This is a genomic window from Spirillospora sp. NPDC029432 (assembly GCF_040703975.1).
Lineage (GTDB): Bacteria > Actinomycetota > Actinomycetes > Streptosporangiales > Streptosporangiaceae > Spirillospora.
In genome coordinates, this window is the sequence record NZ_JBEZWH010000058.1 from 1 (window position 1) to 50,015 (window position 50,015).

Genomic DNA, 50,015 nt, shown 5'->3' on the forward strand with positions numbered 1-50,015 from the left:
CGGCGTACGCGGCGGGCGCCAGCTCCGGGTCGTCCTTCGCGCCGGGCTTGGGCAGCGTCTTGCGGGGCTTGCCGCTCCCGTCGACCACGTACGGCTGGCCGGTGGACTCGACCGCGAGGATGCGGTCGAACCGGAAGGCGCGGATGCCGCGCCGCATCCGGCACCAGCCGACGAGGTACCAGTGGTCGCGGTGGACGAGGCAGGTGACCGGCTCCACCTCGCGGATCGTGACGTTGGCGCCCGCGTCGCCGTAGCAGAGCCGGACGACGCGGTGCTCGGTGACGGCCGCGGCGATGACGCGGGCCCGGTCGGCGGTGGAGGCGTCGAGGGTGCTGGTGAGGGTGCCGAGGGTGGCGGTGACGACGTCGTCGTGGGCGTCGATGTCGAGCAGGGTGCGCAGGGCCCGCCGCGCGGTCGCGGCCTGCGGCCCGGTGCCCAGGTGGGCGAGGGAGAGCGCCAGGGCGGCGATCTCCGCCGCGGTGAGATCGGTGCGGTGCGTCGCAACGTTCGCCATGATTCGATAATACGTTCGAACACTGACATTTTGCAGGCCCGTGGCGGCCCTCTTGAGAAGGCTCTGCGCATGGTGAACACTGATCACCACCAAATGCTCGTACCGGGGGATACAGGGGCAGAGTTGGGTCAGCGCTGGGGCGGCCGCCGATGAACCGCGACGAGGTCGACCGCGCCCTCGCGGAGCTCCGCGACGAGAAGGAGCGGATCGGCGCGGCCCTGCTGGAACTCGAGGCCCACCACGGCTACCGGCTGCTGGAGGGCGCGGCGGTGACCGGCGAGACGGCGGCCCGCCAGGCCGCGCTGCTGGCCGGGATGTCCGGGCTGTGGACGCTGTTCGACCTGTACGGGCGCACGCTCGGCGCCGCCGAGGAGCTCCGCGCCCGGCACGCGCGCCCCGGCGCGGCCCAGCTCGCCGAGCTGACCCGGCTGCTGAGCGGCCCGTCGGTCGAGCTGCCCGCCGAGGAGGTCCCGCTGGAGCGCCGCACGCTGCTGGCGGCGACCGGCGGCGAGCGGGTCACGCTGCGGGACGTGGTCGCCCGGATGACGCCGATGTACGAGGAGGCGGCCCGCACGGTCGCCGCCGTCGACACCGTCTGGTCGGCGCTGCTGGCGCGGCTGGACGAGGTCGAGGCGGACCTGCGCGCGGCCGGCGAGCTGGCCGGCGGCCTCGGCGCGCCCGAGCCCGACTACGAGCGCCTCCGCGAGAACGTCCGGTCGCTGGCGGCGGCCGTCCGCTCCGATCCGCTCGCGGTCGGGACGGGCGGGCTCGACGCGGCCGCGCGCGAGCTGGCCGGGCTGCGCGAGCGGCTCGCCGAGGCCGCCCGGTTCCGCGCCGGGTTCGAGGAGCGGATGCGGAAGGTGCGGGACGCGATCGGCCTCGTCCGCGACACCGAGGACGAGATCCGCCGCGCCCGCGAGCGCGTCCTGGAGAAGATCGCCTCGCCCGCCCTGCCCGCCCCCACCGCGCTGGCCGCGACGCTCGACGACCGGCTGGCCGCGCTGTACGGGCTGCGCGACCGGCGGCGCTGGGGCGAGCTGGCGGAGCGCGCGGCCGAGCTCGACCGGGCCGCGCGGGACGCCCTCCAGCGGGCGCGCGGCGACCTCGCCCTCGTCACCGGCCTGCTGGACCGCCGCGAGGAGCTGCGCGGGCGGCTGCGGGCCTACAAGGCGAAGGCCGGACGGCTGGGACTGGCGGAGGACGCCGGGCTCGGCCGCATGTACGAGGAGGCCCGCGAGGTGCTGTGGACCTCCCCCTGTGACCTCAGGAAGGCGACCGTCATGCTGTCGGGTTACCAGCAGGCCATCGCGAAGCGGGCGGAGGGCCGATGAACCAGTGCACGGTGCCGGGCTGCGGCGGAACCGTCGAAGACGGCTACTGCGTCGTATGCGGTATGGCGGCCACGGCGAATCCCGATCCGGCGGCGAGCGCGGGCCCGGCACCCGCCCCGGGCGCCTGCTCCCAGCCGGGATGCTCGGGAACGATCGCGGACGGCTACTGCGACGTCTGCGGTTCCGCGGCCGCCGCCCCGGCCGCGTCCCCCGCCGCCGCGTCCGCGCCGGCGTCCCCCTCCCAGTGCACCCAGTCCGGTTGTGCGGGCACCATCGTCGACGGCTATTGCGACGTGTGCGGGATGCCGCCCTCGGTCAAGTCGGCGGGCACCCCGGCCTCGGCCGCCGGCTCGTCCGGCAGCGCGCACTCCGGCTCAGCGTTCACCGGCTCCGGGTACACGGGCTCTGGGCGAACCGGTTCCACCCGCACGGGGTCGTCGCGCTCGTCGGGACGGCGCGGGATGCTCGGCGCCGGGCTGGTCGAGGTGCCGCGCGTCCCGTACCGCGACCCGTCCACGGCCGTCCTCAGCGACCCGCAGGTCGCCGAGAACCGGCGCTACTGCAGCAACTGCGGCGAGCCCGTAGGCCGCAGCCGCGACGGGCGGCCGGGCCGTACGGAGGGGTTCTGCGCCAAGTGCCGGACGGCGTTCTCGTTCACGCCCAAGCTCGCCGCCGGCGACCTGGTCGGCGGGCAGTACGAGGTGCTGGGCTGCATCGCGCACGGCGGGCTCGGCTGGATCTACCTGGCGCTCGACCGCAACGTCAACGACCGCTGGGTGGTGCTCAAGGGCCTGCTCGACACCGGCGACGCCGACGCGCTCGCGGCGGCGACGGCCGAGCGCGCCTACCTGGCCGAGGTCGAGCACCCCAACATCGTCAAGATCTACAACTTCGTGCAGCACGGCGGCGCCGGCTACATCGTCATGGAGTACGTCGGCGGCGCGTCGCTGAAGGACATCCTGCAGCAGCGCCGCAGCGCGACCGGGGAGCAGTCGCTGCCGGTCGCGCAGGCCATCGCGTACGCCCTGGAGGTGCTCCAGGCGTTCGGCTACCTGCACGCGCAAGGCCTCGTCTACTGCGACTTCAAGCCCGACAACGTGATCCAGTCCGAGGAGCAGCTGCGGCTGATCGACCTCGGCGGGGTGCGCCGGCTGGACGACCAGGACGGCGCGATCTACGGGACGGTCGGCTACCAGGCCCCCGAGATCGCCGACGACGGCCCCTCGATCGGCTCCGACCTGTACACGGTGGGCCGGGCGCTGGCCGTGCTGAGCTTCCCGTTCAAGGGCTACACGTCCACGTGGGCCGACAGCCTGCCGCCGGCCGCGGACGTGCCGGTGCTGGCGCGGTTCCCGTCGTACGACCGGCTGCTGCGGCGCGCCACGCACAAGGACCCGGCCCGCCGGTTCCAGGACGCCGCCGAGATGGCCGAGCAGCTCACCGGCGTGCTGCGCGAGGTGCTGGCCGCCGAGGACGGCGAGCAGCGGCCCGCGCCGTCCGGGCTGTTCGGGCAGGAGCGGGCGGTGCCCGGCATCACCACGGAGAGGCTGATCGACCGCGCGGACGTGCTGCCGCGCGTCCTGCGGGCCGAGGCGGCGGTGTCGCTGCCGGTGCCGCTGGTGAGCGGGGGCGACCCGGCCGCCGGGTTCCTGGCCGGGCTCACCGCGCTCGAACCGGCCCGGATGGCCGACGCGCTGGCGACCGCGCCGCAGCAGACGCCCGAGGTGCGGCTGGCGCTGGCCCGCGTCCGGATCGAGCTGGGCGCGTACGACGAGGCGCGGCTGCTGCTGGACGCGTTCGAGGCCGACTCCCCCGGCGACTGGCGGACCGCGTGGTACCGCGCGCTCGCGACGCTGGCCGAGGGCAGGCCGGACGAGGCCGCCCCCCTCTTCGACGACCTGTACGCGCTGCTGCCCGGTGAGGCGGCGCCCAAGCTGGCGCTGGCCTACTGCCTGGAGCTGAGCGCGCCGCGGGAGGCCGCGGCCCTGTACGAGACCGTGTGGCGCACCGACCGGCAGTACATCGGCGCGGCGTTCGGCCTGGCCCGGGTGCATCTGGACGCCGGCGACCGCGCGGCGGCCACGGCGGCGCTGGACTCGGTGCCCTCGACCTCCATCCACTACCACGCGGCGCAGGTTGCCGCGATCGCCGCCGCCGTGCGCGGCCGCTCCCCCGGCGACGTCACCGCCGCCGAGCTGGCCCGCGCCGGGGAGCGCCTGGAGACGCTGCGGCTGGAGGGCGACCGGCACGACCGGCTGGCCGCGGAGGTGTTCGAGGCCGCGCTGGACTGGGTGGAGCACACGTCCGGCGCCCAGGGCGGGACGGTGCTGGGCGCGCCGCTGCTGGACACCCCGCTGCGGGTGCGGCTGGAGGCGACGTACCGCTCGCTGGCCCGGCGCGCCACCGACCGCGAGGACCGGCGGTGGTTCGTCGACTGCGCCAACGCCGTACGGCCGAGGACGCTGCTGTGACGGGCGAGGCGGCGAAGGCCGCGGAGCTGAAGTGCCCGTCCTGCGGGGAGCTCGTCTTCCCCGGCGAGGACTACTGCGAGGCGTGCGGGCGGCGGCTGACGCCGGGAGAGAGCGCGCCCGCCGTCCCGGCGGCCCCGGCCGGGCCCGCCTGCGTCGGCTGCGGCGCGGGCGAGATCGACCCCGACGGCTACTGCGAGCGGTGCGGGCTGCGCCAGCCCGCCGAGCGCGACCATGTGGAGATCGAGCTGCCCGGCCCGGTCGCGGCGGGCGCCAGCGACCGCGGCAAGCGGTACGCCCGCAACGAGGACGCGATCGCGCTCGCGGAGATCCCCGGCGGCGTCGCGGTGGTGGTGTCGGACGGCGTGGGGTCGTCCCCGCGCCCCGAGGAGGCGTCCCGCGCGGCGGCCGAGACCGGCGTGGCCGAGCTGGCCGCGCGGCTGCGGAACGGGACCGGGCCCGAGGACGCCATGCGCGCCGCCGTGGCGCGGGCCGCGGCCGCCGTCGCCGCACTGGCCGCCTCCCCCGCCGAGGCGCCGTCCTGCACGTTCGTCTCCGCGGTGACCGGCCCGGGGCGGGTCACCGTCGGCTGGGTCGGCGACAGCCGCGCGTACTGGCTGTCGGCGTCCGGCGACGGCTCGCCCCTCGACACGCTGCCCCCTCAGAAGAGCGCCGCGGATCCCAGGTCCGGCGCTGGGTCGCCGGACCCTGCCGACACCGCAGATCTGGCCGACACTGCGGACATGGCCGGCGACACGAGGCTGGGCGCATCCCGTGCCCTCACCGAGGACGACTCCTGGGCCGCGTACATGGTGGCCCAGGGGACGATGACCGAGGCGGAGGCGGAGGCGCACCCGAACGCGCACGTCATCACCGGCTGGCTGGGCGCCGACGCCGAGGAGGTCCACCCGCACGTCGCCGCGTTCACCACCGATCCGGACTCGCCCGGCACGCTGCTGGTGTGCAGCGACGGGCTCTGGAACTACCTGCCCCGCGCGCAGGACCTGGCCGCGGCGCTGGCCGGCGCCGCCGCCGACCCGGCGGCCGACCCGCTCGGCGCCGCGCGGGCGCTGGTCCGCCGGGCGCTGGACGCCGGCGGGCGCGACAACATCACGGTCGCCGTGATCCCCCTTCCCCCCTCCCCCTCGACGAGCCAGGAGCGCGAGCGTTGAGCGAGCAGCCGCAGTTCACCATCAAGGTCGACCAGAACAAGTTCCTGCCCGAGGGCGGCCGCGAAGTGCACGCCATCGTCTCCGTGGAGGGCACCGGCTCCCCCGCGGCGGCGGCGACGCCGGCCGGGGCCGCCGAGGTCATCATCATCGACACCTCGGGCTCGATGTCCTACCCCGACACCAAGCTCCGCTCGGCGATCGCCGCCGCGCAGACCGCGATCGACACGATCCGGGACGGCGTGTACTTCGCGGTGATCTCCGGGGCCAACAGCGCCAAGATGGTCTTCCCGGGCAACGCCGTCCTCGTCCGCGCCGACGCGAAGACCCGGCACGACGCCAAGTACGCGCTGAGCCGGCTCCAGGCGTCCGGCGGCACCGCCATCGGCTCCTGGCTGCGGCTGGCCGACGAGCTGTTCGACGCCCACCAGGACGGCATCCGGCACGCGATCCTGCTGACCGACGGCAAGAACCAGCACGAGACGGCCGAGGAGCTGGACGCGGTCCTGTTCCGCTGCTCCGGCCGCTTCGTCTGCGACTGCCGCGGCGTCGGCACCGACTGGGAGGTCGCGGAGCTCCGCAAGATCTCCTCCGCGCTGCTCGGCGGCGTGGACATCGTCGCCGACCCGCAGGACCTGGTCGCCGACTTCCAGGCGATGACGGAGGCGGCGATGGGCAAGGCGGTCGCCGACGTCATGCTGCGGGTCTGGACGCCGCAGGCCGCCAAGCTCCGGTACGTCAAGCAGGTGATGCCCTCGGTCGAGGACCTCACCGGCAGGCGGGTGGAGGCGGCGGCGCAGGCGGGCGACTACCCGCTCGGGGCGTGGGGCGCCGAGAGCCGCGACTACCACATCTGCGTCGAGGTCCCTCCCGGGGACGTCGGCAAGGAGCTGCGCGCGGCCTGGGTCAAGCTGATGGTGCCCGGCCCCGCGGGGCAGGAGCCGCAGGTGCTCGCCACCGGCAACGTGCTGGCCCAGTGGACCGACGACGAGGCGCAGTCCACCCGGATCAACGCGCGGGTGGCGCACTACACCGGGCAGGCGGAGCTGGCCGAGGTCATCCAGGAGGGCCTGCAGGCCCGCAAGGACGGCGACCTCGACACCGCCACCGCCCGGCTCGGCCGCGCGGTGAAGCTGGCCGACGAGGCCGGCAACGAGGCGATCACCACGATGCTGCGCAAGGTCGTGGACGTGGTCGACCCGGTCACCGGCACGGTCCGGCTGAAGAAGAACGTCAACAAGGTCGACGAGATGGAGCTGGACACCCGCTCCACCAAGACCGTCCGCACCCGCGGCTCCTCCCCCCTCAACCCGCCCGTCAAGGGCGAGGGCTGAGCATGGCTACTTGTCCAGCGGGCCACGCCTCCGCGTCCGCCGACTACTGCGACGTCTGCGGCGAGCGCATCGGCGGCGCCCCCGCCGCGCCGCCGTCGACCGGCGCCGGCGCGCCCCCGGCCGGGCCCGCCGCGGGCGGCGCGGGGACGCCCTGCCCCGACTGCGGCACGCCGGCCAGCGACCGGTTCTGCGAGGAGTGCGGGTACGACTTCGCCACCGGCGGCGGCGTCCCCACCCCCGCGGGCCCGCCGTCCGCCCCGGCCCCCGAGCCGGTCCCCGAGCCCGCGCCCGTACCCGAGCCCGGTGCGCCGGAACCGCCATCGGGCCCGGCAGGCGCGGGCTGGACCGCCGTCGTCAGCGCCGACCGCGCCTACTACGACGCGGTCGTCGCCTCGCTCGAACCCGACTCCGGCGTGATCGCGTTCCCGCCGTACTGCCCGGAGCGGCGGGTGCCGATCGGCGGCGAGCAGGTCCGCATCGGGCGGCAGAGCGCGTCCCGCGGCATCACCCCCGAGATCGACCTGCGGGTCGCGCCGGAGGACCCGGGCGTCTCGCACATCCACGCGGTGCTGCTCGCGCGTCCCGGCGGCTCGTGGGTGCTGGTCGACCCCGGGTCCATGAACGGGACGTCCCTGAACGGCTCCACCTCGGCCATCCCGCTCAACGTGGAGGTCCCGGTCGGCGACGGCGACCGGATCCACGTCGGAGTCTGGACCACCATCACGCTCAGGAAGGGCGAGGCGCCATGACGGCCGTACAGCCCGCGCCGCCCGGCGCTCCCCCGACCGCACCGCCCGCCCCCGCGCCCGCGCCGGGGACGGGGACCGCCCCGGTGGTGCGGCGCCCGCGCGGCGGCGTGCGCCGGCCCGACGCGCCGCCGCCGTCCCGCCGGTTCGGGTTCGTCCCGCGCACGGTGGCGGGCCGCGTGCGGGCGCTCACCGGGGCCGTGCTGGTCGCGGTCGTCGCGCTGCTGGCGGTCGTCGCGGTCTCGGTCGGCAACGCCCGCGACGGCGTCCGGGTGATCGGGGAGGACGCCGGCCCGCAGGTCGTCGCGACCGGCGACATGTACTTCCACCTGACGAACATGGACGCGCAGCTGGCCAACGCGCTGCTGATCGGCCGCGCGCAGGACCTCGGGACGCGCCGCGACGAGGCGCTGCGGCGGTTCGACGAGAGCCGGCTCGCGGCCGGGAAGGCGCTGCTGAGGGCGGCCAAGCTGGCCGACGAGGACATCGAGGACGAGACCGCGCGCGAGTCGCTCAACGCGCTGGCCCGGTACGAGCGGCTGGCCGGCCAGGCGCTGCTGCTCGACGAGCGCGCGAACCACGCCGCGGGCCCGCCGCCGGCGGAGGTCATCGCCTACTACCGGCAGGCGACCGACCTGATGAAGCTGGACCTGCTGCCGAAGGCGTACAACCTCACGCTCGACAACGGCACGCTCGTGCGCCACACGTACGAGTCCGAGCGCGGCGCGGTGATGACGGGCCAGGTCCTCGTGTACGTGTTCGGCGCCGTCGCGCTCGCCCTCATGGCCGCGCTCCAGCTCTACCTGTTCGTCCGGTTCCGGCGGGTGCTCAACCCGGCGCTGGCGGTGTCGGCGTTCCTGACGCTGGTCCTGGTGGGGGCGAGCGCGGTGATGCTGAACGGGCAGGTGGACCATCTCCGCACGGCCAAGAGCGACGGCTTCGACTCGCTGCTGTCGCTGTCGCGGGCGCGGGCGATCAGCACGAGCGCCAACGCCGACGAGACGCGGTTCCTGCTCGACCCGGGCCGCGCCGACACCTACGAGCAGGTCTACCTGAGCAAGTCGCAGTCGGTGCTGTACCGGCCCGCCGACAACCTCGACCGCTACAACGAGGCGATCCAGCGCGACCTCGGCGCCCCGGACCTGGACCCGCAGCGGGAGCGGTTCCTGGGCTTCCTGGGGCGCGAGGCGGGCTACGGCGCGCTGCCGGGGCAGCCGCGGGCGTACCGCGACGTGCTGCAGAAGTACCGCGCCTTCCAGCAGAGCGACTCGCGGGTGCGGGCGCTGGTCCGGGCCGGGCAGACCGACCGCGCCATCGCGGCCCGGCTCGGCGGCGGCGCCGGCGGCCTGTCCTCCGACCGCGACTTCACGGCGTACGACGCGGCCATGCAGCGGCTCTTCAGGATCCACCACGAGGCGTTCGAGAAGGCCGTGAAGGACGGCGAGAAGGGCACCCGGGGCTGGAACGCCGGGGTGCCGATCGCCGGGCTCGTGATCATCGGCCTGGTGCTGGCGGGCGTCCGGCCCCGGCTGGCGGAGTACCGGTGACGGAAGGAAGGACGGGCTTGGGGACGAGATCGAGGCTGCGCGCCGCGCTGGCGGCCGGGACGGCCGCCCTGGCCCTGGCGGGCTGCGGCGTCGCCGAGGGCGCGGACGGCTCCGTGGCGGACGCCGACTCGCTCGTCATCGGCGTCAAGGACAACGAGCCGGGACTCGGCTCGCGCGGCGCGAACGGCCGGTACGAGGGCTTCGACATCGACGTCGCCAGGAAGGTCGCCGAGGGGCTCGGCGTGGACGCCGGGAACGTCACGTTCAAGAAGGTCTCCTCCGATCAGCGAGAGGACCTGCTGGACGAGGGCGCGGTCGACCTCGTGGTCGCCAGCTACTCCGTCACCCAGCAGCGCAAGACCGAGGTGACGTTCGCGGGCCCCTACTACGTCGCGCACCAGGACATCCTGGTGCGGCAGTCCGACGCCGCCTCCGTCGAGAACGTGCGCGACCTGGCCGGCAAGCGGCTGTGCAGGGTGGACCGCTCGGTCTCGTTCACGCGCGTGCGCGAGGAGCGGGACGTCCCGGTGCTCTCCGTGCCCGGCGCGGACTACGCCGACTGCGTGTCCAAGCTGGCGGCCGGCGCCCTGGACGCGGTCTCCACCGACGACCTGATCCTCACCGGGCTGGCCGCGAAGGCGGCCGCGGCGGGCTCGGGCCCGGCGCTGCGGATGGTGAACGCGCCGATCTCCGACGAGCCGTACGGGATCGGCCTCCGGAAGGGCGACGTGGAGGGGTGCGAGGCCGTCAACAAGGCGATCACCGGGATGTACCAGGACGGCACCGCGGCCGCGCTGCTGAAGAAGTGGTTCGTGCCCGCCGGGCTGGAGGTGACGACCACCGTCCCGCAGTTCGAGGGCTGCGACTGACACTCTTTCGAGCTTCGCCGCCACTGAGATCAGTCGGTTACGCAAGTACCGGAACCGGCTCATGATCGTAAGTTATGGTCGCGATCAAAACCCGTTCGCGGGCACGGCCCGGCTTCGAGGAGTCCCATGACGACGGTGATCCTGGTCGTGATGTGCCTCGCCGTCGGCGCGCTCGAACTGTACGCGGGCCGGCGGAGCAAGGAGCAGCAGCAGGCATTCGTCCGCCGGATCGACGAGCTCAACGAGCAGGTCACCAAGCAGAACAACGTGCTGGTCGCGGTCGGCGAGCAGCTCACCGCCGAGCTGTCGAAGGTCAAGCGGGACACGCTGCCGGCGCTGGACTCGCGGCTGCGCTCGCAGTCCGACCAGGTCGAGGAGCTGGCCGCGCTCGTCCACCAGGCCGGCGAGTACCTGCGGGCGCAGGCCGGCCGGCTGCAGGACCTGGAGAAGCAGCGGATCACGCTGGCCGCACTGCGCCGCAAGCTCGGCGAGGTGGAGACCTCGGTGCGCTCGGTCACCCGGGCCGGGACCGCGGCGGTCGAGGGCAAGGTGGACGCGGCCCTGGACCGGCTCGCCGACCTCGAACGCGGCGGCACCGAGATGCTGGAGCTCCAGCGCACCCTCACCCGCACGCTGGAGGAGGTCGAGGACGTCGTGTCCGAGCTGCTCCAGTTCACCGAGGGCGAGCTGGACGAGTCGGTCACCGCGGCCCTCACCGGCCGCACCACGCTCGCGGACGGCGCGGCGGTGCGCGCCACGGGGCGGCTGTGGACCCGGGACGGGCAGCTGGAGGACATCCTCGTCGAGATGTACGAGCGGTGCGTGCGGGCGGCGCGGCTCGACATCAGGTTCCGGACGTCCGACGGGGCGGACGGGCCGCTGCCCGGCACCGCGGAGCAGCGCCGCTACTTCCTCGCCGGGCAGCACGTGGAGGACCTCATCGGCGGCTTCACCGCCCTGCTGATCTCGACGGGCGCCGACCTGCCGCACAACGGCGCGGGCCTGTCCCGCGCCCCGGCCGGCGCGCTGCCGCCGGGCGTGGAGCCGCCGCGCGCGCCCGAGGACGAGGTGGCGCTCAAGGCGCTGCTGCGCACGCTGTACGAGTCCAGCGGCGCGGTCGCGCAGATCGGCCCGCTGATGGCCGTCCGCACCCGGGACGAGCTGATGTGCGCGGTGCTGACGCCGCCGCAGTCGCTGGAGCTGGAGTACGACGACGTGTTCTGGGACCCGGCGGCCGCCGCCGTGCGGCTGCGCCGGCTCCCGTCGCATCAGCTCTGGGACCTCACCGGCTGGGCCGCCGCCGCGCCGTAGGCCCGCACGGTGCGCTCCCCGGACGCGCCGAGCCGCACGAACACCGGGCACAGCGGCGCCCGCGTCTCGGCGTCGATCTCCGCGCACAGCCCGAACCCGGCGGCGCGGTCCAGGAAGACGACGTTCTCGACCGCCCGCGCGGCCCGCACGGCGTACGGCACCGAGTCGGGGTCGGCGGTGTCGAGCAGCTCCTCGAACGTCAGCCGCCGCGCGTACCGCAGCAGCTCGCCCGCGTCCACGACCCGGGTGCCGATGGCCGCCGCCGGTCCGGCGATCACGATGCCGAAGCTGGGGTCCTCGCGGCCGCGCACGTAGATCTCGCGGGCCGGTTCCAGACCGCGGCGGCGGCGCGGCAGCTGGAGGCCGAAGCCGGAGTCGCCGTCCAGGAACGCCGGCGGCCCGAACCCGTACGCGCCCCGCGCGGCGACCGGCCCGCCCGGCACCCGCAGCGCCCCGGACGGCGGGTGCCAGCCGGGCAGGAACACGCCGAGCGCGCGCAGCAGCAGCCGCCACACCGGCCGTCCCGTCACGTCCTGGACGAACGCGCCGCTGTCGCCCCGCGGCCGCTCGCCCTCAGGCTCTCCCGCGTCCCCTGTATCCGCCGTTCCCGCGTCGCCAGCCCCGGCACCCTGCATGCCGCCCATCCTCGGCCGCGGGAGCCATCGGCACAAGCCCGGCGCCACCACCGCGTAACGCAACGAACACGGGCGTTCAGGGAAGAGCGTCGTCCCGGGCGTGCCGGGAGGCCGCGCGGTACGCTGGGAGCGTCTGACGCATCGTGACGCGGCGGGAGCGGCTGGCCTGATGAACGTGCAGGACCTGATGGTCTACCGCGACACCAGCTCGCGGACCGTCGACAAGTACCTGATGCCGCACGAGGGGCGCGTCATCGCCGTGCGCCGCCACCCCGCGGTGCTGCTGCCCGCGCTGCTGCTGGTGGTCGGCGGCCTGATCCTGTGCGGCTTCGCCGCCACCCTCGTCAGCGTGATGTGGATCTGGTGGGCGTGGCTGCTCACGCTCGGCTACCTGCTGTGGAAGGTCGTCGCCTGGTCGGTGGAGTTCTTCCTGGTGACCGAGCACCGGGTGATGGTCATCAACGGCGTCCTCAACCGGAACGTCGCGATGATGCCGCTCGCCAAGGTCACCGACATCAAGATGAACCGCTCGCTGGTCGGCCAGATGCTCGGGTACGGCGAGTTCGAGATGGAGTCGGCCGGCCAGAAGCAGGCGCTGCGCAACGTGGGCTTCATGCCGTACCCGGAGCAGCTCTACCTGGAGGTCTCCTCGGTCATCTTCGGCGCCGAGGACGGGTCCCCCGACTAGCGCGCCCGATGAGTTCCGCGCTCCCCCGGAGTCTGTCCCCCTGACGGCCGGACGAGCGAACGGAGCGCGCGGATGAACGGCAAGAGCGGATTCAGCGGGGCGGGCCTGGAGCGGCTGCGCCGGGTCATGGCCGGCCATGTCGAGGCCGGCCGGATCCCCGGCGCGGTGACGGCCGTCGAGCGGCACGGCGAGACGCACGTCGACGCGGTCGGCACCGCCGAACTCGGCGGCGGTCCCCCGGTCCGGCGCGACACGATCTTCCGGATCAGCTCGATGACCAAGCCGGTCACGGCGGTGGCGGCGATGATCCTGGTCGAGGAGTGCGTGCTGCGCCCGGACGAGCCGGTGGACCGGCTGCTGCCCGAGCTGGCGGACCGGCGGGTGCTGCGCGCGGTCGACGCGGAGATCGACGACACCGTTCCGGCGCGGCGCCCGATCACGGTCCGGGACCTGCTGGACTTCCGGCTCGGGATCGGCATGATCCTGGACGAGGCCGCGTTCGGGTACCCGTTCTTCCGGGCCGCGCAGGAGCTGGGCATCTCCGGCTTCGGGCCGCCGAACCCGGCGCTGCCGCACACCCCCGACGAGTGGCTGCGCCTCCTCGCGACGCTGCCGCTCGTGGACCAGCCCGGCGAGCGGTGGACGTACAACATCGGCTCGTACCTCCAGGGCATCATCGTCGAGCGCGCGACCGGGCGGCCGTTCCCCGAGTTCCTCCGCGAACGGATCTTCGAGCCGCTGGGCATGAAGGACACCGGCTTCCAGGTGCCGGCCGCGGACGTCGGCCGCTTCACCACCGCGTACGGCGCCGCCCAGGACGGCACGCTGGAGCTCTACGACCCGCGCGAGGGCGGCGCCTGGACGAGCGCCCCCGCGTTCCCTGAGGGGGCGGGCGCGCTCGTCTCGACCGCCGACGACTACCTGGCGTTCGCGCGGATGCTGCGCGGCAGGGGCACGTACCGCGGCGAGCGGATCCTGTCGCGCCGCTCGGTGGAGCTGATGACGTCCGACAGGCTGACGCCGGAGCAGAGCCTGCGGTCGTTCGGCGGGGTGAACGGCTGGGGCCACGGCGTCGCGGTCGGGCTGCGCCGGGAGGACCTGTGGGGCACGCCGGGCCGGTACGGCTGGGACGGCGGCATGGGGACCTCCTGGTACAACGACCCGGAGGAGGACCTGGTGGGCATCCTGCTCACGCAGCGCATGGAGTTCCCGACCGACAACCCGGTCTGGCTCGACTTCTGGACGTCCGTGTACGCGGCTCTAGACGACTGAGGGGCGGGTGCGGCCGGGGACGAGGAGGTCGAGGTCGGCGCGGGTGACGCGGGCCCGCTCGGCCAGGGCGTCGCGGTCCACGCCGGAGCCCGCGGTCAGCTCCAGGGCGCCGGTCAGCATGGTGGGCGCCTCCAGCGGCCTGGCCGGTCCGGGCTCCTGACGGCGCCAGCCGCGGGCCGCCATCGCGCTCATGGCGTTCCGGTACGTGGCCTCCTTCATGATGCCGAGCGTGCGGGCGCGGAACAGCAGCGCCGCCATGCTCACGCCCCAGGTCGCCTTCAGCGCCGCCAGGCGGGACCAGTCGGCGGCGGCGGGCAGTTCGGCGGCGATCTCGTCCGCCGGCATCAGGAACTCGGCGGCGAACCGGTGCGCCTGGTCCTCGATCACCTTGCTGCCCGGCTCGGCGTCGGCGTGCATGACCAGGTGGCCCAGCTCGTGCGCGCCGTCGAACCGGTTGCGCCAGTAGTCCGCCTTCGCCGGGTTGAACATCACCATCGGCCGCGGGTGGGCGCCGATGCTGAACGCGTCGACGCGTTCGGTGGACGGCGGCAGGATCAGCACGATCACGCCGCTCTTCTCCAGCAGCCGGACCATGTGCGGGACGGGGCCGGGCGCGCCGCCCAGCAGCTCCTTGCGCGCCAGCCGGGCGGCGTCCGCCGGGCCGGGCCCGGCGATCTCGTCGGGCTGGACGGGATGCTCGGGCAGCGCGGCGGCCGGGAACTCGACCAGGTCCTCCAGCGCGCCGACGATGTCGGCCGCGATCCGCCCGTACGCGAGGGCCTGGTCGCGCTCGATCTGGGTCGTCGACCGCAGCGAGCGGAAATGCGCGTGCGCGGAGTCGAGCGTGACCGGGCTGCGGCCCGCGTGGAAGAACTCCACCGGGACGCCCAGCGCGATCGCCAGCCGCGACAGCGACCTCTCCGAGGGGCGGTGCACGCCCGCCTCGTACTGCCCGATCGCGGTCGGGGTCGTCCCGACGGCCTGGGCGAGCTGGTTCTTGCGCAGCCCGCGCAGCCGCCTGGCCAGGGTCAGCCGCTCGCAGTCGAACAGCAGGCGTGCCTCGGCGATCCGGTCATGGGTGCGCTCGTTCACTGGGCCTTTTCGATGTTCGTGGCAATCGAGGTGAAGGGGGCGGTGGCGGGACTCTCGGCGGAGCCGGAGCCGGTACGCAGCCGCATGGGGACGTCGGCCTCGGAGCCGGCCTCGGGGCCGGTCCAGAGCGGCAGCGTGGGCTCGGCTGCCCGGCGCCGCGGATCGGGGCCGAGGGCGTCCGCGTCCAGGCGCAGCAGCCAGAACCAGGGGTCGCCGCCGTCGGCGTTGTGCCGGGGCCGGCCGAGGAACAGCTCCAGCTCCAGCGGCTCCTCGCTGGCGCTGTGCGCGAGCACGAGCGTGACCGTCCCGGCCGCGTCCCCCGGATCGCCCGGCAGGTCGCCCAGGTCGAGCGCCAGCTGCGGGTCGTCCGCGTAGTCCTGCCGCGCGACCATCTGCTTGGTGGCGCTGTCGCGATCCCAGCGGATGCCGCGGACGGCGCCGAACTCGTGCCGCTTGAGCAGGATCCGGTACGGCCCGTACCGCCAGCCGGGCGAGCCGTTGAGGTTGTCGCGGACGATCTCCGGGTCGCCCCGGAACGTGCGGTCGATCTGCGACGCCAGCACGTCGAAGGAGCTGTAGCCGTACGAGCGGTCGGTGAACCCCGCGGACCGGCTCAGCCCGCCGAACACCGCCAGCGTCGCCTCGCGGTGCGCCTCGCCGAGCCCGTGCAGGATGCCCTTCGGATGGAGCGCGTTCCAGGCGTCGAGATCTTCGGACATGCACGGGACTATAGACGCCTCCAGGGACTCCCGCGCGAAACTGAAGTGCCGTGTCGCGAGACGGGCCCGGCGGGTGGCGGGATCACGCGAGATTGTCAGTGATATCTGGCAGCATCCGGTCATGGCACCGACCGCGGCTGACTACGCCTGGTTCGACGAACGCTTCCCCGACCTCGCGGAGGCGTACTGCTTCACGCTCGTGCGCGGGCTGACCCCGGCGCAAGTGCTCGCGCGGCTCGGCGCCCGTACCGGCGGGCCCCAGGTGAAGGGTGTCGAGGCACTGTCGAGGCTCTCCTACGACACCTACCCCGAGCGCGCCGGGAACGAGCTGGTCGTCGGCGTGACGCCGGTCGGCGGCTGGGCCCTCGCCGTAGAGCCCAACGGCTATATCGGCGTGTCCGAGGAGGCCGCCGTCCCGCTGTCGGCCGGCTCCCGGCTGGTCTCGCACTCCACCAACGTGAACGCGGTCGGCAACTTCTTCTGGGTGGAGGACGGCGACGTCCGCCTCACGTTCGAGCCGCTGTTCCCGTCGAGCCGGTGGGGCGGCACGCCCGACGCCCTGCTCGGCGAGATGCGGGAGGCGGGGTTCGACCTGCAGGACGGCGACGACGCCAACCTCGACTGCGGCGCCGCCGCCTTCGCGCTGGCCGAGCGCCTGACCGGGGTGCGGATCACCCCGGAGATCCTCACGGACTCGACGTTCCTCTGCGGCCTGGCCCCCGTCCCCTGAGCCCTCGGCGCCCTCCGTGTGCTCTCAGGAGCCGAAGCCGACGCCGAAGCGGTCCAGCGCGCGCAGCCAGCGGCCGCGGCGGCCCGCGTCGCGGTCGGCCCTGGCCATGCCGCGCCGCGTCAGCTCGATCGCCGCGTACCGGAACGGCTCGGGCGGGAACGGGACCGGCCGCTCGCGCACCATGGCCGGCCGGGTACGGGACGGGTCCGCCTCCGGCAGGCCCAGCAGGTCGAGCATGACGTCGGCGCCGAACCGGGTCGCGCCCACGCCGAGGCCGGTGAAGCCCGCGGCATGGGCGAGGCGGCCGTCGTACGCCGTGCCGTAGAAGGCGCAGAACCGGGTGCAGGTGTCCACCACGCCGCCCCAGGCATGGCTGAACCGGAGCCCTTCGAGCTGCGGGAACGTGGTGAAGAAGGCGCGGGCCAGGGCCTCGAACGCGGCGCCGCGCCGTTCCAGCCCGTCCCCGATCCGGCCGCCGAAATGGTAGACGGCGTCGGAGCCGCCCCAGACGATCCTGTCATCCGCGGTCAGCCGGTAGTAATGGAAAAGGTTCGCGCGGTCCCCGACTCCCTGCCGGTGCTTCCAGCCGAGTGATTCCAGCTGGGCGGCGGAGAGCGGTTCGGTCGCCATCGCGTAGTCGTACACGGGCACCACGTAGCGCCGCGCCCGCTTCAGCAGCGGCGGGAACGCGCCGGTCCCGAGCGCCACGCGGCGGGCCGAGAGCCGGCCGCTCCGCGTGGAGAGGCGCAGCGGGACGTCCCCTTCGATACCCGTGACGGGGGTCCGCTCGTAAATGCGGACGCCCAGGGAACGGCACGCGTCCGCCAATCCCCACGCGAGTTTCGCGGGATTCACCAGGGCCACCCCGTCGGGATCCCACAGCCCGCCGAGATAGGTGGGCGAATCGAGTTCCGCGCGGACGGCGTCCGCGCTCATCAGCATGGGCTCCCAGCCGTACTCGAAGGCGAGTTCGGCGTCCTCCGCGAGCCCTTCCAGCTGCCATTCGGCGGTGGCGACGTGGAGTTGGCCGGCGGCCTCCCAGCCGGCGTCGATGCCGTACCGGACGAGCGTCTCCGCGATGGCGCGGAAGTTCTCCCAGCCGAGCCGTTCCAGCTCGTGGAGCTCGTCCGGCCAGCGGTCCGCCCCGTTCCGGATCCCGTGCGTCAGGCTGGCCGCGCAGAAGCCGCCGTTGCGCCCGGACGCGGCGCCCCCGATCCGGCCCGCCTCCAGGACCGCCACGTCCAGGGACGGTTCGCGCTCCTTCGCGCGCAGCGCCGCCCACAGGCCGCTGTAGCCGCCGCCGACGACCGCGAGGTCGCAGGCGTCGGTCCCGTGCAGCGCGGGCTCCGGTTCGGGGCGCGCGGGGTCGCCGAGCCAGTACGGCTCGTGCAGCGCCCCGGCGACCGCCCTCGCGGCGTTCACGCGCGCCTCCCCCGGCGCGCGGACAGGATCGCGACCAGGATCCCGGCGGCGAAGATCAGCGTCCCCATCACGTTCACCTGCGGGGGCGTGCCGGTGCGCGTCGAGCCGTACACCCACAGCGGGAACGTCAGCGTGCCCCCGCTGGTGAAATCGGTGATCACGAAGTCGTCGACCGACAATACGAACGCCAGCAGCGCCCCCGACACCACCCCCGGCCTGATCATCGGCAGCGTGACCAGCCGGAACCGCGCCCACGGCCCGGCGCCCAGATCGCGCGCGGCCTCCTCGACGGCCGGGTCCAGCATGCTCACCCTCGCCCGCACGGTCACCGCGACGAACGCGATCGAGAACATCACGTGCGCGGCGAGGACCGTCCCGTACCCGCGCGGCAGGCCGAACGTCACGAACATCGACAGCAGCGAGGCGCCCATCACCAGTTCCGGGCAGGAGATCGCCATGAACATCAGCAGCGTGGTCGCGCCCCGGCCGCGGAACCGGTACCGGCCCAGCGCCAGCCCGGCCAGCGTGCCGGCCACGGTGCTGGCCACCGTGCTGAGCAGCGCGATCGTCAGCGAGTTGACCAGCGCCGTCGTCAGGTCCGGCCGGTCGAACAGCTCCGCGTACCAGCGCAGCGTGAAGCCCTCCCAGCGGAAGTTCTGCTTGCCGCTCGTGTCGTTGAACCCGAAGAGGATCATGACGGCGACCGGCAGGGCCAGCCAGCCGATCAGCAGCCACGTGTAGATCCGCAGGATCCGGCCGCCGCCGGCCGCGCGCGCAGGTCTCATGGGCGCGCCGCCTCCAGGACGTCCCGGGTGCCCAGGGCGCGCGCGTACGCGAAGATCCCGAGCAGCAGGATCGCCATCAGCGTGAACGACAGCGCCGAGGCCGTCGGGTACGCGCTGGTGTCGAAGTACTCGGACTGGATCACGTTCCCGATCATGGTGTCGCCGGGGCCGCCCAGCACCTCGGCGTTGACGTAGTCGGCGGACGCGGGCACGAACGTCATGATCACACCCGCCAGCACGCCCGGCAGCGAGATCGGCAGGATCACCCGCAGGAACGCCTGGGCGCGCGAGGCGTACAGGTCGTACGCCGCCTCCACGACCCGCGGGTCCATCCGCTCCAGCGCCACGTAGATCGGCAGCGCCATGAACGGCAGGAAGGCGTACGCCAGGCCGGTCACCACGGCGGCGCCCGTGTCGAGCACGTGGAAGCCGTCCGGGAGCAGGCCCGCGCCGCGCAGCGGGCCCAGGACCGGCCCGTTGTCGGTCAGCACGAGCTTCCAGGACACCGTCCGCAGGATGTAGGAGACGAAATAGGGCAGCAGCAGAAGGAGCAGGTACATCGTCTTGCGCCGCCCGCCGCGGAACGCGATCCAGTACGCCGCCGGATAGGAGAGCGCGGCGCACAGGACGGTGGCCAGCAGCCCGTACCAGAGCGACCGGGCGAACGCGCCGCCGTACGCGTGCAGGCCGTCGGTGTAGTTCTGCCAGCGGAACGTCTGCCGGAAGCCGTCGACGAGATTCCCGGTCTGCAGCGAGAGCGAGGCCATGAGGACGAGCGGGACGGCGAAGAACGCCAGCAGCCACAGCCAGCTCGGCAGGACCATCAGGTACGGGGCGAGCCGGCGGGAGCGCCCCGCCATCACGATCCCTTGGGAATGGGCTCGAACAGCTTCTGGTACTCGGTCTCCTCCACCTGCGTGAGCCGCCGGTAATGGCGCAGCCGCTTCAGGTCGGCCTCGGCCGGAAAGACCAGCGGGCTGGCGCTCAGCCGTTCCAGATCCGCCTTCTCCTCGCCGGCGGCCTCGCGCGCGTGCGCCTCGATGAGCGGCCTGGCCGCCGGTACGGGCGGGATGTAGTTGATGAACTCGGTCAGCGGCGCGATGTTCTCCGGCTTGTACAGCCAGTCCATGAGGGTGAGCGCGTCGACGGGGTTCTCGGCCGTCCGCGGGATGCACAGGTTGTCGGTCCAGAGCGTGCCGCCCTCTTCGGGCACCACGAACTCCACGTCCGGCCCGGCGAGGCTGTAGACGTCCCCTGACCAGGCCATCGTCAGCCACACGTCGCCCTTGCTCACGGCGTCGACGTAATCCTGCTCGTAGTACTTGCGCACGATCCCGGCGTCCCGCTGCCGCCGCAGCCGGTCGGCCGCCCGCCGCCAGTCCGCGGGCCCCGACTTCTCGGGGTCGACGCCGAGCAGGAACATCCCGAAACTGCCGAGCTCCTGCGAATCGCGCATCATCCCGACCCTGCCCTTGTATTTCGGGTCGAACAGCTGCGCGATGCTGGTGATGTCCTCCTTGACGTACTTGGTGTTGTACGCGATTCCCGTGATCCCCGACATGTAGGGGATCGTGAACGCGTTGCCCGGGTCGTACGACGGGTTCTTGTACTCGGCACCCGCATTGGCCGCGAACGCCTTCAGCCGGGAATGGTCGAGCGGCGCCAGATGGCCGAGCTGCCGCAGCTTCTCCAGCTGGATCCCGTTGGTCATGACCATCAGGTCGAAACCGATCGACTGCCCGGCCGACAATGGCGCCTGAATGCGCCCGAACCACTGCGCGGTCTCCTGGATGACCTCCCGGTAGGTCACCTTGACGCCGGTGGCCTTCTCGAACGCCTTGAGCGTCGCCCGGTCGTCCTCGATGTAACCCGGCCAGTTCGCCCAGCGCAGCGTGCCGGTGCGGGCCTTTCCGGACCAGTACTTCTGCACGTCCGACGTGGTGACCTTCTGCTTTCCGCCCTGCCCCTCGACCCCGCAGGCCGCCAGCGCCGCGCCGGCGCCGGTCAGGCCCGCCAGGCGGAGGAAGTCCCGCCGGGAGGCCGCTTGCGGGGCGGGCGTGCGGAGGCGGGGGCGGGTCAGGCCGCGCAGGAGCGGGGGGTCGGTCCGGGTCACGTGCTTGCTCCAATGGCGTACGAGTGCCGCGGGTCCCACGACAGCCACACGGTGTCCCCCCGTGCGGCGACGTCGTCGGCGGACGCGGCGTTCTGGACGAAGACCACCATGTCGGGCCCGGCGGCGGTGCTGACGGTGTAGTTGGTGGACGTACCGAGATACACCACCTCGGACACGGTGCCACGAAGTCCGCAGAGCGCATCATCCGGGCGGTCCCGGCCGATCCCTATCTTCTCCGGACGCACGGTCAGCTCCAGCCGTTCCGCCGGCCCGGCCGGCAGCCCGGGGCGCAGCGGGGCCAGCACCCGGCCGGCCGGGCCGTACGAGATCACCGCCCGCCCGCCGCGGACCTCGGCCACCTCGCCGGCGAGCAGGTTGGACGTGCCGATGAAGCCCGCCACGAACCGGGTCGCCGGACGCTCGTAGACCTCCCGCGGCGGCCCGGCCTGCTCGATCCGGCCCGCGTTCATCACCGCGAGGCGGTCCGACATCGTCAGCGCCTCGCCCTGGTCGTGCGTCACGTACACGAACGTGATCCCGACCTCGCGCTGGATCCGCTTCAGCTCGACCTGCATCGCCTGCCGCAGCTTCAGGTCCAGGGCGCCGAGCGGCTCGTCCAGCAGCAGCGCCCGCGGCTCGTTGACCAGCGCCCTGGCCAGCGCCACCCGCTGCTGCTGCCCGCCCGACAGCGCCGCCGGGCGCCGCCGGCCGAGCCCGGCCAGGTCGACGGTCTCCAGCATCCGCCCGACGCGGTCCGCGATCTCCTTCTTGGGCAGCCGCCTGCGGCGCAGCCCGAACGCCACGTTCTCGTACACGCTCATGTGCGGGAACAGGGCGTACGACTGGAACACCGTGTTGACCTCGCGCCGGTTGGCGGGGACCCCGTTGACGCGCTCGCCGCGCAGCAGCACCTCGCCCGCCGACGGCTCCTCGAACCCGCCGATCATCCGCAGCGTGGTCGTCTTGCCGCAGCCCGACGGCCCGAGCAGCGAGAAGAACTCCCCCGGCGCGATCGCCACGTCGATCCCCCGCACCGCCGGGACGCCCCGGAAGTCCTTGGCCACGCCGCGCAGCTCGATCGCCGGGGTCTGCTCGCTCTCGGCCATGCGCGGGTTCCTCAGCTGTCGGGACCGGTCAGGGTTTCAGGGGAGTCGGGTTTCAGGGGGGTCGGGGTTTCAGGAGGTCGGGAAGACCATGGTCGCGGGTCCCCCGGCGCTCGGCCAAACCGGACCCCAGGGCGATAAAGTGGCGCGACGGCGAACCACACTTAACACGTGATTCCGTTGTTAATATCACGCTAGACAACTGAATCGGTTGCCCCCCAGTGGTAGGAGTGAGATGACGCGGCGCACCAGCGTCCAGCTCGACGAGACGGCCAAGCAGATCATCGAGCAGCTGCAGGAGGACGGACGGCGCTCCTACGCCGCCATCGGCAAGGCCGTCGGCCTCTCCGAGGCCGCCGTCCGGCAGCGCGTCCAGAAACTGCTGGACGCCGGCGTCATGCAGATCGTCGGCGTCTCCGACCCGCTCATGCTCGGCTTCGACCGGCAGCTCATGGTGGGCGTCAAGTGCGAGGGCGACCTGGAGCGCGCCGCCGACGCGCTGGCCGCCGTACCGGAGATCGACTACGTGGTCATCACCGCCGGCTCGTTCGACATCCTCCTGGAGGTGGTCTGCGAGAGCGACGAGCGGCTGCTGGAGCTGATCGGCCGCATCCGCGACGTTCCCGGCGTCGTTTCCACGGAAAGCTTCGTCTATCTCAAAGTCCGCAAGCAGACGTACGCGTGGGGAACCCGCTGAACCATGGAATTCGCACCCGCCGTACCTCACCGGCGCCTGACACACCAGGTAATAATGCACTCACGTCCGGCAACGGCCGCGCGCCGGACTCCCGGCCCGTTCCCGCCCTGCTCCGGCCACCGTTTCATTGCGGCAGGAGCCTTTCTCCTCATTTAAGAGGATGCCCTCCCCCCGTTTCCGGCGTACTTTGATGGCGGTATGGAAGGAGCGGCCATGCAGGACCTTCCCACTCGCATCCCCGGAGAACATCTGGAACTCTGGACATCTGAGGAACAGCATCTCGCCATCCGCAAGGCGGCCGAACTCGTGGGCTGGACGGTCACGCAGTACATACTCTCGGCCGCCCTCGACAGGGCCGAGCGGGACCTGTACTGGCACGCCGCCACCCGCCCCCGCGAGGAGGGCGAATCCGTCGAACCCTACGTCGCCCTCGTCACCGCCCTGGGCTGACGAGGGCCCGTCCCAGACGCTCCGCGTACTCCCCCGCCTCCGCCTCGGAGGCGTACTTGTGGCGCGGCCAGAAGAACCCGCGCAGCCCGTCCTTGCGGTTGCGCGGGACCACATGGACGTGCAGGTGGGGCACGCTCTGGCTGATCCGGTTGTTCATCGCCACGAACGACCCCGCGGCCCCGAGCACCGACTCCATCGCGCCCGCCAGCCGCCGCGCGTGCGCGAAGTACGGCCCGAGCATCTCCTCCGGCAGATCGTTCAGCGTCTCGAAATGCGTCCGCGGCACCAGGAGCACATGCCCCTTGAACAGCGGCCGCGCGTCCAGGAAGGCCACCGCGTCGGGAGCGTCCAGCACCAGATGAGCGGGCCGCTCACCCTTGACGATCTCGCAGAAGACGCACCCCTCGGAGTCGCTCATACGCCGCATTGTCCCACCCGTCTAACGGCCTCCTTACACCGTTCCGGCTAACCTCCGGTTCTCGTGCACCTGGAACGCGTCTCCTTCCGCTACCACCACCGTGCGCCGTGGGTGCTGCGGGACGTCACCCTCTCCCTGCCCGCCGGCCGCGTGACCGAGGTGACCGGCCGCAACGGCGCCGGCAAGTCCACGTTCCTGCGGCTCCTGGCGGGCCTGCGCGTCCCGCGCCACGGCCGGATCACCGGCCGCCCGGCCAACGTCGGCTACGCACCCGAGCGCTTCCCGACCGACCAGCCGTTCACGGTCCGCAACTACCTCGGCCACATGGCCGCGATGCGGAAGGCGCCCCGCGCCGCCATCGCGCCCTGGGCCGAGCGGCTCGCGTTCGACCATCTGATGGACACGCGCCTCGCCGAGCTCTCCAAGGGCAGCGCCCAGAAGGTCGGCCTGGCCCAGGCCCTCCTCTCCGCCCCCGACCTGCTGATCCTGGACGAGCCGTTCTCCGGGCTGGACGCCGCCACCCGCGACTCCCTCCCCGCCCTGATCACCGAGCAGACCGCCCGGGGCACCACGGTCGTCGTCAGCGACCACCAGCGCTGCCTGGAGGCCATGCCCGCCCTGACCCGGGTCCACATCAACGGCAGAAGCGCCACCCTCGTCTCCCCGCCCGCGGAACCCGAGACGGACGAGCCCGCCCCCGCTGGGCAGGCCCAGGCGGCGCCCGGAAGCGAGCCGATCCCCGCCGGGGCGGCCCTGGCGGAGCCCGCGGCCGCCGGCGACGGCTGGACGGTGCTGGAAGTGGTCGTGCGCGCCGACGAGGCGGACCAGGTGGCCGGGAAGCTGCGCGCCGACGGCTACGACGTGCGGGATCCCGCATGATCGCGCTGGTCCGTTTCCAGATCTCGGGATACCTGCGCTCCTTCCGCGTCCTGCAACCGCTGATCGTGGTGCTCCTCCTCGTCTCCCTGGTGCTCCTCCAGGGCACCGACGACGCCGGCCTGGCCGCCGGCGCCCTCGGCGACGTCCCCGCGTTCCTGTTCGCCATCTGGGCCTGGACCGCCCGCGCCCTGCTCGACACCCAGCCGGACGACCAGCGGGCCCTGTCGGCCCTGACCACCCGCCGCCACGCCGCCGCCGGGCTCCTGGCGGCGTACACGGTCAACCTGGCCCTCGGCGCCGTCGCCGCGGCCGTCCCCCTCGGGCAGGCGATCGCGACCGGCGTGTCCGGACCCGCGATCGCGTCCGGCGTCGGCCTCCTCCTCCTGGTCGCCCTGGCCGGCACCGTCCTCGGCGCCCTGACCTCCCGCGTGCTCATCCCGGACCCGGGCATCTCCCTGATCACGCTCATCACCGGCGTCGCCGCCGCCCTCCTGCTCAGCATGAGCCCGCTCCGCTGGATCGCCGTGCCGATGGTCGACTGGCTCCGCGCCGCCCACGACGGCCCCGCCGAACTCGCCGCCGCCTTCCCCGGTGTGGCCCTCCACCTGGCCGCCTGGACGGCCGTCCTCGCCGCGCTCTACCTCACCCTGCGACGCACCCGCACCTGACCCTCAATGCGCGCGGGGCCGGGCGCGGAGTGCGCTTCAGGTGGCCTGGAGGGTCATCCAGGTGGTCTCCAGGGGTTCGCCGACCCGGGTGGAGAAGTAGAGGCGGCCAGGGTCGCCCCAGTGCCGGTCGAGGCGGTCGTCTGAGTCGAGCTGGAGCAGCAGGCGCCATTCCTCGCCGGCGGTCAGGCTCTGCTCGGGGGTGAGCGGGGCGTCCGGGGGCAGGCCGGACGAGGCGCGGTGGCAGTCGGGGCCGAGGGGGCGCTGGATCAGGGCGGGCCAGCCGCCGAGCTGGTGGACGGGGGTCGCGTCGGGCCAGACGTGCTGCCGCCAGGCCGCGTGGAGCTGCTCGTACACGGGCAGGGTGCCGCTGAAGCGCGCCTCGACGCGCTGCAGGAGCGGCTCCTGCGGGGCGGGCAGGGAGAGGAACGTCTCGGCGTCCAGGGCCACGTCGGGGACGGGCTCGCGGTCGGTCTTCTGGAGATCGCCGTGGAAGACGCGCCAGGCTCCACGGTGGGACAGGGCGTCGCCCCAGGGGCGCGGAGGGCCCGCCGCGTAGTAGAAGGCGGCCGTCCCTTCGCGGGGCAGGCCCGGGACCTCGGGGACCAGGCCGAAATCGACCGAGCCCAGGTAGTCGAGGGGACGGCCCTGCCAGGACGGCCAGGGCTCGCCGGGTGGGAGGAGCGGGGCGCCGCCGAACCGGACCGCGCCCGCGCCGCCGGCGGTGAGCCGGAGCGCGGGCCGGGCCAGCGGGAGCAGCGCCGCGGTGACCTCGGGAGCGAAGAACACGCCGAACAGGGAACGCAGCCGCCGCGGCTGCGCGTCGAAGTGATCCATGTCACTCAGCGTTCCCTGACCGGGCGCCGGCTGCCAGACCCCAATCAAGATCTGTGGATAACTACCGGCGTTCGAGCGCGGCGGCGAGCTGGACGAGGAAGCGGTCGACCTCGCCCTCGTCGTATCCGGGACCGATCCGCACCGAACGGAAGCGGCATTCGCGGACGTCACGGGCGGTCACCGGCGGCGCCATGCCGCGCAGCCCCGCGACCACCCGGTCGAGGAAGGCGTCGACGTCGCGGACGTCGTAGCCGGTGCGGAGGCCGGCTCCGGCGAAGCGCGCGTTCTGGATCCAGCCGGCCAGCCAGCCGGAGTGCACGCGCGGGCGGCCGGGGCGGCGGCCGATCGGGGCGGCGGCCTGCAGCTCGCGGATCGTCTCCTGGAGCAGCTCGTCCACGGCCCGCTGCTCGTAGCCGCGCAGCACCACGTCGAAGCGGATCCCGCGCAGGTCGTCGGCGGTCAGGCCCCATTGGCCGTAGCGCAGCGTCGCGTCGACGCGCTCCAATAACGCGTCGACCTGGGCGCGGTCGTAGCCGCGCAATGCCACCGGCAGACGCGTCTCCGTCTTCACCGGCCCTCCCCTTAGGACTCCTCGGTGGCGGCGGCCAGCTGGCCGCAGGCGCCGTCGATCTCCCTCCCCCGGGTGTCGCGGACGGTGACCGGCACCCCGTGGGACTCCAGCCGCCGGACGAACTCGCGCTCGTCCTGGGGCCGGGACGCCGTCCACTTGGACCCCGGCGTGGGATTCAACGGGATCAGATTGACGTGTACGAGGTGGCCGCGCAAGAGCCGGCCCAGAAGATCGGCCCGCCAGGCCTGGTCGTTGACGTCCTTGATCAGGGCGTACTCGATCGAGACCCGGCGGCCGCTGCGCTCGGCGTACGCCCAGGCCGCGTCCAGGACCTCGCCCACCTTCCACCGGTTGTTGATCGGCACCAGCTCGTCGCGCAGCTCGTCGTCGGGCGCGTGCAGGGAGACCGCGAGGCGCACGGACATGTCCTCGGCGGCCAGCTTCTCGATCGCCGGCACCAGGCCGACGGTGGAGACCGTGACCGACCGCTGGGAGATGCCCAGCCCGGCCGGGGCCGGGTCGGTGATCCGGCGCACGGCGCCGAGCACGGCCTTGTAGTTGGCCAGCGGCTCGCCCATGCCCATGAAGACGATGTTGGAGACCCGGCCCGGACCGCCCGGGATCCGGCCGCGGGCCATCGCGCGGGCACCGGCGGCGACCTGCTCGACGATCTCCGCGGTGGACAGGTTGCGGGTCAGCCCGGCCTGGCCGGTGGCGCAGAACGGGCAGTTCATCCCGCAGCCGGCCTGGGACGACACGCACATCGTGGCCCGGTCGGGGTAGCGCATCAGGACCGACTCGAACAGGACGCCGTCGAACGCCTTCCAGACAGTCTTCAGCGTCTTGCCGCCGTCGCAGTCCAGCTCGCGCACCGGCGTGATCAAGGACGGCAGCAGCTCGGCGGCGAGGCGCTCGCGCAGCGCGGCCGGGAGGTCGGTCATCTGCGCCGGGTCGTCGGCCAGGCGGGAGAAGTAGTGGCGGGAGAGCTGGTCGGCCCGGAACGGCTTCTCGCCGAGCTCGGCCACCGCCTCCCGGCGCTCGGCCGCGCTGAGGTCGGCGAGATGGCGCGGCGGCTTGGCCCGGCGCGGAGCGGCGAAGACCAGCTTCGGAGGGGTCTTCGCGGCGGACGGTTCGGCGGTAGCAGACATGGTCCTTCCAGTGTGGCAAACGTGCGGCGATGCCTGGACCGGACCGCCGGCCCGGAGCGCCGGACCGAGCCGCTGGAACGCCCCGTGCGGGCGGGCCCTCTCGCTGTACAGTTCCGATCATGTCGGTTTTGCGCAAGGGGTCCGCCGCGGGCCGGGGTCCGGGCGGCCCGGGCAAGGGCGGCGCGGGCCCCGCGGCCACGGGCGCGGGCGCCACGGTCATCCGTACCGAGGCGAGCCCGTACGGGAGCCGCCGCCTCGTGATCGAGACCGACGGCGCCGCCAGCGCGGCATACCTCCTGGACTCCCGCGACCGCGTCGTCGGGGCCTGCTGGCTCGCCAACCACCGGCCCGCCCCCGCCGCGCCCGACCAGGGCCGGCTGGACGGCGGCCGCGCACCGCTCCTGCCCGCCTCCCACGTACGGCACCCGGAGGGGCGCCCAGCCCTTGACGGGGACGCCCTAGAGGTCGTGTGGTTCGAGGAGGGGGACGGGGTGGCCGTCCTGGAAGCGGGCGAGCCCCTGTGCGTCATCCCCGGCTGGTCCGACATCGGCCGCGGGATCCCCGGCTACAGCAGGGACGCCACGGACCAGAGCCCGTTCGCGTTCCCGCTCGACGACGAGGCCGAGGAGTTCGGCCCGCGCGTCGGCCGCGCCCGCGACCACTGGAAGGTCTGCGACGCGGACGGGTCCTGGGCCGACTTCCAGCAATCCGTACTGGGCCATCTGCTGCAGCGGCTCGGCCCTGGTGGCCACTACTGGCACGACGTAGGGCGGCAGCTGCCGGGAGGCAATGGCGCGCCCTCGCCCGTCGTGGGGGTCACCGAACGTCCCGCACGCGGGGACCGCGGGTTCACCGTCCTGAGCACGGTCGGCATGAGCCGCCAGAGGATGCCGACGGTCGAGCTGTACGAGGACGACGTCGCCCCTTACAGCAGGATCGAGCTCGCGGTGGCCACGACCCTGCCGAGCCAGCGCGCCGGGAGCATCTTCCCCTGGCTGGCGCAGTACCCGTGGAGGGTCGTGACGTGGTTCGCGGCGGGCGACGTGGTCAAGTGGTACCACGACGCCCACACGTTCCCGCTCAACACCGGAGAGGCGTCCTGGGAGGGCGTCCTGCTCCTCGACGACCCCAGCCGCCTCGACGGGCCCGTCGTCCCCGGCCTGACCGGGCTGTCGACCGAGGGAGACCCGGTGCGGTGGCTGTGGCTGGTGCCCATCACGGACGAGGAGCACCGCTACGCCAAGAACGAGGGCTCGGACGCGCTCGTCAGGCGCCTCGCCCAGCAGAACCGCTCGTGGGTCGTCTCCTGAGCCGGGCCGGCCGGGCCGCAGGCCGACGGGCCTAGGCCCCTCAGGGCCCCTCAGGCCGAGGGGACGAAGACCTCCAGCAGGAGCCACACGACCGGAGCGGTCGCGACCAGCGAGTCGAGGCGGTCCATCACGCCGCCGTGCTCGGGGAGCAGGGTGCCCATGTCCTTGATGCCGAGGTCGCGCTTGAGCATCGACTCGATCAGGTCGCCGATGGTGGCGGTGACCACCGCGGCGGCGCCGATCACGACCCCGTGCCAGACCTGGCCGTCGTCCAGCAGCCACCACATCAGCGCGGCACCGACGAGCATGCAGGTCAGCGCGGACCCGGTGACGCCCTCCCAGGTCTTCTTCGGGCTGATCGACGGCGCCAGCTTGTGCCGGCCGAGGAACGTTCCGGCGAAATATCCGCCGATGTCGCTCGCGACGGTGACCGCGATGAAGATGACGATCCGGTGGTCGCCGTCGTCGGGCGCCATCAGCAGCGCCACGATCCCGCCCATGAGGATCAGGTAGCCGGCCGCGAACACGGCGGCCGCGACGTCCCGGACGTACCCCTCGGCGGGCCCGTCGGCCATCCGCCAGACCAGCACGGTCAGCACGATCAGCGACAGCGCCGCGACCAGGGCCTCCGGGCCCCACACGTACGCGGCGACGGGGGCGGCGACCATGCCGGCCCCGAGCGGGATCAGCGGGATCCGGATCTCCCGCGTCCCGAACGCCCCGGCCAGCTCGCGCATGCCGAGGAACAGGAAGACCACCATGACCGCGAGGAAGATCTCCTTGCGGGTGTACAGCGAGACCAGCGTCAGCGCGCCCAGGCCGACACCGACGCCCACCGCGATGGGCAGGTTGCGGCCGCCGCGTTTCATGCCCGCCTCCTCGGCCGCCACGGACGGAGGGACCGGGGCGGCGGACTCCATGGGGGGCTCGGAGGGGGGCTCGGCGGAGGGCTCGGCCGGGGCCGCCGCGGGCTCCGCGGGGTCGATGGGGGGCGGGCCGGGCTCGGCGGCCCCGCCGGAGACGGGGCCGGGAGCCTGCGGCTCACCCGGGGAGCCCTCGGGCTCCCCGGTCATGTCGACTCTCATCAAACTTCGAGGAGTTCGGCCTTCTTGTGCTCGAGAAGCTCGTCGATCTGCGCCGTGTAGCGGTGCGTGACGTCGTCGAGCTCTTTCTCGGCACGCCGGACCTCGTCCTCGCCGGCCTCGCCGTCCTTGGCCATCTTGTCGAGGGTCTCCTTGGCCCGCCGCCGGATGTTGCGGATGGAGATCTTGCTGTCCTCCGCCTTACCGCCCGCGACCTTGATGAACTCCTTGCGGCGCTCCTCCGACAGCTCGGGGAACACGACCCGGATGACGTTGCCGTCGTTGGTCGGGTTCACGCCGAGGTCGCTGTCGCGGATGGCCTTCTCGACCGCCTGCATGGACGACTTGTCGAAGACCTGCACGATGACCATCCGCGGCTCGGGCAGGGTGAACGACGCCAGCTGGTTGATCGGCGTCGGCGTCCCGTAGTACTCCGCGGTGATCTTGTTGAACATTGCGGGGGTGACCCGGCCCGTGCGGATGGCCTGGAAGTCCTCCTTGGCGACCGCGACCGCCTTCTCCATCTTCTCCTCGGCCTCGAGGAGGGTCTCGTCGATCACTTCGACTCCCATGTCATCAGAGCGGCCCTCGTCCCTGCTGATCCGGACCGCGAAGGGGGATCAGCCGTCCGCCGGGTTGACCAGGGTGCCGATCTTCTCACCCCGGACGGCCCGGACGATGTTGCCCTGTCCCATGAGGTCGAAGACCACGATGGGAAGCGCGTTGTCCATGCAAAGGCTGATGGCCGTGGCGTCCATGACCTTCAGGCCTCGTTGTAGGACTTCACCGTAATCCAAACGGTCGAACTTCACCGCGTCAGGATTCTTGCGCGGATCGGCGTCGTACACGCCGTCCACCTGAGTCGCCTTCAGGACGGCCTCCGCGCCGATCTCCAGCGCGCGCTGCGCGGCGGTGGTGTCGGTGGAGAAGAACGGCTGGCCCAGGCCCGCGCCGAAGATCACCACGCGGCCCTTCTCCAGGTGCCGGATGGCGCGGCGCGGGATGTACGGCTCGGCGACCTGGCTCATGGTGATCGCGGTCTGCACCCGGGTGTCGAGACCGAGCTTCTCCAGGAAGTCCTGCAGCGCCAGGCAGTTGATCACGGTGCCGATCATGCCCATGTAGTCGCCGCGGCCGCGGTCCATGCCGCGCTCGGCCAGGGCCGCGCCGCGGAACATGTTGCCGCCGCCGCACACGACCGCCACCTGCACGCCGTCCCGGACGGCCTCGGCGATCCCCTCGGCGACATGCTGGACGATCTCCGGGTCGATGCCCAGCGGGTCGCGCCCGGCGAAGGCCTCGCCCGAGAGCTTCAGCAGCACCCGCTTCCAGCCCGTACGGGGCGCGTGCCGCGCCGGCGACGCGGCCGCCGTCGGATCACTGGTCTTTGGCTCCGGCACGTCGGCGGCCTCCTCGTTCGGCGTCTGGTGAAATCGTCGGATCCCTGTCTTTCCAGGATGCCCCAGGCGGGCGCGTCCGACCCTACGCCCTGCCCCGGCCATGCCACGCGGGAATCGTGGACGCGGCCCGAAGCCTCCCGAAAACGGCCCCGTTCGTGGGAACGGGGCCGTTCCGTGGCGTACGGACGACGCGGGCCGCGGGGGCCTGGGCCAGGAGGCGAAGCCTGGATCAGGCCTGCCCGACCTTGAAGCGGGCGAAGCGGACGACCTTCACCCCGGCCTCGTCGAGCACCTTGGCGATGGTCTTCTTGTTGTCCTTGACGAACGCCTGCTCCAGCAGCACGAAGTCGCGGAAGTAGGCGTTGACCCGGCCCTCGACGATCTTCGGGATGGCCTGCTCGGGCTTGCCCTCGTCGCGGGTGAGCTGCTCGGCGAGCGCCCGCTCCTTCTCGATCGCCTCGGCGGGGATCTCGTCGCGGGTGAGGTACTTGGGGGCCATCGCGGCGATCTGCTGCGCGATGTCCTTCGCGACCTCGGCGTTCGCGGTGTCCAGCTCGACCAGCACGCCGTTGGTCGGCGGCAGGGACGGGTCGGACTTGTGCAGGTAGCTGGCCACGTACTCGCCCTTGAAGTGGGCGTAGCGGCGCAGCTCCAGCTTCTCGCCGATCTTGGCGCTGTTCTCCTCGATCAGGGCCTGGACGGTCTTGCCCGGCTCGATCTCGGCGCCCAGCAGCGCGGGCGCGTCGGCGGCGCCGCTGCCCAGCGCGAACTCGACCAGCCGGTCGGCCAGCTCGATGAACTGCGCGTTCTTGGCGACGAAGTCGGTCTCGCAGTTGAGTTCGAGGAGCGCGCCCTCGTTCTGGCCGTTGAAACGCTCGGTGACCAGGCCGTTGGCGGCGGTGCGCTCGGCGCGCTTGCCCACGTCCTTGGCGCCCTTGAGGCGCAGCAGCTCGACCGCCTTCTCGAAGTCGCCTTCGGCCTCGGTCAGCGCGTTCTTGCAGGCCATCATGCCGGAGCCGGTCAGCTCGCGAAGCCGCTTGACGTCAGCGGCGGTGAAGTTCGCCATCGTTCTCTTCGTCTCTGTGGTGGTCGGGACGTCTGATGGAGGAAAAGGAGGGACGGCCGCGGCCCCGGGACCGCGCGGCGGCGGTCCCGGGGCACCGGCTTCGTCAGCTCTGCGAGGCGTTCTGGTCTTCCTTGGCCTCGGCGGGGGCCTCCGCCGGAGCCTCGGCGGGCGCCTCGGCCGGAGCCTCGGCGGCCTCGGCCGCGGGGGCCTCGGCGGCGGGGGTCTCCTCGGCGGCGGGCTGCTCGCCCTCGGCCTTGGCGGCCTCGCCGGCGGCCTGCTCCTTGTTCTCCAGCAGCTCGCGCTCCCACTCGGCCAGCGGCTCGGCCGCGGACGCGCCGCCCTCGGCCGGCTTCTCGTCCCCGCCGGAGGCGGCGCCGGCGCGGGCGATGAGCCCGTCGGCGACCGCGTCGGCGACCACGCGGGTCAGCAGGCTGACGCTGCGGATCGCGTCGTCGTTGCCCGGGATCGGGTAGTCGACCTCGTCCGGGTCGCAGTTGGTGTCGAGGATCGCCACGACCGGGATGCCGAGCTTCTTCGCCTCGTTGACGGCGATGTGCTCCTTCTTGGTGTCCACGATCCAGACGGCGCTGGGCACCTTGGCCATGTCGCGGATACCGCCGAGGGTGCGCTCCAGCTTGTCCTTCTCGCGGCGCAGCCCGAGCAGCTCCTTCTTGGTCATCCCGGAGCCGGCGACGTCGTCGTAGTTGATCTCCTCCAGCTCCTTGAGCCGGGTGAGGCGCTTGTGCACCGTGGAGAAGTTGGTGAGCATGCCGCCCAGCCAGCGCTGGTTGACGTACGGCATGCCGACCCGGGTGGCCTGCTCGGAGATGGCCTCCTGGGCCTGCTTCTTAGTGCCGACGAACAGGATCGTGCCGCCGTGGGCGACGGTCGCCTTGACGAACTCGTACGCGCGGTCGATGTAGGACAGCGACTGCTGCAGGTCGATGATGTAGATGCCGTTGCGCTCGGTGAAGATGAAGCGCTTCATCTTCGGGTTCCACCGGCGGGTCTGGTGGCCGAAGTGAACGCCGCTCTCGAGCAGTTGCCGCATGGTGACGACGGGTGCCATTGCCCGTGTTCTCCTTCTCCGGCCCTTTAGAGGGCCACGTTTGGTTGTCTGCCTGCGCCCGGACACAACCCCGCCGTCATCGGTATGACGGACCGAGGGGTTGCGCCCCACCGTGCGAAGCAAGTGGCTCGCGGACGCATGAATTCGGTCGCGACGGGCGCGACCGCCGACCCGGGACCGTTCCCCGGGCCTGAGGCCTGTCCGCTCGGCGAAGGAGCGGCTTCTCGATCGCCCGGCCACGCCGGCCGGTTGATCGACGGCCAAGCCCTGACCGGTGTCCATTCGGGCACCCGCCTAGGTTATCAGGGCCCGGCAGCACCCGGGAAACGATGGATCGGGCGGTTATCCACAGTTGCCGGAACCCCTGTCGCGGCCGCCCGCCGGTTCCGCAGACTGCCGCTATGACGTTGCTCACACTGCTTCTGGCCTGCACCGTTTCGGCCGCTCCCACGGCCGCCCCAGCGCCCGATCCGGGGACGTGGCGCTGGCCGTTAGGGCCGCCCGCCCCCGAGGTCGTCAGGCCGTTCAGCCCGCCCGCCACGCCCTGGGGGCCGGGGCACCGCGGCGTCGATCTGGCCGCCGCGGCGGGCCGGCCCGTCTACGCCGCCGCCTCCGGCCGCGTCTCGTACGCGGGCCGCGTGGCCGGCCGCGGGACCATCGCGATCACGCACGGCGCCCTGCGTACGACGTACCTTCCCGTACGCCCCGCCGTCCGGAAGGGCCACGACGTGAGCGCGGGCTCCCGCATAGGCACGGTCGAGCCGTCCGCCCATTGCCCCGCTCCATGCCTGCATTGGGGCCTGCTGAAGGGGCGCACGTACCTGGACCCGCTCAGCATGGTCCGTCCCCGCGTACGCCTGCTCCCCCACTGGGCCGCGCCGGAGCCGTCCCCGCCCGCTTCCCCCGCCCTGCGGATCAGCCTGCGGGATGCCACGACGGCCAGTGGAGGGGCGCTGGCGGGGATGATGTTCGCGTTCACGCTGGCGTCCCTGTGGCGCCACGGCCGCTCCCGGCGGCCGCCGCCGCCCGGGGTGGTCGACCTGGCCAGGGAACGCCGCCTCCGCCGAGCCCGCTAGCCGGGAGGCGTGGCCGCCGCCGGGCCTACTCCGCTCCGCGGGGGTGGGCCTGGCGGTGCACCTGCCGGAGGCGTTCCGGGGACACGTGCGTGTAGATCTGGGTGCTCTGCAAGGACGCGTGCCCGAGGATCTCCTGCACGCTCCGCAGGTCCGCGCCGCCCTCCAGGAGGTGCGTGGCGGCGCTGTGCCGCAGTCCGTGCGGGCCGAGATCCGGCATGTCCCCGACCTCGGCGATGCGCGCGTGCACGATCCGGCGCGCGCTCGTGGGATGCAGCCGCCCGCCCCGCGCACCCAGGAAGAGCGCCGGGCCGCTGTGCTCGTTCGCGAGCCCCGGCCGTCCCGCCCGCAGCCAGTCCCCGACCGCCCGGGCCGCGGGCTCGCCGATGGGGACGACGCGCTCCCTGTTCCCCTTGCCGAGGACCCGTACGGTCCCGCGCCCGCCGTCCAGGTCGTCGATGTCCAGCCCGCACAGCTCGCTGACGCGCACGCCCGTCCCGTACAGGACCTCCAGTACCGCGAGATCGCGCAGCCCGATCGGCCCGTCGACCTCCATCCGGTCGAGCAGGCGGCCCGCCGCGTCCTGGTCGAGCACCGCCGGCAGCTCCCTGTGCCGCTTGGGCGTCCCCAGCAGCGGCCCCGGATCGTGCTCCAGCACCCCGCACCGGCACAGGTAGGCCGTGAACGCCCGCGCCGCCGCCGTCCGCCGGGCCAGCGTCGCCCGCGCCCGCCCGCTCGCGTGCTGCCGCGCCAGCCACCCTCGCAGGACCCCTACGTCGAGCCCCTCGGCGCTGCCGACCCCTGCCTCCTCCGCGTACCGGCAGAGATCCCGCAGATCCCCGATATAGGCCCGCCGCGTGTGAACGGAGAGGTCCCGCTCGGCCCGCAGATGCCTCGCGAACCCCGCCAGCGCCTCCTCCAGCCCGGCGCCAACCCCCCGTTCGGCCGCCGCACCGGCCCCCGGAGCCCCGAAGGCGGCCTCGCCAAGACCACCGGCCTCGCCAAGACCATCGGCGCCGCCGCCGTGTTCCGCCGCCGGACGCTCATCCGACCGCCGCACCTCCGAGTCGCCACCGCTCACCAGACACCTCCTCCATCGCACTCCATCGCACTCCATCGCACTCCATCGCACCGATCGACCACCAGTGTCGCCCCTGGCCCCGCCGCACCGGCGGAGGCGGCGGCAGGCGTCCAGCGCGATGCCCGCGCACTCCGTCCGGTGATCGTCAACCGGAGACCGACGGTCGCGGCTCGCACACTCAGAGTTATCCACAGAACGTGGTTCCACTTACGTGCCGGACGGGGGTCCGGGAGCGTCGTGGGTGGAGGTGAGGGCCTTTGAACAGCAACAGGAGGCTCGGGGAGCGCGGGGAGCGAGCCGCCGCCGCCTATCTCGCCGAGCTCGGGTGGACCGTTCTCGAACGCAACTGGCGCTGCCGGGAGGGCGAGATCGACATCGTCGCCCACGACGGGTTGCGGCACGTGGTCTGCGAGGTCAAGACGCGCAGCTCCACCGACTACGGCGATCCGCTGGAGGCGATCACGCCGGAGAAGGCCGTGCGGTTACGGCGGCTGGCCTGGCGCTGGGCGAGCGAGCACGGGGTGCCGGGCGCGAACGTCGGCGTCGACGTCCTGGGCCTGGTCACCGACCGGGACGGCTTCACGATCGAGCACATGAGGGAGGTGTGCTGAGTGGCGCTCGCCAGAACGCGCTCGGTCTCGCTGGTCGGGGTGGAGGGGAACGTCGTCGACGTGGAGGCCGCGATCACCAGCGGGGTGCCGGGGCTGCACCTCGTCGGGCTGCCCGACGCCGCGCTGAGCGAGGCGCGCGACCGGGTGCGCGCGGCGGTCTACAACTCGGGCGAGGACTGGCCCAACAGGCACGTCACGGTGTCGCTCTTCCCGGCGAGCATGCCCAAACGCGGATCGATCTTCGACGTGGCCATCGCGGTGGCCTTGATGGCCGCGGCCGAGGCCGTTCCCCCGGCGTCCTGCGCGGGGCTGGTGCTGGTCGGCGAGCTGGGGCTGGACGGGCGGATCCGGGCCGTCCCGGGGGTGCTGCCCGCCGTGCTCTCGGCCGCGAACGCCGGCTGCCGCACGGTGGTCGTCCCCCGCGCCAACAGCGCCGAGGCGGAGCTGGTCCCCGGCATGGAGGTGATCACGGCCGGCACGCTGCGGGGGCTGCTGTGCCTGCTGCGAGACGAGCCGCCTCCTCCCGAGGAACCCGAGGCCGGCCCGCCCGCGGTGCCGCGCGCGACCGACGGGCTGACGCTGCGCGGCCAGGACCGGGGCGGCGAGCTCGATCTGGCGGACGTGCGCGGCCAGGCCGAGGCCAGGCGGGCACTGGAGATCAGCGCCGCCGGCGGGCACCATCTCTTCTACTCGGGGCCTCCGGGCTGCGGGAAGACGATGCTCGCCGAACGGCTGCCCACCCTGCTGCCGCCCCTGGAGCCGGACGACGCGCTGGAGGTCACCGCGATCCATTCGGTGGCCGGGACGCTGCCGCACGGGCAGCCGCTGATCACGCGGGCGCCGTTCTTCGCGCCCCACCACACCGCGTCCAGGGCCGCGATGGTCGGCGGCGGCTCGGGCCGCGTGATCCAGCCCGGGGCGGTCTCGCTCGCCCACCGCGGCATCCTGTTCCTCGACGAGGCCCCCGAGTTCCAGGCGGGCGTCCTGGACGCCCTGCGGCAGCCGCTGGAAGAGGGCGAGGTGCGGATCTCCCGGTCGGAGGGCAGCACCCGCTTCCCGGCCCGGTTCACGCTGGTGCTGGCCGCCAACCCGTGCCCGTGCGCGGCGGCCAAGCAGATCAACTGCTCCTGCGCGCCCAACGTCCGGCGCAGGTACCTCAGCAAGATCTCCGGCCCGCTGCTCGACCGGATCGACCTCAAGCTGGAGCTCTCCCCCGCCAGCCGCGCCGAGCTCCGCTACGACCTGGAGTTCGCCGAGACGAGCGAGGTCGTCGCCGAGCGGGTGCTGGAGGCCCGCGACCGCACGCTCAAGCGCCTCGCCGGCACGCCCTGGCGGTGCAACTCCGAGATCCCGGGGCCCGACCTGCGCCGCCGGTTCACGCCACCGTCGGAGGCGATGCGGGCCGCCGACGACGCCCTGCAGAACGGCTCGCTCAGCGCCCGCGGCTTCGACCGCATCCTGCGGGTCGCCTGGACGATCGCCGACCTGGCCGGCCGCGACCGTCCCGCCGAGGACGACGTGGGCGGCGCCCTCGCCCTCTGGACCGGGAGGAGAACATGACCACCGCCGAGCACGCCGCCCGGGCGGCGCTGTGCGCCGTCGCCGAGCCGGGCGACGCCTTCCTCAACCGCGTCATCGACGAGGCCGGCGCCGCGGCCGCCCTCGCCGCCGTCCGCGACGGCCGCCTCCCGGCCGGACCGGTCGTCACCGAGGGCGAGCGGCAGCGCCTGGAGCGCTGGCGGGTCCGGCTGCGCTCGGCCTCGCCGGAGGAGGACCTGGCCGTCTGCGAGCGGCTCGGCATCCGGCTGGTGTGCCCCGGCGAGCCCGAATGGCCGACCACGCTCGACGATCTCGGCCCGGCCCGGCCGTACGCGCTCTGGCTGCGCGGCCCGGCCGACCTCCGCAACTCCTGCCTGCGCTCGGTGGCGGTGGTCGGCTCCCGCGCCGCCTCCCCGTACGGCCTGCGGGTGGCCGCCGAGCTGGGCGCCGAGCTGGCCGAGCGCGGCTGGACGGTGATCTCGGGCGGCGCGCTGGGGATCGACGCCGCCGCCCACCGCGGCGCCCTGGCCGCCGACGGCCCGACCGTGGCGGTGTTCGCGAACGGGGTGGACGTCCCCTACCCCGCCGCCCACGACGGGCTCTTCGCGGAGATGGCGCGGTGCGCGCTGCTGGTGAGCGAGTCGCCGCCGGGCACGCACCCGCAGCGGCGCCGCTTCCTCGTACGGAACCGCGTCATCGCGGCCCTGTCCCGGGGCACGCTGATCGTCGAGGCGGAGCTGCGCAGCGGGGCGCTCAACACCGCCGCGTGGGCCCGCCGGCTCGGGCGGGCGCTGATGGCGGTGCCCGGCCCGGTCGACTCCCGCTCGTCGGCGGGCTGCCTGCGGCTGCTGCGCGAGGACCCCGCCGCGACCCTGGTCACCCGTACCGAGGAGGTGATCGAGATGGTGGGGCGGATCGGGACCGACCTGGCGCCCCGGCCCGCCGCGCCCGTCCTGCCCCGCGACCGCCTCGATCCGGCGACGCTCGCCGTGCTGGAGGCCTTCCCGGCCCGCGGCGCCGCGGGCCCCGCCCAGCTGGCCGCCACCGCCGGCGCCGACCTGCCCACCGTCAACGGCAAGCTCGGGCTGCTGTCCGCGGCGGGCTTCATCGAACGCGACGCGGGCGGCTGGCGGCTCACCCGGGAGGCGCGATCGCGCGACTACTGATCGGGCAGCTCGAAGTCGCTCTTGGCGAGTTCCTCGACGTTCACGTCCTTGAACGTGACGACACGGACGTTCTTCACGAACCTCGCGGGCCTGTACATGTCCCAGACCCACGCGTCCTGCATCGTGACCTCGAAGAAGACCTCGCCGTTGTCGGTGCCGCGCACCTGGAGGTCGACCGAGTTGGTGAGGTAGAACCTCCGCTCGGTCTCGACCACGTAGGTGAACAGCCCGACGACGTCCCGGTACTCGCGATAGAGCTGCAGCTCCATCTCGGTCTCGTACTTCTCGAGATCCTCGGCGCTCACGCGGGTGCCCCTTCCGTCCGGCCGTCACCGGGGATCACGAGATCGTCCCCGGCCTCATCCCCCAAGGCCACGTCCCCATTCTTGCGCAAGGCCCGCCCGACATTGACGAAGGAGAACCGATGCTCGGAACACGGCCCGTGCGCGGCCAGCGCCGCCGAGTGATCGCGGGTCACGTACCCCTTGTGCACGTCGAATCCGTACTCCGGGTACCGCTCGTGCAGCTCCACCATGATCCGGTCCCTGGTCACCTTGGCCACGATCGACGCCGCCGCCACGCACGCCGCGACCTGGTCCCCCTTGATCACGTTCAGCGCCGGGACGCCCAGCCCCGGCACCGCGAACCCGTCGCTCAGCACGTACTCCGGCCGCCGCTCCAGCGCCGCCAGCGCCCGCCGCATGCCCGTGATGTTGCAGCGGTGCACGCCGATCCGGTCGATGTCATGGCACGGCACCACGATCGCGCTCCAGGTCTCCGCCCGCTCGACGATCTCCACGTACAGGTCCTCCCGCCGGGCCGGGGTCAGCAGCTTGGAGTCCGCGAGCCCGGCGATCCGGCCGCGCCGCCCGTCCGGCAGGATCACCGCGCCGATCACCAGGGGTCCCGCGCACGCGCCCCGCCCCGCCTCGTCCACACCCGCGACCGGCGTGAACCCGGCATGCTCCAGCACGCGCTCGTAGGCGTACAGCCCCGCGTCGCGCCGCGGCGTGAACCGAAGTGGACGACCTCTCATTCTCCGCAGCGTACGTCGCCCAACCCCGTCAAGGCGCCGCGATTCCCCCGTTAACCCCGTCCTGACTCCCGCACGCCCCCACGACCACGCCTTTCACCGCCCCGCGTAACCATCACCACACCCCCACCCGCCCTGTTCGGCAGTTCCGGTGTCCGGGTGTTCAGGTATCCGGGTGTTCAGGTGTCCGGGTGTTCAGGTGTTCGGGTGAACGGTGGGTCAGCGCTGGTGGCGGTGGCGCAGGCGGCGGGTCAGGTAGGTGATGGGGACGGCGCCTATCAGGCCCAGGGCCATGGGGGTGGCGGGCAGGAGGGCCGAGGCGGCGCTCAGGGCCGGCTGCTCGAAGGTCTTGGGGATCGGGAGAGTGCCGAGGCGGTCGAGCGGCCAGACGATCACGAAGGCGCGGCCGATCACGCGGCTGACGGGGATGGTGCCGCCGCCCGGGTCGCCGCGGTGCGAGCGGGAGTCGTACGAGAGTTCGCGGTGGTCGCCCATCACCCAGAGCTGGCCGGGCTTGACGGTGACCTCGAAGGGGTCGTTGGACGGCTTGTTGCGCTCACCGGTGGCGGGATCGGTGAACAGGTACGAGTCCTCGTCCAGCGGGGTGCCGTTGACGGTGACGCGGCCCTTGGCGTCGCAGCACTTGACCTTGTCGCCGGGGATGCCGATGACCCGCTTGATGTAGTCCTTCTCGTTGGGCGCCACGCCGAAGGCGCCGCCGATGGCGCGCAGGACCTTGGAGACGGGGTTGCCGGGCTCCTGGACCTCGACCTCGGGGTCCCAGGAGTCCAGGCCGTTGAAGACGATGATGTCGCCGCGCTTGACGTCCCGCGTATGGTAAACGATCTTGTTGACTAGGACGCGGTCGCCGATCTGGAGGGTGTTCTCCATCGAGCCCGACGGGATGTAGAACGCCTGGACGGCGAACGCCTTGATCACCAGGGCGAGGACCAGCGCGACCCCGATGAGGATCGGGAGTTCCTTCCAGAACGACCCCTGCTTCTTGCGCCCGTCTCCGTCGGAGGGATCCGGTTCCGGGGACACGGCCTTCTCTTCTTCGGGCACCGCGCCCTCGGCTTCGGAACGCACGTTTCTCCGATCGTCCTCGTCTTCCATCAAGGCGAAAGCCTATCGGCGCCGGGGCCACGGCACCGCGTACCGGGCCGTGTCGCCCGAAGGCGGGCCACTCTCCACCATGACGAACCATCCCGGAACGGGCAACGCCCCGGTCACCGCAGAGGGTTCCCGGGGCGTCGGACGCGCTGGACTCAGAAGTCGCGCTTCTCCTTGATGCGGGCCGCCTTGCCGCGCAGGTTGCGCAGGTAGTACAGCTTGGCGCGGCGGACGTCACCGCGGGTGACGACCTCGATCTTCTCGATCGACGGGCTGTTGAGCGGGAAGGTCCGCTCGACGCCGACGCTGTAGCTGACCTTGCGGACGGTGAAGGTCTCGCGGGCGCCGCCGCCCTGGCGCCGGATCACCACGCCCTGGAAGACCTGGATACGGCTGCGGTTGCCCTCGGTGACACGGACGTGCACCTTGAGCGTGTCGCCCGGACGGAAGTCCGGGACGTCGGCGCGCATCGCGGCCTTCTCGATCTCCTGGATCAGGGTGTGCATGAGAGCGGTTCCTCGCAGGTGAGACGCGGGCGTCGAGAGGCCCCGGACAGACCGTGCAGGGGGGCGTCGCGCCGCGCGAGATGGATCTTCGAAGTCTGGGCACCGTGCGGCTGCGCACACGGTGACGCTCTAGTGTGCCATATGTTCGCCGTCAACCGGAAAACCGGCCTCCCGCAGCACCTCGCGATCACGCTTGTCGAGCGTGCCCGGGTCCAGCCGGGAGAGGAGTTCGGGGCGGTTCCTGGCGGTGCGGCGGAGGGCCTCGTCCCGGCGCCAGCGGGCGATCGCCCCGTGGTTGCCGGACAGCAGGACGTCCGGTACGGACCGTTCCCGCCAGACCGGCGGCTTGGTGTAGACGGGCCCTTCGAGCAGGGACTCCATGGCCCCGGGCGCGAACGAGTCGTCGGCCACGGAGTCGGCGTTGCCGAGCACGCCGGGCAGCAGCCGGCCGACGGCCTCCACCATGACCAGGACGGCCACCTCACCGCCGGCGAGCACGAAGTCGCCGAGGCTGACCTCGTCCACCGGCATCCGGGCGCGGGCCTCCTCGGCGACGCGGGAGTCGATGCCCTCGTACCGGCCGCAGGCGAACACCAGCCACTCCTCGGCCGCCAGCTCGGCGGCCATGGCCTGGGTGAACGGGCGCCCGCTCGGAGTGGGGACGATCAGCCGCGGCGCCGGGCCGGCCTCCGGCGCGATGGTGTCGAGGACCTCACCCCACGGCTCGGGCTTCATCACCATGCCGGGACCCCCGCCGTAGGGGGTGTCGTCGACCGTGCGATGCCGGTCGTGGGTCCACTCCCGCAGGTCGTGCACGTGCACGTCGAGCAGGCCGGTACGGCGGGCCTTGCCCAGCAGCGAGACGTCCAGCGGGGCGAAGTAGTCGGGGAAGATCGTGACGATGTCGAGTCTCATGGCGTTCCGTCGGGGCGGGACCGGCCGGATCTCACAGATCGAGTCCGGGCGGGGGGTCGATCACCAGCCGCCCGCCGGGCACGTCCACCTCGGGGACCAGCGCGGCGACGAACGGCACCAGCGCCTCGCCGCCGGCGGCACGGCGGATCACCAGCAGGTCCTGGCCGGTGTGCCGGATCTCGGCGACCGCGCCGATCTCGGTCCCGTCGACGGTGACGACGGTGAGCCCGACCAGCTCCTGGTCGTGGAACTCGTCGGGGTCGTCGGAGGCGGGGATGTCCTCGGGGTCGACGACCAGCCACGTGCCGCGGAGTTCCTCCGCGGCGTCGCGGTCGCCGACCCCGGTGAAGCGCACGAGCAGGCGGCCCGAGTGCATGCGGGTCCGCTCGACCGTCAGCGGACCGGCCGCCGCGGGCTCGGTGGCGAGCTCGGCGCCCGCGGCGAACCGGAGATCCGGATCGTCGGTGCGGACGTCGATGGTGAGCTCACCGCGGATCCCGTGCGGCCGGCCGATCCGGCCGACCACGAGCCGATCGCCCGGCCCGCGTGGCCGCATGGTCAGCGGACCTCGTTGACGTCGAGCAGGTCGACGCGCACGTACCGGCCCCCGGAAAGGGCGCTGATGACCGTGCGCAGGGCCTTGGCGGTACGCCCGCTACGGCCGATGACCTTGCCGAGGTCCTCGGGGTGCACGCGCACCTCCAGGACCCGGCCGCCCCTGATCCTGCGGGCCCGCACCCGGACGTCGTCCGGGTGCTCGACGATCCCGCGCACCAGGTGCTCGAGCGCTTCTTCGAGCACGGTCAGCCCTCGCTCTTAGCTTCGGTGTTCTCGTCGGCCTTGGCGCCTTCGTCCTCGCCCTTGGCCTTCTTCGGCTCGGCCTTCTTCTTGGCCTTGGTCGCGGTCGCGGGGGTGTCGGCGTCGCCCATGGACTCCTTCACCGCGGACTCGAACACGGCCTTCTTGTCGGCCTTGGGCTCGGCCACCTTGAGGGTGCCCTCGGCACCGGGCTCGCCCTTGAACTTCTGCCAGTCGCCAGTGATCTTGAGGAGGTTGAGCACCGGGTCGGTCGGCTGCGCGCCGACGCTCAGCCAGTGCTGCGCGCGCTCAGAGTCGATCTCGATGCGCGAGGGCTCCTCCTTGGGGTGGTAGAGCCCGATCTCCTCGATGGCCCGGCCGTCACGCTTGGTGCGGGCATCGGCGACGACGATCCGGTACTGCGGGTTCCGGATCTTCCCCAGACGCTTAAGCTTGATCTTGACTGCCACGGGTGTGGTGTTCTCCAGACTGATTACAGGTGAGCGGGCCTTACCAGGTGGGGACACCGGTGACCGGCCGCTCGATGGACTCCGGCCGCGCAGGACGAGAGAGGGCGCCTGGCAGGTTCCGGGGTTTCCAGCCTGCCATTCTGCCAGACGTTCCCGGGAAAAGCGCAATCACCCGGGGACACGCGTCCGCGCCGCCCTTGACAGGCCCGGTCAACGGCGACAACCCCGACAATCCCCGCCGCCGGGCACGCGGTCCCGCCCCACCGGCCCGGGCCGGAACGGGCCCGAGCAGGGCCCCGGCCGGGCCGGGTGTGACGTACGTGACCGCGCCGGCTTACTTCCCTACTTCTTCTTGCGGCCCTGCAGCTTGTTCAGGTCGGGCATCTGGAAGCCGGGCGGCAGCTGGCCGCCCAGCCCCGGGGGCAGCTGGCCGCCGAGACCGGGCGGGAGGCCCTGCGGGGCGCCGTTGTCGGCGGCCGCGGGCTCCTGCTCGGCGGGGCGCTGGAGGTTGCGCTTGCGCGGGTCCCCGCTGCGCTGCTTGCCCTTCTTGTTCTTGGCCTTGGCGGCCGCCTTGGCCTTGCGGCGCCCCGGCGTACCGGGCAGGCCCATGCCGCCGGCCATCTGCCGGACCATCTTCTGGGCGTCGAAGAAGCGGGTGACCAGGCTGTTGACCTCGCCGACGGAGACGCCGGAGCCCTTGGCGATCCGGGCCCGCCGGGACCCGTTGATCATCTTGGGGTTGGCGCGCTCGTCCGGGGTCATCGAGCGGATGATCGCGGCGACCCGGTCGAGGTCCTTGTCGTCGATCTGGCTGACCTGGTCGCGGACCTGCCCCATGCCGGGCATCATCCCGAGCAGGTTGCCGATCGGCCCCAGCTTGCGGATCATCATCATCTGCTCGAGGAAGTCCTCGAGGGTGAAGTCCTCGCCCGAGGCGAACTTCGTGGTCATCTTCTCGGCCTGGGCGGTGTCGAACGCCTGCTCGGCCTGCTCGATCAGGGTGAGGATGTCGCCCATGTCGAGGATCCGGCCGGCCATCCGGTCCGGGTGGAAGACGTTGAAGTCCTCGAGCTTCTCGCCGGTGGAGGCGAACATGATCGGCCGGCCGGTGATGTGCCGGACCGACAGCGCGGCGCCGCCGCGGGCGTCGCCGTCGAGCTTGGTCAGCACGACGCCGTCGAAGCCGACGCCGTCCACGAACGCCTGGGCGGTGGTGACCGCGTCCTGGCCGATCATCGCGTCGACCACGAAGAGGATCTCGTCCGGCCGGACGGCGTCGCGGATGTCCGCGGCCTGCTGCATCATCTCCGCGTCGACGCCCAGGCGGCCGGCGGTGTCGATGATGACGATGTCGTGCTGGGCGTGCCTGGCCTGGTCGATGGACCGGCGGGCCACGTCGACCGGGTCGCCGACGCCGCTGCCGGGCTCGGGGGCGAAGACGGGCACGGCCGCGCGCTCGCCGACCACCTGGAGCTGCTGCACGGCGTTGGGACGCTGCAGGTCGGCGGCCACCAGCAGGGGCGCGTGGCCCTCGGCCTTGAGCCAGCGGGCCAGCTTGCCCGCCAGGGTGGTCTTGCCCGCGCCCTGGAGGCCCGCCAGCATGATCACCGTGGGCGGGTTCTTGGCGAACCGGATCCGGCGCGTCTCGCCGCCGAGGATGTTGATGAGCTCCTCGTTGACGATCTTCACGACCTGCTGGGCCGGGTTGAGCGCCTGCGAGACCTCCGAGCCGCGGGCCCGCTCCTTGACCTGCGCGATGAAGTCCTTGACCACGGGCAGCGCCACGTCGGCCTCGAGCAGCGCGACACGGATCTCGCGGGCCGTCGCGTTGATGTCGGCCTCGGAGAGCCGGCCCTTGCTGCGCAGCGACGAGAAGACCGTCGTCAACCGGTCGGAGAGCGTCTCGAACACGTGTCTGGACCCGTCCTTGGAAGCTTCTGGGATCAGCCCCAGCGTATCGGGTCACCGGGCGGTTCCCGCCCGGAGAGACGATGAGCAGTTACGCCGTTTCAAGGTGTGACATCGGATACTGAACGTACGCTGAACGCTTCAGGGGCTTTATGCGGCGGTGCGCCATGGCCCTGTGACCGCGTCGGACCCCCCACCCCACCGAGGACCAACACGTGAACCACCGGCCTTGCGACAGAGGCACATGAAGGATCGCGCCGCTCCCGGCCGGGAACTCGAGGCGGCCCTGCGCGACGCGCAGGCCGGGGACGAGGCGGCCTTCCGGACGCTCTACCGGGACCTGCAGCCCCGGCTGCTCCGCTACCTGCGCGCCCTGGTGGACGGGGAGGCGGAGGACGTCGCCGCGGACGCGTGGCTGCAGATCGCCCGCGATCTGGGCTCGTTCAAGGGCGACTACGACCGGTTCCGCGGCTGGGCCACCACCATCGCCCGGCACCGGGCGCTGGACCATCTGCGCCGCCTCGGGCGGCGGCCGGACGCCAGCGTGCACATCGACGAGGTGACCGGCCTGACGGGCGCCGACGACACCGAGCGGGACGCGCTGGAACGGCTGTCCACCGGCGCGGCCGTCGCGCTGATCTGCGGGCTCCCCCGCGACCAGGCGGAGGCCGTGCTGCTCCGCGTGGTCGTCGGCCTGGACGCCAAGGAGGCGGGGCGGGTGCTGGGCAAGCGCTCCGGCGCGGTGCGGACCGCCGCGTACCGGGGCCTGCGCCGCCTGGCCGAACGCCTCGCCGAGCACCCCGGGCCGCCCGAGGAACTCGGAGGGACCAGTCCTTCCGAGCAGGCCGGCGCCGCCGGCGGCGCGCCGGCGGCCCGCGGGGCCGGAGGGACCGCCGCGGAGATCGGACGGCAGCCGTCGGGCGCGCGCGGCGCCCCGCCGCCGGACGCCGCCAGGTGAGCCCGAGCAGGAGATACACGGGCGGCGCGGGCGGGAGTGACACGTTCGCGGGCCCCAGCGCTGAAGAGGGTGAGATGAACACCGACAGCCAGGGATTGGACGATGACGCCGCCGAGCGCCTGCTCGCCGGCGCTCCGGGCGATCCACGGGCCGTCCCCCAGCCCCTCGCGGGCCTGCTCGCCGCCGCCTCCGCCCGTGGCTCGGAGGCCGAGCTGGCCGGTGAGGAGGCCGCCGTGGCCGCCTTCCACGCCGCCGCGCTCTCGCCGGGCGCCTCGTCACCTCGGGTCGCCGAGAGGGCCTGGTTCCCCCTCACCCGGCTGCTGCCGGTGAAGATCGCGGCACTCGCACTGGCCGGCGCCACGGCGGCCGGCGGGCTGACGTACGCGGCGCATCTCGGCAAGCTGCCGCTGGGCCCGCTGAGCCCGGGCCCCAACCCGACGATCACGCCGGAGCGCTCGCACTCGTCCCGGCTGCCGCAGGGCGGCACCGGCGAGCCCGCCGCGCCCCCGTCCCAGGAGGCCATGGCGGGCCTGTGCCGTTCGTACGAGGCCGTCGAGCCCGCCGACCGCGCCGCCGAGCTGGCCAAGCCCGGGCTGCGCGCCCTCGTCCGGGCCGCCGGCGGCACGCAGCAGGTCCCGTCCTACGCGCCGGCCTCCTGTCGCCGCCCCAGGAGACGCGGTCGGCCGAGCCCGGCGCGACCGAGTCGCCCACCAAGACGCCTGAGACCAAGAGCCCCAAGCCCACGGGCCCTGGGAACAACAACGGAAACGGGACCCCGAGGCCCGGCAGGCCCGATCCCGGCAGCGGTAGCGGCAGACCCGACAATCCCGGAAAGCCCACCAAGAGCGGAAAGCCCAGGAGCGACGTCCCGGCGCCCGGCACCGACCCCGGCGCCAACCCCGGCACCAACTATTCCGGGACCACTCCGCGATCCGAGAGCCAGGACCGCCCGCCGGCGGCCGCCGAGAGCGGCGAGTCCGGCGATCCGGACGGCGGTCAGGATGGGCGGGACACCACCCGGCAGCCGTCGCGGCCCCCGGCCGGATAGGGCGGATAGGACGGATAGGGCGGATAGGGCGGATAGGGCGGATAGGGCCGGTCCGCTAGGCGGGCGCCGCGGGCCGCGAAGGGGTCAGCGCGTCCAGGACGTGCCGGCGTACCTCGCTGAGCCGTCCGGTGTCCGTCAGCGGCCTCCCCGAGGCGTCCACGACGTAGAAGACGTCCACGGCGTCGGCGCCCAGCGTGTCCACCTGGGCCGCGCGGACCTGGAGGCCGCACTCCCCCAGTGCCTGGCCGATGCGCCACAGCAGCCCCGGGCGGTCGTGGGCGCGCACCTCCACGACGGTCGCCGTGCTGGAGGCGTCGTCCACGATCGTCACGCGCGGCGGCGGGACGTCGATGGCGGGCCGCGCGCGGGCGCTCCGGGCGCGCCGCTCCAGCCGGCCGGCGACGTCGAGGCGGTCGGCCAGCATGCGGCGCAGGTCGGCCTCCAGCGCGGCCGGGTCGGGCGGGTTGCCGTATTCGGGCACCGCCGTGAATTGCAGCACCGCCGTCCCGGGGCCGCTGTCCCCCGACACCGCCGGGGAGGACGTGCGGGCCGTGCGGACCAGCAGCCGGTGCAGCGCCAGGACGCCCGCGGCCTTCCAGAGCAATCCGGAACGGTCAGGAGCGGCGATGGTGATGTGGGCCCCGGAGACGCGGACCGCGCCGCCGTCGTGGCGCGCCAGGGCGAGCCTGGCGCCGTCCAGGGACGGCGGCGGGGGCGGGGTGCCCCCGGTCAGCGCCGCGGCGGCGCGGCGGGCGAGCTCGGCGATCAGCCCGGCCTTCCACGCGCCCCACGCGGCCGGGCCGGTGGCCTGGCCGTCGGCGATCGCGAGCGCGGCCAGCAGCTCGATCAGCTCGCGCTCGCGGCCGGGGACGGCGGCCACGGCGGACGTGACGGCCTGCACCGTACGGGGGTCGTCGATGTCGCGCCTGGTCGCCGTTTCGGGCAGCAGCAGGTGGTGCCGTACGAGGGTCTCCAGCACCTGGACGTCCTCGTCGTCGAAGCCCAGCGCGGCGCCCAGGTCGCGGGCGACGACGGCGCCGCTCACGGAGTGGTCTCCCGGCCATCCCTTGCCGATGTCGTGCAGCAGCGCGCCCACCAGCAGCAGGTCGGGGCGCGACACGTCCCTGGTGAGGGCGGCGGCGCCCGCGGCGGCCTCCACCAGGTGGCGGTCCACGGTGTAGCGGTGCACGGGGTTGCGCTGGGGGCGGTTGCGGACGCGTTCCCAGTCGGGCAGCAGCCGGACGACCAGGCCGGCCTGGTCGAGCGCCTCCCACACGCCGATGGCGGCCGAGCCCGCTCCGAGGAGGGACACCAGCGCGTCCCTGGCCTCGGCGGGCCACGGTACGGGGGGCAGCACCGCCTCGTCGGCCAGCCGGGCGACCGTCGCGGGCGCCAGCGGAAGGCCCGCCTGAGCCGCTGCGGCGGCCACCCGCAGTACCAGCGCCGGATCCTTCAGGTCCGCGTCGCGCGCGAGGACGACCTCGCCGTCCTGCTCAACGGCGCCGTCGCCGACCGGGTTCCGTTCCACGCCCCGGGAGCCGGCGGCGCGGCGTGCCGGACGGGCCGGTGGGGTCAGGCCGGTACGGCGCGGAGCGCAGAAACGCTCGACGCGCCGCCACAGGTGGTCGCCCGCGTACGTGACCGTACGGGCCGCCTCGGCGATGGTGCGCAGGAGCACGTTGCCGTCCAGCATCCCAAGCGAGGCGGCGACGGCCTCCTGCTCTTGGAGGACGAGGCGGTCGGCGGAACGTCCCGTCACCTCGTGCAGGGCGTGCCGTACGTCCAGGAGGAGGCCGTGGGCGGCCTGTACGCGGGCGTCCGGCGCGGAGGCCACCCAGGACGCCGCGACGGCGCGCATCACGTCGACGTCCCTGAGCCCGCCGCGGGCCTCCTTGAGGTCGGGCTCCAGGAGGAACGCCAGCTCGCCCTTGGACTCCCAGCGCTCCCGGCACATCTCGCCCAGCTCGGCGAGCCGGCGGCGGGCGTCGGCGCGCCAGTCGGCCAGGACGGCGGCGCGCAGCTCGTCCACCAGGGTGTGCTCGCCGGCGACGCGGCGCGCCGAGAGCAGCCCGAGCGCCGCCTTCATGTCGGTGCGGGCGACCTCGCGGGCCTCGGCCACCGTGCGCACCGAGTGGTCGAGCCGGACGCCGGAGTCCCAGACCGGGTACCAGACCCGGTCGGCGACGGCCGCGACGTCCGCCCGGCCCCGGTGCAGCAGCACCAGGTCCAGGTCCCCGCCGGGCGTCAGCTCCCGCCGCGCGTGGCTGCCGACCGCGACCAGCGCCACCCCGTCCGGGCGGAGCCGACCCCGCTGCACTCCTCGGTCGGCCCGGAGGTCGGCGGGCTGTTCGCCGAC

Annotated in this window: 50 protein-coding genes; 21 read left to right on the top strand and 29 right to left on the bottom strand. The window is 73.3% G+C overall.

Going from position 1 to position 50,015, the window contains the following annotated elements; all coding sequences use genetic code 11:
* A partial coding sequence (locus tag AB0881_RS32070; RefSeq protein WP_366622981.1) for a WYL domain-containing protein occupies positions 1-514 on the bottom strand: 514 nt, incomplete at its 3' end.
* Between the two features lie 149 nt (positions 515-663).
* Between AB0881_RS32070 and AB0881_RS32075 the strand changes: the two genes are divergently transcribed.
* The 8 genes from AB0881_RS32075 to AB0881_RS32110 all read left to right on the top strand — a co-directional run bounded on the left by AB0881_RS32075 (position 664) and on the right by AB0881_RS32110 (position 11,289).
* A complete protein-coding gene (locus AB0881_RS32075) occupies positions 664-1,845 on the top strand; it encodes a hypothetical protein (RefSeq protein ID WP_366622983.1) in 1,182 nt (393 codons plus the stop codon).
* Positions 1,842-4,316 (top strand): tetratricopeptide repeat protein, encoded by a 2,475-nt coding sequence (locus tag AB0881_RS32080; RefSeq protein ID WP_366622985.1) that lies wholly within the window; start codon positions 1,842-1,844, stop codon positions 4,314-4,316. The genes AB0881_RS32075 and AB0881_RS32080 overlap by 4 nt, the downstream gene beginning before the upstream one ends.
* The gene (locus AB0881_RS32085) at positions 4,313-5,485 is read left to right on the top strand and encodes a protein phosphatase 2C domain-containing protein (protein WP_366622987.1); all 1,173 of its coding nucleotides are present in this window, start codon (positions 4,313-4,315) and stop codon (positions 5,483-5,485) included. The genes AB0881_RS32080 and AB0881_RS32085 overlap by 4 nt, the downstream gene beginning before the upstream one ends.
* Positions 5,482-6,816 carry a VWA domain-containing protein gene (locus AB0881_RS32090; protein WP_366622989.1) on the top strand — a complete coding sequence of 445 codons (1,335 nt, stop codon included), beginning with the start codon at positions 5,482-5,484 and terminating at the stop codon, positions 6,814-6,816. Before AB0881_RS32085 ends, AB0881_RS32090 begins: the two co-directional genes overlap by 4 nt.
* Before the next feature lie 2 nt (positions 6,817-6,818).
* Positions 6,819-7,565 (top strand): FHA domain-containing protein, encoded by a 747-nt coding sequence (locus tag AB0881_RS32095; protein WP_366622991.1) that lies wholly within the window; start codon positions 6,819-6,821, stop codon positions 7,563-7,565.
* Entirely contained in the window at positions 7,562-9,109 is a 1,548-nt protein-coding gene (locus AB0881_RS32100) for a hypothetical protein (protein WP_366622993.1), read from the top strand. Before AB0881_RS32095 ends, AB0881_RS32100 begins: the two co-directional genes overlap by 4 nt.
* Before the next feature lie 17 nt (positions 9,110-9,126).
* Complete coding sequence (locus AB0881_RS32105) at positions 9,127-9,978, top strand: transporter substrate-binding domain-containing protein (RefSeq protein WP_366622995.1); 852 nt, start codon at positions 9,127-9,129, stop codon at positions 9,976-9,978.
* A 126-nt stretch (positions 9,979-10,104) separates the two neighbouring features.
* Positions 10,105-11,289 carry a hypothetical protein gene (locus AB0881_RS32110; protein WP_366622997.1) on the top strand — a complete coding sequence of 395 codons (1,185 nt, stop codon included), beginning with the start codon at positions 10,105-10,107 and terminating at the stop codon, positions 11,287-11,289.
* On the opposite strand, the gene AB0881_RS32115 is transcribed toward AB0881_RS32110, so the two are convergent.
* Positions 11,247-11,924, bottom strand: a complete 678-nt coding sequence (locus AB0881_RS32115; protein ID WP_366622999.1) for a hypothetical protein — start codon at positions 11,922-11,924, stop codon at positions 11,247-11,249. The two genes, AB0881_RS32110 and AB0881_RS32115, sit on opposite strands and share 43 nt — an antisense overlap.
* Before the next feature lie 169 nt (positions 11,925-12,093).
* On the opposite strand from AB0881_RS32115, the gene AB0881_RS32120 reads away from it, so the two are divergent.
* A complete protein-coding gene (locus tag AB0881_RS32120; RefSeq protein ID WP_366623001.1) occupies positions 12,094-12,612 on the top strand; it encodes a PH domain-containing protein in 519 nt (172 codons plus the stop codon).
* 72 nt (positions 12,613-12,684) lie between these two features.
* Positions 12,685-13,884: a serine hydrolase domain-containing protein gene (locus AB0881_RS32125; protein WP_366623003.1), complete on the top strand. Its 1,200-nt coding sequence runs from the start codon at positions 12,685-12,687 to the stop codon at positions 13,882-13,884.
* Here the strand turns inward: AB0881_RS32125 and AB0881_RS32130 are convergent.
* A complete protein-coding gene (locus tag AB0881_RS32130; RefSeq protein WP_366623005.1) occupies positions 13,873-14,976 on the bottom strand; it encodes an XRE family transcriptional regulator in 1,104 nt (367 codons plus the stop codon). The genes AB0881_RS32125 and AB0881_RS32130 overlap by 12 nt on opposite strands.
* Positions 14,973-15,695, bottom strand: coding sequence for a hypothetical protein (locus AB0881_RS32135; RefSeq protein WP_366623007.1), 723 nt, complete (start codon positions 15,693-15,695; stop codon positions 14,973-14,975). Before AB0881_RS32135 ends, AB0881_RS32130 begins: the two co-directional genes overlap by 4 nt.
* Before the next feature lie 121 nt (positions 15,696-15,816).
* On the opposite strand from AB0881_RS32135, the gene AB0881_RS32140 reads away from it, so the two are divergent.
* Entirely contained in the window at positions 15,817-16,425 is a 609-nt protein-coding gene (locus AB0881_RS32140; RefSeq protein WP_366623009.1) for a DUF6461 domain-containing protein, read from the top strand.
* Between the two features lie 24 nt (positions 16,426-16,449).
* Here the strand turns inward: AB0881_RS32140 and AB0881_RS32145 are convergent, their stop codons facing one another.
* The 5 genes from AB0881_RS32145 to AB0881_RS32165 are packed head-to-tail and all read right to left on the bottom strand — an operon-like array spanning position 16,450 to position 21,851.
* Positions 16,450-17,847: an FAD-dependent oxidoreductase gene (locus tag AB0881_RS32145; protein ID WP_366623011.1), complete on the bottom strand. Its 1,398-nt coding sequence runs from the start codon at positions 17,845-17,847 to the stop codon at positions 16,450-16,452.
* Positions 17,844-18,632: an ABC transporter permease gene (locus tag AB0881_RS32150; RefSeq protein WP_366623013.1), complete on the bottom strand. Its 789-nt coding sequence runs from the start codon at positions 18,630-18,632 to the stop codon at positions 17,844-17,846. Before AB0881_RS32150 ends, AB0881_RS32145 begins: the two co-directional genes overlap by 4 nt.
* On the bottom strand, positions 18,629-19,492 hold the full coding sequence (locus AB0881_RS32155) for an ABC transporter permease (protein WP_366623015.1): 864 nt from the start codon (positions 19,490-19,492) through the stop codon (positions 18,629-18,631). The genes AB0881_RS32150 and AB0881_RS32155 overlap by 4 nt, the downstream gene beginning before the upstream one ends.
* Positions 19,492-20,745 (bottom strand): spermidine/putrescine ABC transporter substrate-binding protein, encoded by a 1,254-nt coding sequence (locus AB0881_RS32160; protein WP_366623017.1) that lies wholly within the window; start codon positions 20,743-20,745, stop codon positions 19,492-19,494. The genes AB0881_RS32155 and AB0881_RS32160 overlap by 1 nt, the downstream gene beginning before the upstream one ends.
* Positions 20,742-21,851, bottom strand: a complete 1,110-nt coding sequence (locus AB0881_RS32165; protein ID WP_366623019.1) for an ABC transporter ATP-binding protein — start codon at positions 21,849-21,851, stop codon at positions 20,742-20,744. The genes AB0881_RS32160 and AB0881_RS32165 overlap by 4 nt, the downstream gene beginning before the upstream one ends.
* Positions 21,852-22,083: 232 nt before the next feature.
* On the opposite strand from AB0881_RS32165, the gene AB0881_RS32170 reads away from it, so the two are divergent.
* Positions 22,084-22,545: an Lrp/AsnC family transcriptional regulator gene (locus AB0881_RS32170; protein WP_366623021.1), complete on the top strand. Its 462-nt coding sequence runs from the start codon at positions 22,084-22,086 to the stop codon at positions 22,543-22,545.
* 213 nt (positions 22,546-22,758) lie between these two features.
* Positions 22,759-22,995: a DUF1778 domain-containing protein gene (locus tag AB0881_RS32175; protein ID WP_366623023.1), complete on the top strand. Its 237-nt coding sequence runs from the start codon at positions 22,759-22,761 to the stop codon at positions 22,993-22,995.
* Here the strand turns inward: AB0881_RS32175 and AB0881_RS32180 are convergent.
* The gene (locus tag AB0881_RS32180; RefSeq protein ID WP_366623025.1) at positions 22,979-23,413 is read right to left on the bottom strand and encodes an HIT family protein; all 435 of its coding nucleotides are present in this window, start codon (positions 23,411-23,413) and stop codon (positions 22,979-22,981) included. The two genes, AB0881_RS32175 and AB0881_RS32180, sit on opposite strands and share 17 nt — an antisense overlap.
* A gap of 63 nt (positions 23,414-23,476) precedes the next feature.
* On the opposite strand from AB0881_RS32180, the gene AB0881_RS32185 reads away from it, so the two are divergent.
* Together AB0881_RS32185 and AB0881_RS32190 are read left to right on the top strand one after the other, a co-directional pair.
* Positions 23,477-24,292 carry an ATP-binding cassette domain-containing protein gene (locus AB0881_RS32185; RefSeq protein WP_366623027.1) on the top strand — a complete coding sequence of 272 codons (816 nt, stop codon included), beginning with the start codon at positions 23,477-23,479 and terminating at the stop codon, positions 24,290-24,292.
* Entirely contained in the window at positions 24,289-24,960 is a 672-nt protein-coding gene (locus AB0881_RS32190) for a hypothetical protein (protein WP_366623029.1), read from the top strand. The genes AB0881_RS32185 and AB0881_RS32190 overlap by 4 nt, the downstream gene beginning before the upstream one ends.
* A gap of 36 nt (positions 24,961-24,996) precedes the next feature.
* On the opposite strand, the gene AB0881_RS32195 is transcribed toward AB0881_RS32190, so the two are convergent.
* From AB0881_RS32195 to rlmN, 3 genes are all read right to left on the bottom strand, one after another.
* Positions 24,997-25,794, bottom strand: coding sequence for a YwqG family protein (locus AB0881_RS32195; RefSeq protein WP_366623031.1), 798 nt, complete (start codon positions 25,792-25,794; stop codon positions 24,997-24,999).
* A 61-nt stretch (positions 25,795-25,855) separates the two neighbouring features.
* The gene (locus AB0881_RS32200; protein ID WP_366623033.1) at positions 25,856-26,365 is read right to left on the bottom strand and encodes a DivIVA domain-containing protein; all 510 of its coding nucleotides are present in this window, start codon (positions 26,363-26,365) and stop codon (positions 25,856-25,858) included.
* A gap of 11 nt (positions 26,366-26,376) precedes the next feature.
* Positions 26,377-27,513, bottom strand: a complete 1,137-nt coding sequence (gene rlmN / locus AB0881_RS32205; protein WP_366623035.1) for a 23S rRNA (adenine(2503)-C(2))-methyltransferase RlmN — start codon at positions 27,511-27,513, stop codon at positions 26,377-26,379.
* 119 nt (positions 27,514-27,632) lie between these two features.
* On the opposite strand from rlmN, the gene AB0881_RS32210 reads away from it, so the two are divergent.
* A complete protein-coding gene (locus AB0881_RS32210) occupies positions 27,633-28,823 on the top strand; it encodes a suppressor of fused domain protein (RefSeq protein WP_366623037.1) in 1,191 nt (396 codons plus the stop codon).
* A gap of 50 nt (positions 28,824-28,873) precedes the next feature.
* On the opposite strand, the gene AB0881_RS32215 is transcribed toward AB0881_RS32210, so the two are convergent.
* The 5 genes from AB0881_RS32215 to rpsB form a co-directional block, all read right to left on the bottom strand.
* Positions 28,874-29,896: a phosphatidate cytidylyltransferase gene (locus AB0881_RS32215; protein ID WP_366623039.1), complete on the bottom strand. Its 1,023-nt coding sequence runs from the start codon at positions 29,894-29,896 to the stop codon at positions 28,874-28,876.
* A gap of 11 nt (positions 29,897-29,907) precedes the next feature.
* Positions 29,908-30,465, bottom strand: a complete 558-nt coding sequence (gene frr / locus AB0881_RS32220; RefSeq protein ID WP_366623071.1) for a ribosome recycling factor — start codon at positions 30,463-30,465, stop codon at positions 29,908-29,910.
* 60 nt (positions 30,466-30,525) lie between these two features.
* Positions 30,526-31,305, bottom strand: coding sequence for a UMP kinase (gene pyrH / locus AB0881_RS32225; protein WP_366623040.1), 780 nt, complete (start codon positions 31,303-31,305; stop codon positions 30,526-30,528).
* Between the two features lie 229 nt (positions 31,306-31,534).
* Positions 31,535-32,371 carry a translation elongation factor Ts gene (gene tsf / locus AB0881_RS32230; RefSeq protein WP_366623042.1) on the bottom strand — a complete coding sequence of 279 codons (837 nt, stop codon included), beginning with the start codon at positions 32,369-32,371 and terminating at the stop codon, positions 31,535-31,537.
* A 103-nt stretch (positions 32,372-32,474) separates the two neighbouring features.
* Positions 32,475-33,440 carry a 30S ribosomal protein S2 gene (gene rpsB / locus AB0881_RS32235; protein WP_366623044.1) on the bottom strand — a complete coding sequence of 322 codons (966 nt, stop codon included), beginning with the start codon at positions 33,438-33,440 and terminating at the stop codon, positions 32,475-32,477.
* Positions 33,441-33,841: 401 nt separating this feature from the next.
* Between rpsB and AB0881_RS32240 the strand changes: the two genes are divergently transcribed.
* The gene (locus AB0881_RS32240) at positions 33,842-34,516 is read left to right on the top strand and encodes a M23 family metallopeptidase (RefSeq protein WP_366623046.1); all 675 of its coding nucleotides are present in this window, start codon (positions 33,842-33,844) and stop codon (positions 34,514-34,516) included.
* A gap of 25 nt (positions 34,517-34,541) precedes the next feature.
* Here the strand turns inward: AB0881_RS32240 and AB0881_RS32245 are convergent, their stop codons facing one another.
* Positions 34,542-35,435 (bottom strand): tyrosine recombinase XerC, encoded by an 894-nt coding sequence (locus tag AB0881_RS32245; RefSeq protein ID WP_366623073.1) that lies wholly within the window; start codon positions 35,433-35,435, stop codon positions 34,542-34,544.
* Positions 35,436-35,851: 416 nt separating this feature from the next.
* Between AB0881_RS32245 and AB0881_RS32250 the strand changes: the two genes are divergently transcribed.
* From AB0881_RS32250 to dprA, 3 genes are read left to right on the top strand one after another with little or no spacing between them, the layout of a single operon-like run.
* On the top strand, positions 35,852-36,205 hold the full coding sequence (locus tag AB0881_RS32250) for a YraN family protein (protein WP_366623048.1): 354 nt from the start codon (positions 35,852-35,854) through the stop codon (positions 36,203-36,205).
* The gene (locus AB0881_RS32255; protein ID WP_366623050.1) at positions 36,206-37,765 is read left to right on the top strand and encodes a YifB family Mg chelatase-like AAA ATPase; all 1,560 of its coding nucleotides are present in this window, start codon (positions 36,206-36,208) and stop codon (positions 37,763-37,765) included.
* On the top strand, positions 37,762-38,910 hold the full coding sequence (gene dprA, locus AB0881_RS32260; RefSeq protein ID WP_366623052.1) for a DNA-processing protein DprA: 1,149 nt from the start codon (positions 37,762-37,764) through the stop codon (positions 38,908-38,910). The genes AB0881_RS32255 and dprA overlap by 4 nt, the downstream gene beginning before the upstream one ends.
* Here the strand turns inward: dprA and AB0881_RS32265 are convergent.
* The 9 genes from AB0881_RS32265 to ffh all read right to left on the bottom strand — a co-directional run bounded on the left by AB0881_RS32265 (position 38,904) and on the right by ffh (position 45,656).
* On the bottom strand, positions 38,904-39,215 hold the full coding sequence (locus tag AB0881_RS32265; RefSeq protein WP_366623054.1) for a DUF2469 domain-containing protein: 312 nt from the start codon (positions 39,213-39,215) through the stop codon (positions 38,904-38,906). The genes dprA and AB0881_RS32265 overlap by 7 nt on opposite strands.
* Entirely contained in the window at positions 39,212-39,946 is a 735-nt protein-coding gene (locus tag AB0881_RS32270; protein ID WP_366623055.1) for a ribonuclease HII, read from the bottom strand. Before AB0881_RS32270 ends, AB0881_RS32265 begins: the two co-directional genes overlap by 4 nt.
* A 216-nt stretch (positions 39,947-40,162) precedes the next feature.
* Positions 40,163-41,032, bottom strand: coding sequence for a signal peptidase I (gene lepB, locus AB0881_RS32275; protein WP_366623057.1), 870 nt, complete (start codon positions 41,030-41,032; stop codon positions 40,163-40,165).
* A gap of 179 nt (positions 41,033-41,211) precedes the next feature.
* Positions 41,212-41,562 carry a 50S ribosomal protein L19 gene (gene rplS, locus AB0881_RS32280; protein ID WP_030164333.1) on the bottom strand — a complete coding sequence of 117 codons (351 nt, stop codon included), beginning with the start codon at positions 41,560-41,562 and terminating at the stop codon, positions 41,212-41,214.
* A 129-nt stretch (positions 41,563-41,691) separates the two neighbouring features.
* Positions 41,692-42,477, bottom strand: coding sequence for a tRNA (guanosine(37)-N1)-methyltransferase TrmD (gene trmD / locus AB0881_RS32285; RefSeq protein ID WP_366623059.1), 786 nt, complete (start codon positions 42,475-42,477; stop codon positions 41,692-41,694).
* A gap of 31 nt (positions 42,478-42,508) precedes the next feature.
* Positions 42,509-43,033, bottom strand: a complete 525-nt coding sequence (rimM, locus tag AB0881_RS32290) for a ribosome maturation factor RimM (RefSeq protein ID WP_366623061.1) — start codon at positions 43,031-43,033, stop codon at positions 42,509-42,511.
* 2 nt (positions 43,034-43,035) lie between these two features.
* Positions 43,036-43,278: an RNA-binding protein gene (locus AB0881_RS32295; RefSeq protein WP_151568089.1), complete on the bottom strand. Its 243-nt coding sequence runs from the start codon at positions 43,276-43,278 to the stop codon at positions 43,036-43,038.
* Positions 43,279-43,280: 2 nt separating this feature from the next.
* Entirely contained in the window at positions 43,281-43,745 is a 465-nt protein-coding gene (rpsP, locus tag AB0881_RS32300) for a 30S ribosomal protein S16 (protein WP_366623064.1), read from the bottom strand.
* Positions 43,746-44,087: 342 nt separating this feature from the next.
* A complete protein-coding gene (gene ffh / locus AB0881_RS32305; protein WP_366623066.1) occupies positions 44,088-45,656 on the bottom strand; it encodes a signal recognition particle protein in 1,569 nt (522 codons plus the stop codon).
* A 241-nt stretch (positions 45,657-45,897) separates the two neighbouring features.
* Between ffh and AB0881_RS32310 the strand changes: the two genes are divergently transcribed.
* On the top strand, positions 45,898-46,611 hold the full coding sequence (locus AB0881_RS32310) for an RNA polymerase sigma factor (protein ID WP_366623067.1): 714 nt from the start codon (positions 45,898-45,900) through the stop codon (positions 46,609-46,611).
* 1,103 nt (positions 46,612-47,714) lie between these two features.
* On the opposite strand, the gene AB0881_RS32315 is transcribed toward AB0881_RS32310, so the two are convergent.
* Positions 47,715-50,015, bottom strand: a 2,301-nt coding sequence (locus AB0881_RS32315; RefSeq protein ID WP_366623069.1) for a [protein-PII] uridylyltransferase, incomplete at its 5' end; no start/stop codon positions are given.

Excerpts from the sequence above, each read along its gene's own strand:
- AB0881_RS32120 (WP_366623001.1), top strand. The coding sequence starts at position 12,094 with ATGAACGTGCAGGACCTGATGGTCTACCGCGACACCAGCTCGCGGACC.
- dprA (WP_366623052.1), top strand. The coding sequence starts at position 37,762 with ATGACCACCGCCGAGCACGCCGCCCGGGCGGCGCTGTGCGCCGTCGCC.
- AB0881_RS32095 (WP_366622991.1), top strand. The coding sequence starts at position 6,819 with ATGGCTACTTGTCCAGCGGGCCACGCCTCCGCGTCCGCCGACTACTGC.
- AB0881_RS32100 (WP_366622993.1), top strand. The coding sequence starts at position 7,562 with ATGACGGCCGTACAGCCCGCGCCGCCCGGCGCTCCCCCGACCGCACCG.
- AB0881_RS32110 (WP_366622997.1), top strand. The coding sequence starts at position 10,105 with ATGACGACGGTGATCCTGGTCGTGATGTGCCTCGCCGTCGGCGCGCTC.
- AB0881_RS32075 (WP_366622983.1), top strand. The coding sequence starts at position 664 with ATGAACCGCGACGAGGTCGACCGCGCCCTCGCGGAGCTCCGCGACGAG.
- AB0881_RS32140 (WP_366623009.1), top strand. The coding sequence starts at position 15,817 with ATGGCACCGACCGCGGCTGACTACGCCTGGTTCGACGAACGCTTCCCC.
- AB0881_RS32190 (WP_366623029.1), top strand. The coding sequence starts at position 24,289 with ATGATCGCGCTGGTCCGTTTCCAGATCTCGGGATACCTGCGCTCCTTC.
- AB0881_RS32175 (WP_366623023.1), top strand. The coding sequence starts at position 22,759 with ATGCAGGACCTTCCCACTCGCATCCCCGGAGAACATCTGGAACTCTGG.
- rlmN (WP_366623035.1), bottom strand. The coding sequence starts at position 27,513 with ATGTCTGCTACCGCCGAACCGTCCGCCGCGAAGACCCCTCCGAAGCTG.
- AB0881_RS32080 (WP_366622985.1), top strand. The coding sequence starts at position 1,842 with ATGAACCAGTGCACGGTGCCGGGCTGCGGCGGAACCGTCGAAGACGGC.
- AB0881_RS32125 (WP_366623003.1), top strand. The coding sequence starts at position 12,685 with ATGAACGGCAAGAGCGGATTCAGCGGGGCGGGCCTGGAGCGGCTGCGC.
- AB0881_RS32270 (WP_366623055.1), bottom strand. The coding sequence starts at position 39,946 with ATGAGAGGTCGTCCACTTCGGTTCACGCCGCGGCGCGACGCGGGGCTG.
- AB0881_RS32240 (WP_366623046.1), top strand. The coding sequence starts at position 33,842 with ATGACGTTGCTCACACTGCTTCTGGCCTGCACCGTTTCGGCCGCTCCC.
- AB0881_RS32180 (WP_366623025.1), bottom strand. The coding sequence starts at position 23,413 with ATGAGCGACTCCGAGGGGTGCGTCTTCTGCGAGATCGTCAAGGGTGAG.
- AB0881_RS32135 (WP_366623007.1), bottom strand. The coding sequence starts at position 15,695 with ATGTCCGAAGATCTCGACGCCTGGAACGCGCTCCATCCGAAGGGCATC.
- AB0881_RS32195 (WP_366623031.1), bottom strand. The coding sequence starts at position 25,794 with ATGGATCACTTCGACGCGCAGCCGCGGCGGCTGCGTTCCCTGTTCGGC.
- rpsB (WP_366623044.1), bottom strand. The coding sequence starts at position 33,440 with ATGGCACCCGTCGTCACCATGCGGCAACTGCTCGAGAGCGGCGTTCAC.
- AB0881_RS32210 (WP_366623037.1), top strand. The coding sequence starts at position 27,633 with ATGTCGGTTTTGCGCAAGGGGTCCGCCGCGGGCCGGGGTCCGGGCGGC.
- AB0881_RS32165 (WP_366623019.1), bottom strand. The coding sequence starts at position 21,851 with ATGGCCGAGAGCGAGCAGACCCCGGCGATCGAGCTGCGCGGCGTGGCC.
- AB0881_RS32150 (WP_366623013.1), bottom strand. The coding sequence starts at position 18,632 with ATGAGACCTGCGCGCGCGGCCGGCGGCGGCCGGATCCTGCGGATCTAC.
- AB0881_RS32310 (WP_366623067.1), top strand. The coding sequence starts at position 45,898 with ATGAAGGATCGCGCCGCTCCCGGCCGGGAACTCGAGGCGGCCCTGCGC.
- AB0881_RS32115 (WP_366622999.1), bottom strand. The coding sequence starts at position 11,924 with ATGCAGGGTGCCGGGGCTGGCGACGCGGGAACGGCGGATACAGGGGAC.
- tsf (WP_366623042.1), bottom strand. The coding sequence starts at position 32,371 with ATGGCGAACTTCACCGCCGCTGACGTCAAGCGGCTTCGCGAGCTGACC.
- AB0881_RS32215 (WP_366623039.1), bottom strand. The coding sequence starts at position 29,896 with ATGACCGGGGAGCCCGAGGGCTCCCCGGGTGAGCCGCAGGCTCCCGGC.
- AB0881_RS32155 (WP_366623015.1), bottom strand. The coding sequence starts at position 19,492 with ATGGCGGGGCGCTCCCGCCGGCTCGCCCCGTACCTGATGGTCCTGCCG.
- trmD (WP_366623059.1), bottom strand. The coding sequence starts at position 42,477 with ATGAGACTCGACATCGTCACGATCTTCCCCGACTACTTCGCCCCGCTG.
- rplS (WP_030164333.1), bottom strand. The coding sequence starts at position 41,562 with ATGCACACCCTGATCCAGGAGATCGAGAAGGCCGCGATGCGCGCCGAC.
- AB0881_RS32170 (WP_366623021.1), top strand. The coding sequence starts at position 22,084 with ATGACGCGGCGCACCAGCGTCCAGCTCGACGAGACGGCCAAGCAGATC.
- rimM (WP_366623061.1), bottom strand. The coding sequence starts at position 43,033 with ATGCGGCCACGCGGGCCGGGCGATCGGCTCGTGGTCGGCCGGATCGGC.